The sequence below is a fragment of the Leuconostoc carnosum genome (assembly GCF_007954525.1).
In the GTDB taxonomy this organism is placed as follows: Bacteria; Bacillota; Bacilli; order Lactobacillales; family Lactobacillaceae; genus Leuconostoc; species Leuconostoc carnosum.
In genome coordinates this window covers 1,038,085-1,095,250 of record NZ_CP042374.1, presented here as the reverse complement: position 1 = coordinate 1,095,250, position 57,166 = coordinate 1,038,085, and the positions used below count along the sequence as shown (strand labels likewise).

Here is a 57,166-nt window from a genome sequence, read left to right as displayed (position 1 = left end):
GTGGTTTGACTCAAGACAAATTAACCCAATACGCTGACATCACTAAAGTAATGGGTAATAACTTAGATAGCCACCTTAATACAGCAACTGGTGATCTATCAGGTGGGCAACGTCAAGCATTGAGCTTTTTAATGGCAACCCGTGTCAAACCAGAACTGCTCCTTTTAGATGAGCATACTGCGGCTTTGGATCCTAAAACATCTGAACAATTAATGCACGCCACAAATGATCAAGTTGAGACACATCATTTAACAGCACTCATGATTACACATAATTTAGCTGATGCACTGAAATATGGTAATCGCCTGATCATTTTAAATGCTGGTAACATTGTTCTTGATGTCCGTGATGATGAAAAGCAAGCACTAGACGAATCACAAATATTGAAATACTTTGTCAGTTAGCTTAATCTATAAAACCGTAGTCATGTTTCACGTGAAACATGACTACGGTTTTAATTCTGTCTAAATATGTGTATAATCTAATTTATAACACATAATATATTAATGAGGTACTCACATGAGAAAAATAGGTATTGTTGGTATTGGACACGTTGGTGCAACTGTCGCACATATCATTATCGCGCAAGGTTTAGCAGATGAACTTGTTTTAGTTGACAAGAATCCAAATAAATTAGCAGCGGAAGAACTCGATTTTCGTGATGCAGCTAGTTTACTTGATCATCACGTTTATGTTCATGCTGGTACGGCCAAAGATTTAGCAGATGCTGAAGTTGTTATTTCTGCACTTGGGCATATTGAATTAATTGAACCTGGTGGCGATCGCTTTACTGAATTAAAAGCGAACACACCTGAAGTGCAACAGGTTGGTGCTGATTTGCAATATGTCGGTTTCAATGGTGTCTTAATTGTTATTTCTAATCCTGTCGATGTTATTACAGGTATCTACCAAAAAGCCACTGGTCTACCGGCAAATCAAGTTTTTGGTACAGGCACTTACTTAGATACTGCGCGTTTAAAGCGCGCACTTGGTGATGCCCTGCATGTTGACCCTCGTAGTATTAATGGCTATATGTTGGGTGAGCACGGTAATTCACAATTTGCCGCTTGGTCTACCGTTAATATCCTTGGTAAGACGGCCGAAGATTTAGTTTCATATTACAATCTTGATTTAGATCAGGTTGCTGAAGCAGCACGTATTGGTGGTTTTACTGTCTTTGATGGTAAAAAATATACGAACTTTGCAATTGCACATGCTGCTGTATCATTAGCTCAGCTAGTATTGTCTGATGCACACAAAGAAGCCATCGTTTCACATTACGATGACCGTTTCAATGGTTACATCTCAACGCCTGCTGTAATTGGCCGTAATGGTATATCAGCCGGGTTTGATTTACCATTAACTGATGATGAAAAAGCTTTATTACAGAAATCAGCTGATGCTATCGCTGAAAATACAAAAGCTTATTTGTAACCACTAAAAAAAACGAATCGTATGATTCGTTTTTTTTTACAAATACTCGCTAAGCTGCTTTAATATAATTCACACCATCAGCCTTAGGTGCTTTTGTCTTACCAAAGAAGAACACAAGAACAATAATAGTGAATACATATGGTGCAATTTGCAACCAAATTGATGGCACATTATTCAAACCTGGTAACTGTGCACCAATCACTGCAAGCGACTGTGATAGACCAAAGAATAATGAAGCGCCTAGCGCGCCAATTGGGTTCCAACGGCCAAAAATCATTGCCGCCATTGCCATAAATCCTTGTCCTACAATCGTGCTAGCGGAATAATTCAGGGAAATTGATTGCGCAACAACTGCGCCACCGATACCACCGAGTAAGCCGGAAAGCATAACACCAGAATAACGTAGACGCGCAACATTTAAGCCTAAAGTATCTGCCGCTTGTGGATTTTCACCAACAGAACGTAAGCGCAAACCAAACTTTGTTTTGAAAATAATATACCATGAAGCCACCGCTACTAGAATGGCTAACCAAGCTGGGCCTGATGTTTTTTCAAAAAATAATTGTCCAAGTACAGGAATTTTCGATAATCCAGGTACAGTGGTATAACCAAAATCTTGGGTAATTGGTTCTGTCTGTCCCTTCCCGTATAAGACTTTGATTAAAAACACACCCACCGCAGGTGCCATTAAATTAATAACAGTACCCGAAATAATATGGTCAGCACGTAAGGTCACAGTCGCCACAGCATGTAAAAGTGAGAATACTAGCCCAACGACTGCACCAGCAAGTAGGCTTAACCATGGTGTTGCAGCACCAAATTGATCAGCAAAAGTTAAATTAAACACAACGGATGCAAAGGCGCCCATTCCCATGATACCTTCTAAACCAACGTTAACAACACCGGAACGTTCAGAAAACGTGCCACCAATCGACGTAAATATCAGTGGTGCCGAATAAACCAATGTACTAGATATAACAAGTGATAACATTGCCATTAATGACATCTTATTCACCGCCTTTCTGATGACTATTGTCTTTTTTGGATGTTGTATTCGCAGCTTTCTTATTCGCTGTAGCAACCGCAGCTTTTTCATCCATGGCACTCACGCGCGCCTGCATGACCATAATTAAGTAACGTGCACCAACAAAGAAAATAATGGATGCTGTCACGATGTCAACTAATTCAAAAGGAACCCCTGATGTCATTGGCATACCTAACCCACCAATTTTTAACACGGAGAAAATTGCGGCAGCACCAAGTACACCGAGGTATGAACCACCACCTAACAAGGCAACAGCCATCCCGTCAAAACCAATAGCCGGTGAACCGTTTTGTGTGAAGAAGTTCAAGTAATTACCTAAACCTTCGATGGTTCCAGCTAAACCAGCCAAACCACCAGACATCGTCATAGCAATCACTGCGTTTCTTTTGGCTGACATACCAGCATATCGAGCTGCATCTGGGTTTAACCCCACGGAGCGAATTTCAAAGCCAAGTGTTGTTTTTGTCATAATAAACCAAACAACCATAGTCATAATGAAAGCAATAAAAATACCAGTAGAAATACTTGATCCTTGCGTAATATCCGTTAACCACTTGACCTGCAATGAAGCGTTAGAGCCGACTTGCTTAGTTGTTTCAGCAGATTCCTTAATCGTCTTCGACATGGTATTTTGTAAAATATCATTACCTAAGAATAATAAGATATAGTTCATCATAATAGTGACAATCACTTCACTAGCACCAAATTGTGCGCGTAACCAACCTGGAATAGCACCTGCTAGACCACCTAAAGCCGTGCCTAGAATCAAGACACTAGGTATCATGAGATAAGCTGGCATGTCTGGAAAACTTAATGCATACCAAACCGAGCCAACCCAACCAGCCAAAGCTTGACCAGATAAACCAATGTTGAAAAATCCTGCCGTTTGCGCGATAGTAAAGCCTAACGCCGTCAATATCAGTGGTGTCATTTGTGTAAGGACGCCACCAATATTTTGCATAGAACCAAAAGCCGAACCGATTAATGCGACATAACCCGAAATTGGATTATAACCAAATACTAACATGATAATAGCGCCCACTATTAATCCAAAAAGGATTGAAAATAGCGCAATAGATAATGAGTTTTTTTGTACAGTCATTACGCATCTACCTCTTCTTTAAGTGCTGCGCGAGCATCGGCTAAGCTCATCCCCGTCATCAACAAACCTAATTCTTGTTTATTAGTATCTTTAGCATTAACAATACCAACAATTTGACCGGCATTAATCACTGCAATACGATCAGATAAATTCAATATCTCATCAAGTTCAAAACTAACTACCAACACTGCCTTACCCGCATCACGCTGTTTAATGAGTCTATGATGAATATATTCAATGGCCCCAACATCTAAACCACGTGTTGGTTGGGCAGCAATGACTAGTTCATTATCACGATTCAGTTCACGCGCAATAACTGCTTTTTGCTGGTTTCCACCAGACATCGAGCCAGCAAGCACATCAATGCCTGCTGCACGAACGTCGAATTCTGAAACCAACTTGTTAGCCAGCTTATCCATTTCAGCTTGTTGCAATACCCCACCTTTTGAAATAGGTGATTTATAGTATGTTTGCAATGCCAAATTTTCAGACAAGGTCATGTCAATTTCCATCCCAAAACGTAAACGATCTTCCGGAATATGACCAACACCTGCTTCTGTGATTTGTCGCGGCTTTTTATTGGTAATATCCTTACCTTGCAACACAACTGAACCGGCTTGTATTTTTGTTAGTCCGGTAATACCCTGAATTAACTGTGTTTGACCATTACCATCAATACCGGCAATACCAACGATTTCACCCGCTTTCACTGTTAGCGAGAAATCTTTGACAGCAGCGATACCTCGTGAATCTTGAACTTCAAGATTCTTAATGTTGAGTATTGTATCACCTGTCACAGCATCAGTTTTTTCTGTTTTAAAGCTCACCTCGCGGCCAACCATTAAATCAGCAAGTGCTTGTGATGATACCCCAGCGACGGGGAAAGTATCGATTGATTTTCCAGAGCGAATCACTGTAACAGTATCAGCTGCTGCTCGGATTTCATCCAATTTGTGAGTAATTAAAACAATTGATTTACCTTCTTTTGCCAAATTATGCAAAATAGTAATTAATTCGTCAATTTCTTGTGGTGTCAAAACAGCCGTTGGCTCATCAAAAATCAAAATGTCAGCACCACGATATAATGTCTTTAAAATTTCGACACGTTGTTGTTGTCCAACAGAAATATCTGAAATTTTAGCGTAAGGGTCAACTTGTAAGCCATACCGTTCAGACAATTGCTGAATTTTTGATGCTGCTGTCTTAGTATCTAGTGACAACCCTTTGGTGACTTCAGATCCCAAAATAATATTTTCTGTTACGGTAAAAGCATCAATCAACATAAAATGTTGATGAACCATGCCGATGCCCAAAGCGTCTGACTTAGATGGTGAATCAACTTGTACGGCTTTTCCATTAATCAAAATATCTCCTGAGGTTGGTTGTAGTAACCCCGTTAAAATATTCATCAAAGTAGATTTTCCAGCACCGTTCTCACCAAGTAACGCGTGAATTTCACCTTGTTGGACTTGCAAATTAATGTCATCATTGGCTGCAAAATCGCCGAATTTCTTGACGATATGTCGCATCTCAATGACTGGTGTTGATTCGGTCATATATTCTTTGCTTCTTTCGTTTGAATTTCAAAAAAATCCGCGGACAAGGCTGTTCGCGGATTTTCCTTTATAGTACATTATAACATGATTCGCAAAATCCAGATGTATAATCTCCTAAAATCTCATCAGTTATTCTACTACTTTAAATTATCTCGTAAATTAGAGGCTATCTAATACTGTGCTATATAAATTTTATCCATAATTTGTATAATTATATAGTTAGTATGTTATCTTAATAGAGCATACAAATAAAACAGAGTGACACGTGATTTTATAATTGAATTCTCAGATTAAATCACGACAGTCTCAACAGCAAAAAATATACTCTGCCAATATGAATGACTACCTCATACACTTCAATTTTATACAGTGTATAATGTAACAAAGAACGTTATAATAGGTAATCTACATACATTTAGAAGGTAATATTAATCTCACTATGTCACGGAAAATTGAACTCCCTACACCAGCGGAGATGAAAAAATTTCATAATCAATCCCAGCGCCATACCTTTTGGTCGCGTATTTCTATGCCTCAACGCTTAACGCTTGGATTTTTAACTGTCATTTCATTTGGTGCCTTGTTACTTATGTTGCCATTTAGTTATAATGGCTCAGCTAGCCATAGTTTCATGGACGCACTATTCACTGCCACTTCAGCAGCTTCAGTCACCGGGTTAACGGTCGTCGATACAACAACCCATTGGACTGTATTTGGTCAAATTGTCATTATGATCTTAATTGAAATAGGCGCGCTAGGCTTCATGTCGTTTTCTGTTTTACTCTTCACAGCAACACGACGACAAATGGATTTGCGTAGCAAAATGATGGTACAAGAAGTATATAGTTTAGAGAGTTTGTACGATACTCGTGTCGTATTTGGTTACGTGATTAAATTATCCGTTATTATTCAAATTGTTGGTGCACTACTCTTATCGCCCTTTTTTATAACTGAATTCGGCATCAAACGTGGCGCATTTTATGCAGTTTTTCACGCTATTTCAGCCTTTGGAAATGCCGGATTTACTATTTTACCGCATGGTAGTAATGCTTATATTAACCAACCTTGGATTTTATTTATCCTTGCTGGTTTGGTGGTTGCTGGCTCTCTTGGCTTCCTTGTATGGCGAGATCTATTAGTCTATCGTCATACTCGTCGGCTCACATTACACTCCAAACTTGCACTCGTTATGACTGGTAGTTTAATTTTGGGTGGCTGGTTGCTCTTTGAATTAACTGAAAAAAATTTAGCTATTGCTTCTGATGTTTCACCATTAAATCGCGTTGCGAATACTTTGTTTATGTCTATATCGTACCGTACAGCTGGTTTTACACAATTTAGTTTTAGCCAAATGGCTCCAGCTACTATCCTGCTCACAATTATGCTGATGTATGTCGGTGGCACCCCTGGTTCAACAGCGGGCGGGATCAAGACAACTACACTGGGTGTACTACTATTAAAAACAACAGCTGCGCTACGTGGCAAAACTAACGTGACTTTTGCCCATCGTCGGCTCACACAAGAAAACATCACTCGTTCCTTATTGCTTGTTTTTGTTTCATTAGTTTTTCTTGGCATCCTGTCCTTTTTACTCATGTTAACGCAAGGTACGGATTCTAAATTTGGGCTCGAATATATTATATTTGAAGTCGTTAGCGCATTTGCTACCGCAGGATTAACTTTAGGGCTAACACCACATTTAAATATTTTTGGGCAAATCGTCATTATGTTGACTATGTTTATTGGCCGTGTAGGTATCTATACTGTTATGTTTTCAGTATTAAATGTCCACAGCGACCATGCCCCCTATAAATATCCCGAAGAATCTGTTATTATTGGCTAATCTATTTTGAAAGGAGCTACATGTCACTGAGTTATTAAAAGACCAGGTGACATCAAACTATCATGAAGCAGACATATGCTATTATTGGGCTCGGCCGTTTCGGTGGTGCCCTACTAGAAACTCTTGTTGCTAACGGACAAGATGTCCTAGGTATTGATATAAATGAGGAAAATGTCAATGACTACCGAGATATTGCGACACAGGTTGTTATTGCTGATGCCCAAGAAGATGATGTCCTTAGAAAGCTAGACATTGGTAGCTTTGACCATGTGGTAATTGCCATTGGTCACAACATGCAAGCAAGTATTTTAGCGACAATTAATGCTAAAGATCTTGGTGCCAAAAATGTGATTGCCAAAGCCGAAAACAAAATACATCTCCGTGTGCTCACAAAAATCGGTGCTGATTTAGTCGTGCAGCCCGAACGTGAAATGGGTGAACGTGTCGGACGAAAACTCTTGGCGCCAAATATGTTGAATTTCATCGAACTATCAGATGAGTATTCTATGGCTGAAGTGCAAGTCGTTAATCCACAATTTGCTGGTAAAACAATTTCTGAACTTAATATTCATAAAAAATTCGGCTTGAATGTCATCGCAGTTCGGCATGAAGGTGAAGTTCTCGTTGCACCTAAAGCCAGTTATCGTATCCATGATAAAGACATTCTATCTGTTGTTGGACCAAAAGATATGGTCGATGATTTTGACCAAATGACAAATAATTAAATTCTCTAAATAAACCTGAGCGACATTTAAAATATACAATGTCACTCAGGTTTATTTTATCGATCGAAAATATTATCATATTAAAAAAGCCAACTTCCTAGAACGAATGAACTGTCTAGAGAATCGGCTTTTTTACTGCTATTTAAGCACAACGCGCTTATATATGATGTGCTATTGTTGTGAGGTAAATACAAGACACAATATAATTATTAACTGAATTAATAATTACCCCAATACTTTTCCATCGTTGTCAACCCAACACCTGGATTGAAACTATTAGTAGGATCATTCTGCTTATAATGATTCACTAACGTTGACGCAGCGTGGTAAAGATGTCCAACATTGTGTTCGGCAGGATAAATCGCACCTCTTTTATCAAGCAATTTCAACATTTCTAACTTCAATTCATGTGGATCAACACCTGGCTTCAAAATATAATCTTGATGCATCACATGATCAAGAAAGTGACCATAATACAACTTATGCTCGATTTTATCCTCAATTTCCTTTGGTAAATGTTCAAACCAATCAAACTCATTACGAGGCAAGGCAATATCTAACGGTAAAATATCCAATTTTTTATTTTGGAAAACCTCTTGATATCTAATGGCGACACCAGCTGTTACATAACGATGTGTAGCAGCTCTTTCAGCCTCTGAAGGTGTACATTCCAAATAATCGCCTGATTCCGTTTTGAAAAATTCTTTCAGATATTGGCGTGCTTCATCAATTCCTTCACCAACCATCTTTAATTGTAAATAATGTTCATACTTGTTGCTATACGCTTCAATTCTTTTCGGTAATTGATTAGGAAATACTTGGCCGACATGCTGGAGCATACGATCAGGAAAATACGGTTTAAAAGTTGGAATATGACCGAGTATACGTTCAGCAGTTGACTTCAAGCTAAACAAATACGGCAACATATTCGTACCTATTGTATCAATAACAAGCAATGAATCCTTACCATATTTTTTTGCTAAATCATATGCCTCTTTATGCATATACTCTCCAGATACTGGCAAATTCTTAAATTCAGATAGGATATGGCGACGCATTTTTTCTAACACAGCTGGCTCATTTGTGCCAATATAAAAAACTTGTGAGTCCCCTTCTTTTGGGAATGTGTCCAAGCGGACAGCAAAAGCTGCTAATTTACCAGATGCACCGGACACTTCATACAATTCATTAGGATCAGCATTATAACGCGTTGGTGTGTGTGAGCCAATATTGCGGACACGGGCTTCATAATCACGGTTATGCCCAACACGCTTTTCATCTTTTTTAACATTATCAATATCAAAATTTCGATTTTCTAGATTATTAATCATTTCCTCAGGTGTATCTCCTAATTCAATACCGAGATGATTAACGAGACGCAATTCGTCATTAGCATCAATTTGAGCGTACAATGACAATTCTGTATATGCGGGACCACGTTGAATCAACGCACCACCCGAATTATTGTTAATACCACCAATGACTGAAGCACCCAAATTTGATGAGCCAATAACTGAATGCGGCTCACGATTAATGACTTTTAATGCGTTTTCTAGTTTAAATAACGTTGTACCTGGAAAAGCAAGTGCCTCCTCTCCATGGTTAATCAGTTGCACACCTTTAATTCTTGTGCCATTGACCACAACACATTCACGGTCATATCCCGGCGCTGGAATTGATCCTTCAGTTAAGCTAGTATTCGAAGCTTGCATAATAATTATTGTATTATGGGCGTGTAATACTTTTAACACTTTCCATAACTCCATCATATTTCCAGGCAATACAACCGCTAATGCGTCCCCTCGTCCACTTCGATACCCACTTCGATAGCGCAATGATTTTGAAGCTGATGTGATGATGTGATTGTTACCAACAATTCCTGTCAACTCTTGAACAGTTGTCATAATAAACCTCCACAAAAAATTTATCCTTTGATCAATTTTCAAAGCATATTTATATTTACACTATACCACTTTGATTTTAAAAAGGTTGATTTTAAAAGATCCAGAACACTTTTATGAAATTAATTGCAATTCAAACTATTGATTTCATGTTGATGAGTTACGTCACAAAATTTCAGTATAATTAAGAGCGTAAATGATATTTTTTACTTCAATTATTAATTATGCCATTCAAATGATGTTTATTATAATTTAACTTAATTTCTATTTATCTAGAAATATTTCTATATTATTATACGTTACCATCATTGTTAATCATGTATTTTTCTAGTGACTAATATGGATTATTTTTATTAATTAATAATGCCAACTATTGACTGTTTAACCAACCTACTCATAATCGAAATGACACGTGAAAATATTTAATATGTAGCATTTTTTCTTCTTAATTTAACAAAAAATCTTCTTTAGTACCACATAAGCGTATCAGCACCAATACAACCAACCGTTTTCTAATTGTTATCATTTTTATTTAATACTGTTGTGGCATTCAGTTACGGCACCCAAAAATAAGTTCCTCGAATTATAAACTAAATAAATCACAATCCCTAATAATAGTACTAGTTTAATTATTCTTGAAAATTGAAATATCATCCTAATCAAAAAGCTGCTGGTGGTTAACCAACAGCTTTTTGATTTACTAAAATCACTGAATTGTACTTTAATTTAGACTATCAACTAAAGAAATACTCACATTATCGTTACCCATTAACAATTTTGAAACAGGGCAACGACGCTCGGCAATTGACAAAATTTCTTCTGCTTCTTGAGCACTCACATGTGGTATTTTTACCTGAGCATGCACAATAAACTGAAATCCCTCCGTATCTCGAATCATATCAATTGCGACACGTACAATGCTCTGATGTGTCAGTTGACGACGCTTCTCTTCTGCTTCAATTGTCGCATTTAAACAAGTTGAGAAAGATACAGCTAATAACTGTTCTGGGTTCGTGCCTGCTTGGTCACTCAGTGGCCCACTAGTCACAACATCGAGATCACAACTAGTAATTGTCTTGACATGCCCTATTAAACCATCCGTATTTTCAACTTCAGTATGATACAATGCTTGTTCTGTCATCGTAAACACCTATTCTGCCCCATTTTTGTACTGTGCTAACGTATCATTTAGCACGGCCAAGGTTGACTTATAGTAAGCAATCCCATAATTAAACGCAATTTTTTGAGTGGTCGTCATACCACTGCCCACCCATTGATTTAATTGTTCTTTTAAATTAACTAATTTAGCCGACTTCCGAGCAATTTCTTCCTTAATAAAGGCTATCACTTGTTCTTCTGGTAAGTGTTCACTAAAATACAATCTCATTAGAAAATCAGATTTCAGTACTTCATCAGAAGTTGGTTTTAAAAGTGCTACTGAAAAAACTTTTTCTCCCGCTGGTGTAATAGAATAAACATTTTTATTTGGTTTGTCTGTCTGTGCAACTTGCTCTTTACTGACTAATCCCTCAATTTCTAGTTTCTTCAATGTTGGATAAATCATCCCAAAGGTACCATCAAAAAAATGGTTCAATCGCGTTTGAAAAATATCATTGATTTCGTAACCAGTATGCGGACCATCTTGTAAAATACCTAAAATGATCTCTTTGCCTTTCATTGTCACAATGATGGCCTCCAATTTGTATGTTACTTAACATTATACACTACGTTAATATAACATACATCAATTAGAATTTTTTATCCTTCAAAAATGCACTCACAACAACACCTAGTAAGATAAACGGCAATGAGAAAATATACAGTTTTTCAAAACCATGTCTTAATCCCACAACCACATGCTGTTCAATATCTGAAACACTATTGGCTAAAGCTTCAGGCAATTTCTTCGTATTTGTTGGTTCAAACTGAGATTTATTCATATTCTTATCAATTTTTTGTATGACAACTTTTTTCTGTGGCTCTGGCATTTGTGTCTTCTCTATCTTTTGATGTGCATAATCTGCCGATTCTTTTCTAGCAACATCTAAGTTCACATATAACCCTGTCACAAAAATAGCCACTGATAGCATTGTCCCAACTTGCCGTAAGACACCAGTTACACTTTGAGAGGCTGTGAGCAATTTATCTTGAAAACTACCAGCTGCAATCACAAGAATGGGGCCAGTAATTAAGCCATATCCAATACCAACTATTAATCCTGCAACCAAAGCAGACCACTGATATGCTAACGCACCATATGCCAACCAAGCAAAACCAGCGGCCATAAATGCAAATCCCATCATGAGCAACCAACTACTTCTAATGTGATCTCTTGCAAAACCGGATATTGGTGATACCACGAAAATAGCAAATGATATAGGTGCAATAAGCAAGGAGGCACGCAAATCATCATATCCTTGAATATTTATAAAATAATTAGGCAGAATAACAGTAGTCGCAGCTAAAAATAAATTACTCAACACGATAATAAGTGATGCAATTGTAAATGTACGATTATTAAATAGTTCTAAGGGTACCATTGGATTGCTGCTACGTCGTTCAGTTACCAAGAAACAGATAAAAGTTATCACGCTGATAGCAAAACACGATATGGTTAGCCATGAATACCAACCCCAGACACGTCCTTGCATCATGCCTAACGATAACGTAGATAGAAAGACAATACTAAATACTGCCCCCAGTACATCCAATGGTTGTCGATGTTGTACCTCATTTTTAATTTTTAAATTAGCCAAACCAAGTACAATCATAATCACGGTTAAAGGAACATTGATCAAAAATATCCAGCGCCAACCCAAAAATTGTGTCACAACACCACCAACAGTAGGGCCAAGGGCAGCCGAAATGCCTTGCGTAATTCCCAAAATGGCAATCATCCCTGTTCGGCGAGAAACTGGTACTAGGCTAATCCCTAATGTCATGGATAACGGAAATACCAGTGCCGCACCAATACTCTGTATTGCTCGACCAACAAGTAAAACATTTAAGCCAAATGCACAGGCCGAAATGACTGAACCAGTACCAAATAATGCCACACCAATTAAAAACCAGCGATGACTACCAAGTACTTCTGCTAATCTGGTTAACGGTATCGTTAATGCCGCAAATAAAATGAGATACACATTCAATGCCCATGATAATTCATCAAGCCCAACATGCAGATGCTCACTAATATTTGGTAAACTCACATTCATAATGGTTGTATCCAGCATGCAAATAAAGATACCCAGTACAAATAAGGTCGTTAAATATTTTGTTTTCATAATCGCTGTCCTTTTTATTAACTTTATTTATATTAATATTGTTAGTATAAATAAAGTTAATAAATTTGTCAATAGTTATTTTATTTAGGACAGCTTAGTTTAAAAAATAGCCGTCAAAGGCAAATAACATATCATTAAAGCACCAATAAAAGTAGATCTAAAATTACCACTTGCATTTCAATTCATCACATAAAAAAACGCGGCCTACGCCGCGCTAATAAACTGCTAACTATTTCTAAAAAATCCTAGCTACAATATTCTTTTTATTAGCCACCCATCTTCATAATTGTGCCCATGTTGCGGCACCTATTGATGGGAATAAGTGAATTAGTCGTTCAATTTCAGCCGATCCAAATTTAAATTCGATCGCTGGCAACAAGGAATTAACGACATTTTCAGCTTGCTCACTGACTTCGGTAACACCAATCAAATGATGTTGTTGATCAAAAATTAATGTGTTATCTGCGATTGCTTCATTGTCTACTTGACGATACCAATCTTTTGTTAAATCTGTTTGCTGCACAGTATAACCATTGTGTTCCGCATCTTGCGCCAACATGCCCGCCTGTGCGATTCTTGGTGAGGTAAAGACAACTGAAGGCACAACAGGATACTGAATTGGCGCTGTTGTTTGACCAGAAAACTGTTTGAAAAGATACGTTGATTCAAAAATTGCTGTTGGAGTCAATTTGGGTTGTGTTTTATCAATGACATCTCCTGATGCATAAATATTATCAATATTTGTCTGTAAATGATCGTTAACAGAAATACCTGAGTCATTGTAACTTAAGCCTATTTTTTCTAACCCAATATTGTCAACATTTGGTATCCGACCCGAAGCATCTAACACCCAATCAACTGTCAACAACTGATCACCACTATATTTTACTTGAATTTGTTTACCATCTTGTTCAAACGCTGTAACATCAGCATTTGAAATAAATTTAACCCCACGATGCTTTAAGTCAGTCACAACCTTATCAACGTACGGTGCATAAAATTGTCGTAATACTCGTTCACCATGCATTAACACCGTGATATCAGCACCTGCTGCGTTAGCAATTGTTGCAAATTCCATACTAATGTAACCGGATCCGATAATAACTATTTTTTTAGGCAAAGTAGTCAAATCCATAAAATCACGACTATCATGAGCCAAATCTGCGCCCGGAACATCAAGGCGATGTGGTCGTAGCCCAGTCGAAATGACAATTTTATCAGCAGTTATTGACCGACCATCAACAGTAATTGTATGATTATCTTCAAACATACCATGTCCGTGAATCACATCGATCCCTGAATCATTTAGCAAGCCACCAATCATATCTGGTAATCCTTTGATGACCGCTTCTTTATGTGCCTCATTTTGAGTCCAATTAATGGTCAGGTTTCCTTCAACAATCCCAGATAATCGTTCTGCTGTTCGTGTCAATTCCACTGGTGCATCGAGCGTGATTTTGGCATTACAACCATAATTAGGACACGTCCCACCAATCATATCAGCTTCGATAACACCTACTTTAGCGCCTGACTGTGCTAGTGGCATTGCACCATCAAATGTGCCATGCCCACTACCAAGATATAAAACATCATAATCATATTGACTTGTCATTAACTAACCTCCTAATGGCATACTAAGAATTTGCGCTAAGCAGAAACTTGCTTAGCGCTTACATTACCTATAGTATAAACCGTTATTAGTGAAGTTACTAAAAATCAGCTTTCAAATAATTCTAACGCCCATCTTCGTCAATTTGATTGATCTTATTAAATACATGAAATAGGTTTTCCATCTCGGTTAGTCGATATTTTTTTGAATTACGATCATAAATAATTTCTGATTGAACTGGTTCACCGACCTGTAAATCATGCAAAAAAGTACGAATTTCTGAAATATCACGCTGCACCGTTTTGCGTCCGATAAAAAACATATCTTCTATTTCTTCAATTGATAACGCACGTCGGCTAATTAATGCTGAATATAATCGCAAAATACGTTGCTTGTCATTAAATACTGTTTTACGTGCTGCCATGATTTTCCTCAGTTTTAAAAGTTAAATTTATTGTACCAAATAAAACAAATGTTCGGTACAATAAAGTTATAAATATTTTTCAAGAAAGGTGAAAAGCATGTCGCTATTTCATTTATTTAAAAAAAAGCCAAAAACTACTGTGACAAAAAAGGCATCATCTATTGAAGATGAACCAATTACTTGGGAAAACACAACAGACCCTGATGTGTTTTTCAAAGGTTATCATCAAGCGATTGCTGACTTAGAGAATAATGAACAGGTAGCGGCGGCTGAAACATTACGTGCCAACGCGCCTACCCTGCAGAAAGCATTTATCGACCGTTTTGAGGCAGCTACCACACAACACATTAGCGCCATAACTGACATTGATAAACGTACTGAAGCTATTATTACCGCCACCAAGGCCATTCGTGTTTATAATAAGGAAATGACAATCGATGTGCGCGCACACCTTGCACAAACAAAGAAAAATTTGATAGGAGAATAATTATGGAACTTCATGTCGACTTGGATAATGGCCTACTGCCTGATAAATATGCCAAATATGCACCAATTGATTATCGTACAAATGATAGGCCAACGGTTAATTTTCCAGTAATAATCACAGATATTCTGGCAGGAACTCAATCATTATCAGTGAGCCTCATTGACTACGATGCGGTACCAGTGACTGGCTTTCCTTGGATTCACTGGTTAGCAGCTAATTTACCTGTCGCCAATATTCCAGAAAATTTGCGAGCCCGCGGCCATGCCGTATCTGGTACTAATTCTACTTGGCACATGGTACAAACAACAAACGAAACAGCCAATCCTGACATTAATCAGGCTTACATTGGCCCTATGCCACCAGACAAAACGCACAACTACACACTAACTGTATTTGCACTCGATACTAAACTTGATATTCAAGACGGTTTCTTCTTGAATGAATTACGTACAAAAAGTAATGGTCATGTTTTATCCATTGCAATAGTAGAATTGCCTGCACGTGCCTAACACTTCTTCGGAAGTGTTTTTTTGATTTAAAAACGAATGACCCAAAAATCAGGTAAAACATAAAATAAACCAACAAGTATCAAAATATAGATAATAATTGAAAGATAGAAACATAGGTGTGTTTTTTTATTATTAAGTAAAACAAAGTTCAACAATTTTTCACGATAACAATATAGTACTGATAGCGTAATCATGCCACCAACTAATGACAGCAAAAACGCCCCGCCATTAAAATAATGCTTTGAAAATATATCCATAACAAAGCTACTCAACATCATCGCAAAATAGATGACAGGCACAAACCAATAATACTTCAGTGTCTGCCAAAATTTCATATTAGGAATCTCTGCCATTGTCTTCTGCAATAATACATTGGGATCTCCAAAAACTTCTTCCACACTATAACCATCACGTTGAGCATCTAGAATATCCTTTAAAATATCCAGCAATAGCGGTTCAACGACTTCCTCTGATTTCCACAAATACTGTAACCGTCCGCGAGTGATAACTTGATCATAGTATGCTGCATTATCCTTGTTCAGCTGCTTTTGTAACTCATTATTTTCCCCAATAACGTCTTTGATTCTCATCAATTAATCCCTCCATATTTTGCTTTAATCGCGACCACGTTTCAATAAATAACTGCAAATATGTTCTACCTTCAGCTGTTATTTTAAAATATTTTCGTGCTGGTCCTTCGGGTGATTTTCTCATTTCACCGACAATATATCCTTCGCGTTGTAATTTTTGTAACGCGGGATAGATTGTGCCATCAGATACCGTATCAAAGCCTGATTCCTGTAACCTTTGGTTTAAGACATACCCATACAATTCCTCACGAGAAATGATGAGTAACATAGCACCCTCTAATGTGCCTTTTAATAGTTGCGTATTCAATTTTGACACATGTCGCCTCCTAACTTGTAAAACAATATAGCTATCAAAAATAGTTTACCATCAACTACCTCGTTTTACAAGTTAGTAATTTCGTGTATTTATATACATTAATTCACTAATATTCATGTTAATCATGCATATTAATTGTATTTTAATGCACAAAAGTTTAATATTTATAACATCATATGAACGAGGAGAACCAGCATGAACAAAAAAATAATTAATGTTGCCATTATTGGTATTACAGGTTATGGTGGTCTTGAATTGCTGCGATTATTGTACAATCATCCTGCTGTTCATGTTGTATCAATTCACAATACATCAGATCATGCAGAAGAGATTAGTACAACATATCCTCATCTTAAATCAATGTATAATTTAACACCAATACCAGCTGACCCTTTGCATATTATGCAATCTGCTGATGTCGTATTCTTCTCTACTTCTAGCGGTATCAGCAAAGACATGGCGCAACCATTCATTGAAGCTAATTTTCTAGTCATTGATCTATCCGGAGATTTCCGACTCAATGCATCTGAATATGCCACTTGGTACAAGAAAACACCAGCCCCGCAACACTTACTTGACCAAGCTAAATATAGCTTAGCTGATTTTTATCAAAATGATAGCCACTATATTGCTAATCCTGGCTGTTATGCCACAGCAACATTGCTTGCTTTAGCGCCTCTCGCTCAGCAAGGTTTGTTGGATGAAGAAAATATCATTATCGATGCCAAAAGCGGTATGTCTGGTGCTGGTAAATCATTGACAACCAGTAGCCACTTTATCAATGTTAATGAAAATTTCACAATGTATAAAGCAAACCATCACCAACACATCCCCGAAATCACGCAACAGTTGAAGCAGTGGCAACCAAATATTAACCATATTCAATTTACGACATCGTTACTTCCCATTAATCGCGGTATCTTTGTCAGTGCCTATGTCAAACTCCATAGCGAGTTATCAGCTGACTCACTACAAAAAATATATGAAGATACTTATCAAAATAAACCTTTTATTCGTGTCATGACGCAAGATCAATTACCCAATATTAAACAAGTAATTGGCACAAATTTTGCAGATATTGGCTTAACATACAATCCTGACACCAAATACCTCACAATCATTAGTGTCATCGACAATATGGTGAAAGGCGCTGCAGGTCAAGCTATTCAAAATATGAACCACTTATTTGATTTAGATGAAACGACTGGTCTAGAACTCATCGCACAATACGCCTAAAAAAAACTTACAAGGAAGAACTATGACAGAATTACTTTCAAAAATAACACAGTTAGATAGTGCTGATATCGCAAAACCCATCGGTTTTCACGCCGATGGTCAACATGTTGGCCTAAAACATAAATCAAAAGATCTTGGCTGGATTTTCAGTGATGTACCTGCAGCGGTAGCAGGCGTATTTACCACCAACCAAGTACAGGCAGCACCCATAAAACTTGATAAAGAAACGATTAAAGATGGTCTGTTGCAAGCAATTATTGTCAATTCTGGCAATGCTAATGCCGTAACTGGCAAAATTGGTCATCAACATGCTAAGACAATGCAACAGACAGCAGCTGATAGTCTCAACATTGATCCTAACCTCGTTGCTGTGGCTTCAACTGGTATTATTGGACAAGTTTTACCCATTGATAAAGTAGTTAATGGCATACATCAGCTCCATATCGCTGGTGATTCAAAAGCTTTCGCACATGCCATTATGACAACCGATACCGTTGAAAAATCAATTACGGTTCAGAGCCAAATTGATGGTCATACTGTGACAATGAGTGGTGTTGCCAAAGGATCTGGTATGTTGCATCCAAATATGGCTACTATGCTTGGTTTCATTACCACAGACGTTAGTATCTCACCTATCCTACTTCAAAAAGCCTTATCCGAAGATGTTGAAACGAGTTTCAACCAGATTACAATCGATGGTGATACGAGTACCAACGACACCGTACTAGTTATGGCTAACGGACAAGCTGGACATGACGAAATCATAACTGCATCATCAACCTATGATCATTTTAAAACAATGTTACATACAGTTACCACAGCTTTGTCTATTGGTATTGCCAGCGATGGTGAAGGTGCAACTAAGCTGCTTGCCGTGACCGTCAAGAACAGTGAATCATCATTAGATGCACGTATGGTAGCTAAAAAAGTCGTTGGCTCTTCGTTAGTGAAAACAGCAATGTTTGGTAAGGATCCTAACTGGGGACGAATTATTGCTGCTATTGGCGCAAGTGATGTAGCCGTTGATCCTGATATTATTGATATATCACTTAATACAATCCCCGTCATGACCGACGGTGCACCAACAGATTTTAATCAAGAAGCTATGACAGAAGCCCTTGAACAGAAAAAAATCGCAATTGACATTGATTTGCATAATGGCTCAGCTTCTGGTCAAGCTTGGGGTTCTGACCTCACTTATGATTATGTTAAAATCAATGCCTTGTACTCAACATAAACAACAATTAGACATATAGAAACACGGAGGCTTGCATGATGACTAAAAAAATGATTATTAAAATTGGTGGTTCAACGACAACACAACTGACACCTGCTTTTTTTGATACACTCAAGCATTGGCAAAAACTCGGCTATCAAATTGCCATTGTCCATGGTGGTGGCAACGTCATTTCAGATCTCATGTCACAGCTCAATGAACCAGTAGAAAAAATTAATGGTATCCGTTTCACCACACAAAAAGGTATTGATATCACTAAAATGGCCTTACTTGGCCAAGTACAGCCCTCACTGATTGAATCTTTCCGCCAAAATGGTGTACCAGCTATTGGCCTCAATGCTGGTAGCAATCAGCTATTAACTGGCCATGTGTTAGATCAAGACACTTATGGCTACGTTGGCACCATTCACCAAGTCAATACCCAACTCATTCAAAAAATGTGGCAACAAAATTTAATACCAATCATTGCCCCATTAGCTATTACCAACGAAGGCCAATGGTTAAATGTCAACGCTGATACTGCTGCTAGTGCGATTGCCAAATATTTAAAGGCTGACAAACTGTACTTACTCACAGACGTTTCTGGTATCAAAGTAAGTGGCAATATTTTGCAACAACTAACACCAAAGATGGCCTTGGAACTAAAAAAATCACATATCATCACTGGTGGTATGATTCCCAAAGTCAATAGTGCGCTTCATGCCGTACAGCTAGGGGTTCATCATGTTCACATTACTGACACCGTAACGCAACCAGGTACGGTTGTCACTTTATAATCATATTTTACAGGGAGAATATTCATGCCACTATTTCCAAATTATCATCGTGCACCAGTAACTTTTATCCAAGCCAATAATGCAACTTGGGTGGACGAAAAAAACCAATCGTATAGCGATTTATCCAGCGGTATCGGTGTTTACAATGTCGGTGCATGTCACCCACAAGTTGAATCAGCTCTTGTCGAACAAGCTCACCATCTTTGGCACGTACCTAATTTATATCAAAATCCGTTGCAAGAAACAGTCGCACAAAAACTTGGTGGTGATACATACACCACCTATTTTGCTAATTCAGGTGCCGAGGCTAACGAGGCAGCAATTAAATTAGCTCGTCTCGCAACTGGTAAATCAACGATTATTTCTTTTACCAACTCTTTCCACGGACGGACATATGCTGCTATGGCTGCTACTGGTCAAGATAGTATCCATGCTGGCATGCCCATGCTTACTGGGTTTGAATATGCCAAATTCAACGATATTAACAGTGTCAAATCACTACTTAATGACGACGTCGCAGCGATTATGCTTGAACTTATTCAAGGTGAAGGCGGCGTCATTCCAGCTGAACAAGCATTCATTGATGACTTAATTGCCCTCGCCCACCAACAACATATTTTAGTGATTATCGATGAAGTACAAACAGGCATGGGCCGTACTGGAAAAAAATTTGCTTTTGAGCATTTTGGATTTGAACCAGATATTTTTACAAGTGCTAAAGGACTAGCCAATGGTATCCCTGTGGGTGCTATGTTAGCCAAAAATGAACTAGCCCCAGCATTAGCCTATGGCACACATGGCTCAACATTTGGTGGTAATCCGCTAGCTATGGCAGCAGCCAGTGCTACGCTAACCGTCTTAGATGGTGTACTTAATGATATTGATGATAAAATTAAACATTTTTGGCTAAAGTTAGATGAATTTCGGCAACTTCCGACAGTAAAAGAAGTCCGTGGCCTAGGAATGATGGCCGGCATTACATTAAATATCCCTGTGAATGATGTTGTATCTGAACTACTAAAAGCACATATTATTGTACTATCAGCAGGAAATAACACTTTACGTCTGTTACCGCCATTAACCATCAGTACAGAACAATTAACAGATTCACTAGAGAAAATAAAACATTATCTTCTTAAAAAATAAGTATTGACATTTTTTTCCAATCTTGGTATACTGTAATAGTTGATTAGTTAACTATTGCTCCATAGTTCAGTGGTAGAATAACGCACTGTTAATGCGCAGGTCCTTGGTTCGAATCCAAGTGGAGCAGTACAAAACATCGAAAACTTAAATGTTTTCGATGTTTTTATTTTATAATTTATCTCATACAAATACATAGAACTGGTTGACTAGATATTAATCAAGGTGTTACGCTATTACAAACGGAGGTACATTACATGTTCGGTATACTTTTCTTTGCATTATTTGCAGTTTTATGGGTCATTTATCTTGTGTCACTTTTATTTGCAAGTACATTTGGCATTATTCCAAGGCTCATATTGGCCATCATTCTCATTCTAATTTTCAGTTTTATTATCAAAAACTTTTGGGCAATCGCTGGTGTCATCATCCTCATCTCACTTGCATTCTGGATCCGTTCAAAATTTATTCAACCACGTCAAAGCAAAGTTGATGACAGTATATTTGATGGCGATTTTGAAGAAATAAATAAAGACAAAAAATAATGTTGGCCTATCGCAAGCCTACGTGAGGAGAATAATAACCATGCGTTTATGGCATGAAAATCTAATCAAACAGTTGCCTAGACAACAACTATTAGGACAACATCGTGAATGCTGTGCGCTACGTGGTAAAGGTTGGGGCAAACCGCATGCTACGGTGAATTATGTATTTGACCACTCACCCTTCAAATTGTATCAATACCACAAACTTGTGATGACAGAAATGCTATCACGCGACTATCAACCAGATCCATTGTGGCTGGAGCCCCTGTATCGTGGTAAACATACCCTACCCTACACAACATTAGAACCGATTGTACCTACCCATCCGCTTTATCCTGAGCATAACGAGACCTACCTTGCAGACTGCTTAGAGAATCTCAGGAAGAAAAATATTTTCATTGATCATGTGATATAACAAAAAGCCTCCGCCCAACTTACTTAGATGGGCGGAGGCTTTTTAGATAATTATTTCGTTAAAATTGTTTTTATGCATTTTCAGAAAGTTTCAATCATTTTCTTTTTTTGATATAATTATTTCCATACTAAATAGAATCAATCAATTAACACTAACCATACGTGCATTGAACCACGTTAAAAGCATTATTGGGGATGACCATATGAATAAAACAAGTGCAATGCCAATTTGGCTTATGATTTTCGGATTAATATTATTACTTTTGACTATAATCGCACAGATTCTTACAGGCAATCATATTTTTTCAAAAATTGGGTTGTATATATTTGCTATTTTTTGTTTAATTAATGCTATCTATGACTATAAAGTCACGCAGAAAATAACTGCTTCAGCTGCAAGTATTTGCGCAGCCGTTTGCTTTTTATTAGTGGCCTGGACATAAGCAACGCTCAGGACATTCAACTGGTCTTATTCCACAACTAATTCTTGAATTGCCCTAGAATAATGGATTTTATGTTTCAATGTCTTGGTAGGTCCCATGTTTAAACTTAAATTTTCCTTATTTTTTGAATATACTAATCTGTTAACGGCAGATACATTACTTTTCATCACCTGACTAACTGAACTGCCTGGCACAATTCTAGCTATTTTGACATAACTACCCTTATGATAAGCCATCACGTATGGATTTTTAACACCTGGATTAATGCCAGTGGTTAGTGTCAATTTATGCCAATCTGTACCCATTTCATTATCAGAAAACCACCTTGTCCAATACCCATGATTTTTTTGATTATTTGGATTAATTTCTTTGTCGTCAGGCATTTTAGTGTATGCCACTTGATACTGCAAAAATGGATTCAACCGGTCAATTGTATTAATTCCTTTTTGATAGCCAATTGTTAAAGTGACAACCCAAGCAATCAATAATAATAACATCGAGCCAAATATAATAGCTACCTTTTTATATCTTTGTTTCAACGACACATCTTTGTCAATTGACTCCGCAACACTTATCCGTTTATCCTTCATATCTATTTCTTCTCCAAACATTATTTTTTCGAAAGATATGTCAAACAAGAGACTTAAACTACGTAAAACATCTAAACTAGGATAATTTTTCCCAGTTTCCCACGTTGAAACAGTTTGACGACTAACATGAACCTGATCAGCCAATTCTTGTTGCGTCATCCCCTGTCCCATACGCAGTTTTTTTATATCTTGTTCAAAGCTCATATCTTTCACCTCTAATTTAACTTTATTATCAAGAACAATACTAGCAATTAAAGCTATCATTTGTAAAGCAAGCGAGACTAGCACCAAAGACACCACCTCTTCAGCCGCATTTTAATTGATATCAAAAACCAACTAATAGGCACTGCAACGTCATTGATATGTATGATATATGCTTGTTGATGTGGCGGAGATTTCCTTTTTCTACAAAGAAAAAACGGCTTAAACGCCGTTAAATTGCTTACTCGCTTGATTTAATTTAGTACCTAAAAAGTACCTTTTTGTGTGAAATGCTATGAAATGCAGTGCAACGTTTTTGAACAAAAAAAGCGCTACATCAAGGTTTTTGCAACCTTATGCAACGCCATGAAATGCTGAATGGAGAAGAAGGGATTTACTAAGACCCTTTTATACCAATACATCAGGCGTTTTGTGTTACTTTATGTGTTATTATAGTTCAAGTTTCGACAAAATGTTACCAGTCTCATCACTGGCTCTTTTTGTAATATCACTATACACATCAAGTGTCATAGAGACATCTGCATGACCCAAATATGTTTGCACTTGTTTAACACTAGCACCCTGATCTAATGCTAATGTCGCCCATGTGTGACGTAATTTGTGCATAGACAACCCAACAGCCACACCGTACTTATTGCTGACATCATGCAACCATTTATTAGGTCTCATAACTTGAAGCGTTTTGCCCTCGTTATTAAATACATAATCCTCTGCATTTTTATACAATGAAAAATTATACCAATCAGACAAAACAGACAACATCTTATTATCAATCTTGAGTGTACGTTTACTAGTCTGACTTTTGGGGGCTTTGATATACGTACCGCCATTAAAGCCACGACCTAGCGCCTGTACAATGCTTATATAACCGCCATTAAAGTCTACCTGCTCCCACTGTAAGGCAAGTAATTCTTCTGTCCTCATACCAGTCATAGCACCCAATCTAAGCAATGTATAGGCTTGCTGATTAATGTATTTATATTGGCTATCCAAAACTTCTAGAAAGGCTTTAAATTCATCAACGTCCATAAATTGCTTACGTTTATTGACTTGTCTACGTTCTTTAGGCATCTCAATTTTTGTAAATGGGTCAACTGGTATCATATCCATACGAACTGCAATATTAAGCAAGCGCCTTAAATAGCCTGTTATTTTGCGATAATGTAATATTTTGCCTTGCATTGTGTTAATATATCGTTGTAAGTCTAATGGCTTAATATCAGTTACACGTGTATCACCCCATGCAGGAATAATATGCACGTTGAATACATTCATTGTTTTATTGAGTGTACTTTCTTCAACCGTGTGCTGGTAGGTTTCAAGCCACATATCATACAACTCTTTAACGGTCATAACGTTGGGAGTTGTTTTTTTATTGTATTTACTCTGCCCATTACTAAACAAAGCCACCTCATTATTAAACCATTGTTGTGCGCTACGTTTACTGTCAAAACCTCGTTTTTTGGCTCTTGCTTGTGTGCCGTCTTGATGCCTACCAATATAGCCCACGACTTCATAGACTTTACCGTGTTTGCTATCAACTTGTTTTATCTGCATTTTTATACTTCCTTTTGATGATTGAGCCAAAAGGTCAAAATAAAAAAAGCGTGGTAATTTCAAACTAACACGCTTTCATTATTTCATACTATTTGACTGGTTGCACGTTTTAATCGTAGTAATGTTTTACAGCTTCATCAATTTCATCACGATCATATCTGATACCATGTTCTGTCGGATAAGCCTTTACCTTGCCATTCTTAACATAGTGCTTCATGAACGTGTTATCAGCAACACTGATATATTGATGTGCTTCATTTCTGTTTAACCACTTTGGCCAGCGTTGTAATTGTTGCATCATTTATTCTCCAATGCCTTAATTTTAGATTCATGTACTTGTACTTGACTGTTTAGACGTTCCATATTCTCAACTACTCCCTTGATTTCTTTTGAGAAGTAGTTGATTTCGTTGGTTAATAGCTTTATTGTTGTATACATTTTCCATGCTATCAACCACAGTGGAATGCCAATAATAATAATCGTTTGAATAGCCATAATGTCCCCCTATTGTATTGATGTGTTTAATTTCAAAGTAACAATGTCATAAGTAATAATATTATTGCTATCATCTGGACTAATACCCACAATGTCGTAATATTTACCATCTGGCAGTTTGGCAATCAAACTATCATCAAGTCTCTTGCTGTGCCGTAAAACAATTAAGATAGTATCTTCGAGCTTAGTCCCAAGTATCGTGTACTGTTGGGTCATAGTACGCGTTCTAGGCGCATAGTGTAGCGTTGATTGGACAACAAATGTCGTTATCGGGTTGCCATTGTCGTCATAGTCACCAGTATCTAATGTGCCAAAGGCAATACGTTTATTAAAATCACTTGGTTTATATTTAAGCATCATAAACTCCTATTACCTCACTGCGCAAGTTCATCAGCATAATCATCACACCCTTAGAGTAGCCAGTGGACAATTCACGATCATAATACAGTGATGTCGCCATAGTTTTAATCAAACGATTATATAGTGGCTCATTAACTGCCAAAATATCATCATCAGTTACCTGTAATTTAATTGATGATTTAATCATAGACGTTGCGGAATCAATCAAGCTAGCAACCGTCTTTAACTCATTTTCATCTGTATCTATATTTAGTTCGTCTGCCAATTCCTGTGATGTCACTAATGCCATATCTGTTTACTCCTTTTAAGATTATATGTACTTCCCCACTACTGGGGAAATGATGTTACTCACCTGCTGGAACACCACCATAAGTGATAAACTTACCAGCATTAGTGTCGGCTGCCTTAAAGTCTGCACGCAAAGCAACGGCAAGAATACGTTCAAAGTTTTCGTTGTGATCCCATTCAATCGCAACATCAGAACGCATAGCTTCCAACACGAATGCCTTAGGGTCTCCCACAAAGGCTTTTGCATCACCATCAGCGCCCAACACGTCATCAGCGACAATCAAGACGTTTGAGCCAAACAATGCCTTACCCGATGCACTAGCGATTGAGTCTTGCAACAAGTAACGACCATTACCATCTTTCAACAAATCTACGGCATTGTAGAAACTTTCAGTCACAATCCATTGACGGTCATAGTTAGCCAATCCCTTGTTAAAGGCTGTCTTCAAATCATCTGTTGTGCTTGCTGACACGGCTGTGGCTGTTTGCAAAATCTTCCCAATTTGATATTGTTCAGTCAATTCTTTAGCCTCTTGAACGTAGGTATTAAGCAATGTCTTGAGGTTTGGAGCGTCTTGCACCATTTCCATAGACAATGGCAAAGCACCACGATAAGTAAGTGCCTTATAGTCAACACCTTTCAAAACTGCATTTGCAATTTCTGGATTTTCAGCTCGTTCTTCGGCTGTTGTCAATCGTGCTGTGTTCTTTTGCAAGATAGGCAATGTTCCCATACCTGATGTTACTGATACACGATTGATAACGGCTGACAAATTACGAACATCAGTCGGTACTTTTTGAATATCCAAAATCTCTTTTGGAATGACAACGCCTGCTTCTGTGGTAGTGATACCATTTGCTCGCTTTTCGGCTGTCTTCAAATAATGAATGAAGTCGCGTACTTCTGTGGTCTCTTGCTTTTTGTTTGGGTCAATTTGCATATTATTGTTTCCTTTCTTATCTGTGGGTTCTGCATCATCAGGCTTATCATCTGACAAACCTTGTGCCTTTTTAACGGCATCTAATTGGGCTTGCAAGTCATCAATTTGTTTCTGCAAATCATCAACACTGGCTACACCCTTTTGAACATCATTCGTATCAGAATCATCTGCCATTGCCAATGCTCGTACCTCTTTAACTTTGGAAGCCTTTTGGGCTTTTAAGCTACTCAATTGGGCTTCAATTTCACTAACTTTCATCTTTGTATCTCCTATTCGTAAGTTGTAAGCACTGCCAAAGCCTTAGCCTTGACCTCACTCTGTTTCAGGTTCTCAAGCGCTCTTGTGACATTCACAGTAGTGTCCTGATAAGCAGGCATAGTCACTACTGATACTTCATATAAAGCACCTATTTTTTCAATAACACGTTCTGGCGTTTGGTCTGCACCTCTATCCCAATCATCAGCATCAACTGTGAAACCAAAGCTCATGCCTTGCAAATTACCAGCACGGATATTGGTGTAAACGTCTTTCCCTAACGTGGTATTGGGAATATTTAAACTAAAACGTAATCCCTTTTTATCAATTTCTAACTGCAATGTATCGGCTGATGTTCTGCCTAATACATTCGCAAAATTATGATCGTATAACGCTACTACGTCACTAAAATCAACATCATCAAAAGCGTTGGGGTCAACACGTTCAATAAATCCACCTAGATTTTGACTTGGCTCATTAAAGACAACGGCATACCCACCTATCTGACCAATAAAGTCATCACTAGCGGTATCACGCACTTCTAACCCTTTAATATCAAAGGTTCGTGTCTCTTTATCGTTCATAAATTGATAACCCCCTTGTCAACGAGAATTTTTTGCGCCTGAGAGCCGTCTAAGATGCCTTTATCAACAAAGTTCAGTAAATCTTGCTTTAAAGTGGCATTGGAATAGTCCAAAATACTACTCATATCTAGGGCAATGTCATCACTAAACTTAGCTTGTACTTCACTAATAATTGGCTCAATGTAGCGATTTAAGCCATTCACATACATGCTTTGTATCATTTCTAGGTTACTTTGTTGGTCACCTTGACCATTTAAGTAGCTATCAGGAACACCAAACGCCTTACTAATCTGTGTTCGTTGATAAATTGCATTGTTTAAGAACTTGGCAACGTCTGCATTGATTGAGATACTTTGAAAGTCTGCACTCTGATCTAATACCAAAGTACGACCTGCATTAGCACCTGTATTGGCTTTCTCAAACTCATTACGGATATTGTCCTTAGCTTCAGGACTAACCACTGCTTCAGGTATTTTTATAACTGATGTTGGATTAAGTGCTTTCGCTATCGTACTCAACGACAGCCGATTGGCTTGTTCCTGCTGTTGGACTTCATTCACTAGGCTTTCTAGTGGACTATGACCAATCAGCTCACCACCATTGACACCATGTGCCATGATTTTAAAGTGAAGCACGCTCTTTGCTTGGTATGTCCCACCTTGATAATCACCAAAGGGTGTGATTTGATAAGTCAGTACATCATTGGTTAAATCAAGCATCACATTCTGATTAGGAACGTAGCGCAACTCTTTACCATCAATCACTACAAAGGCATTACCTGATAGCAATATCTCTAAAACAACCGTCTGCCAAAAATTGTAACGGCTAGTCAAATGACTTGGCTTGTTCAAAACATTCAAGGCGTTGGGATTACTTCCTGTAAAAATAGCACCTGCAATATCTGCACTGATAAGGCTTGTCACGCTGTACAAGTCACTGTTATGTAAAGCAACATCAGCGCTAATCAAATCATTAGGGACAATCGACACGCCACTATCCGCAAAAATAAAAGGCATGTAATTACTAGGTGTAATCATCTGCCTTGTCTCAAATGGATTCTTTAAACTCATGTGTTACCCCCTTTCGGTACTAGGATATAAGCTAATGCAAATAGTCCAATACCAATTACAAGGAAGCCTAATGGTGCCATAAGCATGAACGCACTAACTGCAAGCGAGATAATGCCTAGCACAATTAGTATGAATGGTAGATACTCGATAATATTTTTCATTGGCTCTCCTTTCTAAAATGTAAAATCTTTTGTAAAATAATCATTTATTTCATCTGAACTCATGCCTGCAAAGGGGCTTTTGTCCTTTTCATCTGGCGCATTGGTAAACTCTGTAAAGTAAAACATCCCCTCATACAAAGCATTGACAACCGCATCAGCAATATCAATCTTGGCACTGTTGGTATTCTTATCAATCTTGATGCCGTTGTTATCTTGTACAATCACTGCATTGGATAGGGCGCCAGTTATAGCACTATCATCAAGCATGGTTATCTGACCTTTAATAAATGACGTTTGTAAGAACTTGGTTGGTTCATTTAACGACTTGATACCTTGACGAACTGGAATAATCAGCCACTCATCTTTAACTTCATCAAGTCGCCTGATAAACGTGCCTGCGCCCCACTGGTCATATAGGATAGCCTTAACATTAAGATCATACTTTTCAACAAACGAGAGCATGTAGTTAAACACCTCATCTTCATCAATCAGACCAAACCTATCACGTGTAATGGTGGCAAAGCCTTTGCGTTCGACATCTCTATAATTAATTGAGTCACGTTGTTCTTTGGCTTCAATCGTTCCCGCTTTACTTAATGGAATAAAGGAATGCTGATACAAGTGATACTTTTGTTTGCCTGTATCGTCTGTATAAGGGAATACAAAAACAACAGCCGTATCATCGTTTGTCTGGCTATAATCAAAGCCAATATAGACATCTCTACCCTGCATATTGAACTCTGGAATAATCGCCTGTGTGAGTAAATCAACTGGTAGGAACGCGTTCTCTTTAGCATTCTGCCACCTATTCATGTTCTTGGTTAAGAAATCAGGCAACCGTCCTTGTGAGTTTAGCTCGTCACGCTCTGCTGTCATTTTAGTGATAGCTGACTTGCGCTTGCTTTCTAACTCAAACAGTGGGTTGGACTTCTGCCAAATCGTTGGGTCTCCAAAGGCTTCATCATCGTCATCTTGCTCCCAACATAGGAACAGAATGTTATCAATCTCATGCCAGTTCTTTTGTTCTAAATATGAGCTGTACCGCTTATAATCTGCAAACATAGGACTTCGTACATCAGTCCCACTGGTACTAATAAATATCGTTTGAGAATAAGGCAGAAACGTTTGACCTGATGTGATTGAATTAATAAAGGCACGGTCTTTAAACAAATGGTACTCATCAACCACCGCATAACTAAAATGACCAATACCATCACTGGTGGTACTTGATGATGCACTTAGTTTACGCATGGTAGTTGACTGGCTCTTAATTCTCATCTCTCGTTGATTATATTCAACGCCCCATTGCTTAGCCATCTTAGCAAATGTACCGTCTGCAAGGTTTGCCCATTGACTAGACATATATTTAAACAAGGCATCAGCATGAGCTGTATCAGCAGATGCAACAGCTAACTGTCTGTTTGTACTTGGTTGACCAAACAAGAAATTGAATAGGCTTATAAGCGCCATAATGGCTGTCTTACCATTGGCACGTGCCATTGATATAATGGCTCTATCAAAGCGTTTACCATTTGTATCTGGCTCTGTCCAACCCTCAAGCATACCGACAATAAATGCTTCATAAGGACTAATTTTAAATGGCTCACGCGTTTCAAGGTCAACCAATAATGTGCTGAACTTGATAATCTTGTCTGTACGGTCTGCATCGTAAACATAGTGAAATGTTGGATCACTTTTAATTCGTTGCAAGTCGGACAAATACCGTTCACAAGCCAATTTTATTTTATCGCCTGCTATGATTTTGCCTGTTAAAACACCAATCGCATATTTAACCGTGGGTTCATTTATCCCATATTCAGTTATGACATCTTGGTATTGTTCAATCATTTACCGCCACCAAACATATCAGCAATGACATCAGCACTCAAAGAATTATCGTCACTGTTAGCCATATCAATTAATGTGGCACGTGAGCTTGGACTTAGTCCTAAGTCGCCACCCAATGACTTAACCTTGCCTGTGGAATCATTTAAGACGGCTGTGGCTACGTTCTTATACCAACGCCCATCTTTCTCATACATCACACCAATGTCTTTAATCGACTCATAGGCTTCACGCATCACACTGTAATTGATGCAGAATGCTTCAAGCGTTGAGCGGTCTGCTGATGTAATATACCCCAACTTATTCAATTCAGGCACCAGTGTCGTCCACAGTCTACTAGCTACACCTGTTAAATGTTTGGGTGACGTCTTTGGTAATTGGTTCAATTCAGCATTAGCCTCTTTCAAGGCTTCGGTGCGTTGTCTTTGGTAAGCACGGTCTGAATCATCTGATGTAATTTTTGCTTTTCTAGGCATTCTATGTCTCCTTTGATATTTTTAATTTATGTACGCAAAAAGCAGATGACAGGTCTGCCCCAGAGTGTCAAGAACGAAAAAATAGCTGTCTGTCTTAACGAGTTTGCCAACTCTGTAACTTGCTTCCCTTGCACTGCTACATGCGGGGGATAATTTTGATGTCGTTCAAAATTTAAAACGGAAAATAAGAAAAGGAAAATTATGGAGCAATATTAACGATTCAAATGAAATCCCACCCACCTGACATGCACAGGACATCACCCAATCGAAGTTAAACCACAATCATTCACGTACCCACCCTCCAACCATGTACGCAATAAAAAAAGAACTGACCGCAATCAATTCTTTAAAACTTTCTTCCACCATTCACGGCTTATATGTTTTAACTTGTTATCACTCATTTTGTTTTCAATAGCTGTCTTATGACTATGCTGTGACCTTGTTAACAGCCACAGGTTACTTGCATCATATTGTTCAGCACTTGTCTTTAGCAATCGTCTCGGCACAAGATGGTCAACAATTAGATCACCCTTACCATACACTCGACCATCAACAGAACTGGTATACATATCACGTTGCTTAATGTATTCGCTTATTCGTTCCCATTGTTTAGTCTGATAAAATTCATGACCTAACTCTGGTCTGATGGTTTCATTGTAGTTCCGATTGTATTCTAACTTATCACGTTGCCCACGCAATGTCTGTGACTTCAACTCTTGTGACTGTTTCAATCTAGCATGGTAACTATTCATACGTGATTGATAATGCTTATCACAGTAATCAAAGCCTAACTTAATTAGTTCACGGCAACCAATCTCGGCACATCTATGTAATCTCATTGAGTACCTCCATCTAATATTGCATACTACAATTATGCCATGTATTGTTAGTCAGAAACGGCAGAATGACGGCAACTTATACAGCAATGTCTAACTCATTAAATGTTTGTGCAACGCTATCCTTGAATGTCTTTTGATAAGTACGGCATGTTCTCTCTGACAAGTTCATACGTAATGAGATAACCACCCAAGACAAGCGCTCACGTCTATCATAGTGCATCTGTACTATCTGTCTTGTTTCTTCACTGAATGTTGTCTCTAATCGTTTAATAGCATCACGTTGCTTTGTCAGCTCATGTAAGATACTGTCTGTCTCATACTTAGCTATCAAATCATCTAAAGGTCGTGTGTGCTTGTTTAATGACTTAATACCAGCATTGTCGTCATCATGAGGTTGCCACTGTAATTCTGATCTACGCAATAGAATTTTCATATCAATCACACCAGAATAATAATCTGTTAATAGTGCATCTGTTTTATCTGCCATCTGTTCCCCTTATTCCTTTTTATTTCCAACTACCAGTGCCACCACTAATATTATCAATATGACAACAAGCAATATAACGTGCTCTAATATAAAACCAAGTATTGATGTTACGATCACTGCTAGCACCAACCAAGGAATTAACTTCCACAAGCCAACCAATGCCATATAGAACAATACAACTAACCCAACTAAACCGATAAGAAACATTATTCTACCTCATCCAATAGCTTAACGGCTTTATTCAAATACTTATTTAACATGGTTACTGCAGTTTCTGACTTGCCAATCTCTGCACTTAAATAATCAGATTTAACTATTTCACGATTAATTGCCCATGAGTTATCATTGATGCGACTTATATAATCAGTCATACCTTTTGCGAACTCTAATAATAATCGCAAATCATCATTCACATCTTTTAAAGTTGTCTTCTTAGTATTTTCCATCTTTATTCTCCTAAATCTCTTTCCCAGTAATTTCCATAACTTTGCGTTTAATATCTTTCATCTCTTTTTCAGATACTGGCTGCACAGAATAATCACCCTTAATTACTTTATTCAAATCACTACCAACTAATTCCAACATTAGTTTTTGTGCTTGCAAGGCATTAAAAGTTGATTGATGTTGAATTGCCATGTTTTGAATTTGTGACTTATAACCATCACATGCTTTTTCAAGATTAGCTAAATCATACGATTGCTGTTTTAATAGCCAACGTTGCCAAAAAATGTACGCTACCAACACCAACATAATGACCAATACTATTATTTTCATTTCAGATACCCTGTTTCCATTTCTTTTAATTTCAATCGTTCTCGCCAGTCTGACGTTGCTCCCTTGAATTGACCACTCTCAACAATGAAAATGGGTTCGTCATCTGGAAAGCAAGAATTAATAATTTTTACTGCTTCATTGAGTGTTAAATCTTTGTCTTCCATGTTTTTATCTCCTAAATTTCAATTTACCTGTCGTCTACCAATGACACTAAAATGACACTAAAACTACCTGATGTGTCATACTCTAAACGCAGTCATACCAACTTTTTAAGCTACACTATGACACTAATGACACTATTTTTTTCTAAACATATATATAAATACAAAATATTAATAGTTAACACTTATTGTATTTTAGTGTCATTAGTGTCATAAAATCGCTGTACTCCTACAGCGCCAACGTTTTAGCGTATGACACTAACTATGACACATCTATGACACTACTTCATTTAGTGTCATACTTTTTTCCAACCTCTGCCTGACGTTTTTCTGTGAAACTTCCAGCCTGGTTTATTATCCATCACGTTTTTTATTTTACTAGCGACACTTCGATTTTTTACTAAATCAATTTTATTTAAAGCAAATTCAGCAATATCAGAACTTGTCACCCACTCTAAATCATTATTATCAACATATCTGTTAATCTGGTTTTCAATCTCGTCAACATATACAAAGTTTTCACGGTGCTTAGCTAGGTCAATCTCTTGTTCACGAGTAGGATATTGCAAACCTTTGGTTTTATACTTATGCACCATCTCGCCCCAGAATTGCATTACATCTCGCTCATTTAAGTCTGTAAATGGGTGTTTAATCTGATTAGCCTTAGATGAAAGTATTGGCAAGAAGCGTCTGTTCCCTGTTTTATCTTTCAAATATTCAATCTGGTTGGAAGTTCTAGCCAAAACAAAGTGCTTAGCTCGCCTTACATTCTTATGACCGTAGGCTGGACGATATTCTAGCTCTTCCATTGTGATGAACTTTTTAGTTACTTCAAACGTACTAGACGCAGTGGCTTCCATTTCATCATCATTGACAATCAAAGCACGTTGCATTTTTGTATACTCATCTTTATTTTTGAAATTTTGAATTGTATCAACATAGGCATCACGTCCCAATTTTTTGAGAAGTGTCGTTTTCCCTGTACCTTGATCACCAACAATATCTAAAGAAAAATCAAACTTTGTCATAGGATTGTACACCTTAGCGACTGCCCCAATAAAAAACGTTTCTGTTATCAAAGTTGTAATTTCATTTTTTGGAGCGCCTAAGTATTCAGGTAAAAAGGTACTCGAACGTTCAACTTTGTCCCACATTCTTTCAGCCTTATCAAAATAGTCAATTTTCGGATTAAATTTATTCTGCTCTAATTGTGAAACTAGCGATATTGCAGAAAAGCCCATATTTTGATTGATTGTAAACCCGTAATGACGTTCAAGATAACTGATAAGGAACAATACATCAACATCTTGCATAATGCCCTTACTGATGACTGCTTCATCTATTTTAATAGTCTTGGCAATTTCTTCTTCTTCGGTAAAGTCATTAAATTTGAATACTCCATCAAACAGAGGGTCGTTTTTCAATACAAGAGCAACATTGCTCATAACAGTGCCACGTATTGCTCCCGCTTTTGTTCTTTTAAAACCTTTATACCATTCTGGATCATCTGGTAATTGTTCAAAATCATCAACCATCAACGTCCTCCCAATCTTCTTTGTTTTTCTCTCTGATATGCAGAACGATAGATCGTCTCAACTTCTTTGTCAGCAAGTGGCACATCAGAACTTTCGTTTACCTTTTTCACAATGGCATAAGCAATATTTGGGTCAACGTTTATTCTCAACAAGTATCCCGATAGACTGACACACATGTTGTTTCTTTCGCCCTCTGTGAAGCCGTCTAAGACCATTTGCCACCGTTCCTTAACAGAATACTTAGGTATTCGTCCATTCTGTGTATTACCACTTGTGGCAACGTTAGAAACCAGTTCAATCAACCAATCAGGCATCAGATTAGCATTTATAAATTTTTTACCAAAATGCTGATAACCTATTCCACCGCCATCAACTAACTTAATTGATGGTGCTACTGTGATTTTGTCTGTGATTATCTCCACACCAGGCAATGGATTATGGTTAATCTTGTCTATGTCAAATCCTTTCGGGATATAGTAGAAAACATGAAATCCATTTCGTGGTGTCTTTTCCATCACTTCATTATCAAAGTTAGGTGTGATACCTGCTTTTTTAAGTGATGTTAAACCATTCTTATTCGGTGTATGCCTGTCAACGTCTAACACCACTAATCCTGTATCTTTCAATATGATACCTATGTTGCTGTTAGCGCCATACTTCAAGAACATGTCTGTTAGCTCATGAACATCATTAGTCGCATCTAAATGTCCTCTACTACCTTTATATGGTGTGTTCGTGCCTTGCGATAACAGATAAACCGCAAAACCTTGCTGTATCAACTCATGACTTTTTATGATATAATTTGAATTGATAATATTTTTGTTAGTCCCTTGAACATTTGCCGTCAAACTCGTGTTTAGGGCTTTTTTTGTAACTTCAATCATGTAACGATTCCCCCATTACCAAGCCGATTAAGAATGCCCCACCGACTAACACGATAAGTCCTATAAGTTGTTCTACCCACGTAATCATTTTTTATCCTCCTGTAACCAGTTATTTAATTTATCAAACGTTCGCTTCTGTACTTCTGTCCTTTTACCGTCTAATATTTCTTGAAACGTTTTTGGTGAAACACCCGTTTGATGTGCTGCCTCTTTCTTAGTGATATTAAGTTTGCCGCGTTTTAGACGCAAAGATAACATCATTTCATTCGATACAATCATTTTCGCTCCTTTTCTTTACGCGTAATGTCATCATATCTATTTACGCGTTTACTGTAATTAAATTATTACATTTTACGCGTAACTTGTCAACTCTTTTTTACGCATTTCTGATATAATATGTCTACAAGGACAAATGTGAGGTTTTAAGATGAAAAACAGACTTAAAGAAATTAGAAAACTAAAAAATAAAACACTTCAAGAGGTCAGCGACCACTTTGGTATTGCTGTATCAACTTTAAATGGTTATGAAAATAACTATCGTCAGCCAAAAATGGAGATGTTTACTAAATTAGCCGACTATTACGGTGTTTCCATTAACAGCTTAATGGCTATTGATGAAAAAGATATTTCAGATACTACATTGTTAATCCCTATTGACGATGATAGTAAAATTAACTTTCAGCCAAATAATAATGATGCAAAATATGCTGCTATTGCTGTCAATCAGATATTGGAATGGTTGGATAGTGAAAAGAACTTACTTTATGCTGATGCTAGAACAAAAGAAAACAAACCAAGAAAAAAAGAATTGGAACTGTTAAAAGAAATGAATAAAACATTTTCCAATATGCGAGATGATTTTCAAATTGGTCTGGATCGTAACCTTGTTAAAACAGAAGCAGAGTACATCGCTGGTCTAAATGCGTATATTACAGCATTCAATATTTTCAAAAATATTATCGGGCTCGACAACAATATCCAAGATTCACTCTTAAAAATAACAAATGAACTTCACCAAAATAAAAAAGCCACAGATGATTAGTCCGTGGCTTTTGTTGTGCAATTAACAACCGTGTTTGTAAGCACACCTGTGGGGGCTAAAATCTAAGTGGGTGTTTTGCCCAGTTAAAGATGATATAACGATCTGGCGCACCGTTTTAGTGCATCAGGGTGTCGCGTTTCGTTACCCCCTTGCACCTGAGGTCGTGATTCGCGACCCCAGACCACTACCTCATTTTAGGGTGGTAGTTTTTATTTTATATGACGCCCCAATTCAGGGCATCGTCTGCTAACAAGTTTCCGCACAAGTGCAGAATTTATTTTCCGCCACATCTGGCAGAATCGTACCCACTTGCGGGTATGGCTATAATTGTCCAAAACTGGACAACCGTGTTTATCGACACTTCTGTCGACAAATAATTTTCCCCACTTGTGGAGAATTATGTATATATACATTTTAGATTGTATATTTATGTATTATGTACCACATGCTATTTTATGTGTTATTTGCTCAAACAAAAAACGGCTTAAATGCCGTTCTATCGCTCAATCATCGTTCAAATTTATGTGTTATTTTTGTGTTATTTTGTCTGAAATACCATGCAATCTAATGAAATGATAAACCATAAGAAAAGGCGCTACATTAGGCTTTTAATACCTTATGCAACGCCTTGAAATGTATTAGTGGAGAAGAAGGGATTCGAACCCTCGCACGCTTTAACACGTCTACACCCTTAGCAAGGGCGCCTCTTCAGCCGCTTGAGTACTTCTCCATAACAGATACTACTATACCAGATAAACAAGCTAGTAGCAAGTGTTTTCTCTATTCTCGTACTTGTAAGTCATCTGCAAGCACATGAGCAAAGTCGTTATGATAGATTTCAAACTTCTTTTCACCAACACCAGAAAGTGCCAAAAATTCTTCATCTGTTTTTGGCCTGAGAATTGCCATATTCATCAAAGTCTTATCCGAAAAAATAAGAAACGGTGGAATACCTGCCTCTCGAGCCAATTCCAGCCTTTTTGCCTTCAACCTGGCAAATAATTGATTATCATCATCAGATAATTTCAACCCTTTGGCAGCAGACGTAACTACTTTTTGCTGTGCCACCACAGAACGATTCAGTCGTTTTTCCACAACCAATTGTCCTTTAAGCACACGAGCACCGATTTCTGTCACCTTAAGCACTGGGAACTCGCCACCCGCTGTTTTCAAGTAACCATCAGCCGTTAGAAAATCAATAAAAGCCGTTAAATCTTTCAACGTATGTGCTTTCATCAAGCCATATGTGGGTAATTGGGTCAAATAATCATACTTTTTCACAGTGGCATCATGTGAACCCTTTAATATTTTGGCAACCATTGTTTTACCAAAGCTCTGATTCATACGCATCACATTGGCCAGGACCTTTTGGGTATCTGTCGTCACATCAACCATCTCGCGAGAATCTAAGCAGTTCGAACACATCTTGCAATCTTGGTCAACGATTTCACCAAAATAACCTAATAAATAGCGTGGTAAACAAGTTTGCGTATTAGCAAATGCATTCATTTCTCGGATTTTATTATACTCATTTTGTTTATATTCTTCTGAACCACCAGATTTTTGTACAAAAAATTCTTGTAAGTGCATATCTTGTGGTGCATATAATAGTACAGCTTCAGCAGGCAAGCCATCACGTCCAGCGCGCCCAATTTCTTGATAATAGGCTTCGATATTTCCTGGTACAGAGTAGTGGATAACAAAGCGCACATTGGGCTTATTAATGCCCATACCAAAAGCATTGGTTGCGACGATTACCTGCACATCGTCATATAAGAATGCTTCCTGCATGGCTTGCCGTTCATGTTCAGGTAACCCTGCATGATAACGACCAACTTTAACCCCTTTTTTATGTAAAAATTCATATAATTCATCAACTTGTTTACGTGTAGCCGCATAAATAATACCACTTTGCTCACTATTTTCACGTAAATAATCTTGCACGTAACGTCGTTTGTCAACATAATGCATGATTTTAAGCGCAAGATTATCACGAGCAAAACCTGTCAGCACAGTATCTTCGTCAGAGACATCAAGTAACTGCTGCAAGCTCTCACGGACACGTTCAGTAGCTGTTGCAGTTAATCCTAAAACAGCTGGTGAACCAGGAATTTCATGTAATAATGGTAAAATATTTAAATAACTAGGTCGAAAATCATGCCCCCATTGTGACATGACGTGCGCTTCATCAATCGCAACCAAATCAATTGGCAACTGTTGAATAAAACCAAAAAAACTTGGAATTTCCAAGCGCTCTGGTGATACATACAACATTTTATAGAGACCCGCACGAATATCTGACATGCGTTGCGCCTGCTCTTGTCCTGTTAATGTAGAATTGAGAAAAGTTGCATCAATCCCCATCGTATTAAGACCATCAACCTGGTCTTTCATCAAAGAAATTAATGGTGAAATAACTAAAGTCAACCCCTCAAACATCAGTGCTGGTAATTGATACGTGATCGATTTACCACCACCAGTTGGCATAATTGCCAATGTATGTTTATGAGCTAACACTTTTTCAATAATATCTAATTGTCCTGCACGAAAATCATCGTACCCAAATACTTCTTTTAAAATCTCACGCGGTGTTTGCATATTATTATTATAAGCTATTGTACCAAATCATGTTTGAACAAATAAGTAAATTTCCAGGAAACTAACCATGATGTATTTTAAACGCATTAACCGTTCAAAATACAGTACTTGTATCATTAAACATTTCAACACTTAATGTGCCATCATTAGCCATATCAAAAACTGCTACTGCACCATTTTGAGGTCGATTTGCTTTAGACAAATGACCATAATGCTGTGCTAAATTCCAAATTAATTGACCGTGAGAAACTAGCAATACTGTTGCATCACTAGCATATGTTTTGTGTAATGTTGCCAGCGAGTGATCTATCCTTTGCCAAAAATCTGAAGCACTTTCACCTAAATGTTTGGGATCTACCTGATAAATTGTATCCATAATCGTTGTCATATCAGCTTGTTTGGTAATCTCATCTGGTGAATCCGAATCAATACCTAATGCTTGACCAGTGGCTTTCCACACATCCGCATTTAGTCCGCCCTCAAAGCTACCAAAAAAATATTCTCGCCAGTCTGATGTAAACGTCAGTTTAGGTGAGTCATGGTTATTAGCTGATAAGATGTATTCTGCTGTGTGAATTGCACGCGATGTATCGGATGATATTGCTGCATCAAATTTCACATTTTGCAAACGCCGTCCTGCTGCTTGCCCATCTTGTTTACCCTGATCTGTCAACGGTGTATCTGCCCAACCTTGCACTTTATCTAGCGTGTTAAAAATCGTCTGCCCATGCCGCACTGCATAAATTTTCATGAAAATTCTCCTTAATGATTTTTATATCATAATATTATTGATATTGTCATCGCCTATTACAAAAAATGTAAACTCTGCTAATGGCAAGATTAATTGATGTTATCAAGCGGTTTTGGCCGCACCATATCGCGTACATAATAACTCTCTCAAACAAACTACACAAACCATTATTCCGCTACATCACGTGCTATGTCTACCACTTGCTTATACCATTTTAAAATATCTGTCCGATTTTCGTGAGCCGAACGAATCACATAAAAAGATCGATTAAACATACTATCCAAGGTTTGGTAAGGCATATTATCAGTTAATGCTTGCACGCTGACAATTGATTTTCCAAAATTTTCTGATAACATTTTTACGATAATATCGTTGTTAGAAATTGTCAAAAAATGATTAGGCACCAAATTATTTTGTTTAAAATACTGCTGTGTGTAGTGATAAACGCCAGAACCTTTTTCACGCACTAACCACAAATTCGAATCTAAATTTCCCGCTAACACAAGTTGATCCTTAGCAATTTCTTCTCGTACAATAAAATCATGTGTAATCGGTTTTTCAATAATGCCAAAATTGAATCGATGGTTCAATACACCTGCCAAAATTTCTTCAGAATTGTGCATCTCGATTTGAATATCCATTGTATTAAATTGCGTGTGTTCTATTTTTGAAAATATTTTTGGTAGTAAAACTGTTGCTGAAGTTTGAGAAGCCGCAATTTTAATGTTCGTACGCTGTTCTTTTTCCAAACTATCTGTAATAGTCTGCCATTGGTCTAACAGCTGTGCTGCTTTTTGATACAGCATCCGTGCATTATTTGTTGGCGTGAATTCAGTTCTACCATTACGATGAAATAATATGATATTTAACTCTTTTTCCAATTGTTGAATGTGCACACTAACCGTGGGTTGAGAAATAAATAATTGGTCGGCTGCTTTAGAAAATGATCGTGTTTCATAAACAGCAATAAAAGTTCTCAATAATTTAAACATAAGTTTTCCTATTAGTTTTATTAATTAAACACATTATAAATATTTATTTTACAAATAGCAAACACAGGGGTAGCATTAACTATATTGAAAATTAAAATTGCATGCCGAAATACTCAGCTGCAGTCATACATGGAGAGAGATTATGAGAATTAAATCAAATATGGTATCTGGTATCATCATTACCTTAATACTATCTGCAGTTGCAAAAATTTTAGCCATTTGGTTACCGTTTTTAGGTGCTGAAGCAATCGCCATGCTGCTTGGTATTCTACTTGGAAATACCATCCTGAATCAAGCTGCATTTGCCCCTGGCATGAAATGGGCTGAAAAATTTCCTATTGAAATTGGTATTGCTTTAATGGGATTAACAGTTACTTTAAGAACAATTGAAAATCTTAAACTGCATGGTTTGCTTTTCATTATTCTCCAAATGACCTTAACTATTGTGATTGTCTTATGGATGGGTGGTCGTTTATTTAAAGTAACCAGTAAATCAGCCATGTTAATGGGCGCAGGAAATGCGGTTTGTGGTTCAAGTGCGATTGCATCAGTTGCACCAGCCATAGGCGCAACTGATGATCAACGTCGTACAGCTGTGGCCACTGTGAGTTTGACTGGTGTTGTCCTCTTACTGATTTTACCAATCGTTGGCCCACATTTAGTTGGCCATAATAACTTACTCCTTGGTGCTTTAGTTGGTGGTGTTGTTCAATCTGTCGGTCAAGTTGTTGGAACAGCAGCCTTAATCAATCCTACAGTTGTCACCTATGCCACTTTATTCAAGATGTTACGCATCATCCTCTTAACAGTTGTCGTACTGATCTTTTCAAAAATGGCACAAAAACAAGACCAAGCTGCTGCTAATATCAATGAAACACATCATGGCGTTAAAATCCCTTGGTTTATCATTGCCTTTGTTATCCTATTACTCGTCAACAGTTTCATTATATTGCCACATGCAATGACTTTCAGTGCAAAAACGATATCTGGATTCTTCGGTGTTGTCAACTTAGCCGGTATTGGTTTAAATTTGAAAATTGATACGATTAAGAAATCAGGTGGTAAGTTCTTAACTTACGGACTGGTAACTGGTTTAATCCAAGTCGTTATAGCCGTTATCTTAATTACTGTCTTGTTTTAGACAAGTATTTTACACTAAAAAACTATCATATCTTAATGATAGTTTTTTTTAGTGTAAATAAGCTTTCCTTCGTATCATCTATCAGAGGCATATCAAATGAAATTATCAGTTATCATATCAGCGCTATTCATCACATGTTTAATTACTATACCTATACAAAAAGCCATCATTCCCTCTGTATCAGCCACCAAAAATGAAGCTGGAAAAATAAAAATAACTAATCACAACACAAGTTATCTCACAATCAACATAACAACTGCCGATGAAGTTTGGATTAAAGATAACAAAACAGAGTCCTTACGAAAAAACTATCAAATCGCGCCCAATCAAAGCATCGTTATTTCTGCACACGGATCTGGTAGAACCTGCTGTGTTGACATATCAAAACCCAACCATTTCCTCAAAAAATTCACCTTCAGATCGTTACCCATGTAAAAAATACGCCCTTATTAAAGGCGCATTTTTTACTGCTTTTTCTGTTTTAAACCAATACCTGTAAATGCTGTCACCACTGACATCACTGGCGATAAAATAGCAAAAAATGTAAATGGTGCAAAATCGATGACTGAAACATGTAAAGTTTGCGCAGCGAATGCACCAGCTACACCCCACGGTACCAAATAATTCATAACCGTACCAGAATCTTCAATGGTTCTCCCCAAAGCCAAAGGTGATAAATTAACACGTTTGAACGAGTCTTTGAATAACTGTCCTGGCAAAATTGTGGCTAAATACTGTTCCCCAACTAAGAAATTAGCAGCAATACCAGTTGCTAACGTGGCTAAAATAACCGAGCGAGATGATTTGAGATGTTTGGCAACAGGCGCCATCACTGCTTTCAAAATACCTAAGCCATTTAATAAACCACCCATTGCCAAAGCCAATAGAATAATCATCACGGTACTCATCATCGATGCCATACCACCACGATTCAATAGTGCAGTCAAGGTTGGGTCTGTACTCGTTGTTTTAAAACCATCCACCAACAAAACAGACCAAGATTGAACTGAATGATCAGCTAAAAATGCAATACTAGATACAAAAATGTTAATTGTCAACGCTGCTACAGCTGGAATTTTAAGAAATGCTGTCACAATCAGAACAAAAATAGGCACAATTGCCCACCAAGTTGGTTGTAAAACAGCCATCATGGCGCTACTTTGCTGTGAAATATCTTGGTGCGTTTCATGACCCAAACCAAAGCCAACTGCTAACAACAGTGTCAGAATCAAGGCGGGCAATGTTGTCCACATTAAATTTTTAATGTGCGCAAATAAATCTGTCTCGGAAATGGCTGATGCCAAATTTGTTGAATCAGATAATGGTGAGCTTTTGTCCCCAAATATAGCACCAGATAAAAGCGTACCTGCAACTAATGCAGGATTTAACCCCATTAATGTCCCAATACCCATAAAAGCCACACCAACGGTTGATAAGGTCGTAAAAGCACTACCAATCACTGTCCCAACGACTGCCATTGTCATCAAAGCTGTTGGTAAAAACCAAGTTGGATTTAGAATTTTAAAGCCAGCCCAAATCATGGTTGGTATGACACCAGTGGATGACCATAAAGCAATCATAGCACCAATTAACAAAAACAAAAAAATAGGTGCAATGCCCGACTCCAGACCTTTGATTAATGCCGCTTGTGAGGTTAGCCAACTCACACCACACAAACGTGCCACAATCATAATCAATCCAATAGCAACCAGTAAAGGCGCTATTGGGCTAAGTCCAAAACTAATAATCCCAGTAGCTAGGATGACAATAATAGCTATCAATAGTACAAATGATAGGCGTCCAGATAATTTATGCACCATAAATCCAATCCTCCATATAAGTGTAATATAAAAAATCCCTGCTCTAGCCAATTAAGACTACAACAGGGACGAATCGATATTTTTAGAAATCCGTGGTACCACCCAGCTTACACTTCAGACAATGGTTAATTATCAAAAGTATCACTTAGCCATTTGCTATCGTGGTGGTGCCACGCTTAAATGTACGCAATAATATATTGCGCGCAGTAACGAATCGTAATTCAGATTTTTGCACCTGTGTAGCTCACACCACCCGCTACTTCTCTTAACACCGAATGCATATCTTACTAGAATTGCTTTATTTAAGATAGGCTAATTTTACTATGCTTGACCAGCAGTGTCAATATTTTTACTACGATACACAATTACCGATAAACTGATCGTGATACCAATCATAACCACAAAAACTGATATAAATAAGATGTTCATTAAACCATGATCCATCATAATACCAGAATACATTGGGCCTACCACACGTCCTGATTGTATCATCATGGATACAAATCCTTGTGCTTGTCCTGCCACTGATTTTGGAGTAATCTGCGCCACCCAAGCAGGTACTTGTGGACTTTGTAACATTTCACCAATAGTTAACAATTCAAACACTAAAACAATTTGCCAAAATGACTGAACAAAGATTAAAAAGAAGAAGCTTGAAGCAAAAATAACACTGCCAAGAATTACAGAAACATGATACGGATGTTTATTCGCCCAGTTAGATACAAATTTTTGTAAGAAAATAATTGTTATACCATTAATCATCCACAAATCAGCATAATTTCGCGTTGGCATACCCAAATCTTTCATATGTGGTGCCATGACTGTTTCCCAAAGCATATAAGATAAATAAGTAATAAATAATAAACCACCAATAGCAATCAATACAGATGTTAACTGAAACTTTACTTCATGTTGTTTTGGTGCCAACGTCTGCTCTGCTGAAAAATCTGTTGAACTCGTAAAATGATGGGTTGGTACGTTAAACTTCGTCACAATAATCAACAGTAAACCTGAATATAAGACAGTCGAAATCATCATTAACAGACTAAAACCATAGTCAAATAAGTAACCAACAGCCAATGTGCCTAAAACCACACCAATATTTAATACAATATACATGTTATTGAACACAATCCGTGTTTTTTCACCAGGAATTGTGGTGGCAAATGAATTAACCAACGTTTGTTCTAATCCCATGCCAAAATTAGCTAACCAAATTAATCCAGCAAACACCGGCCATCCATTCCAAAAAATCAGGCTCACCACTGAAACTAAAATGATAATCGCAGCAATGATCATTGATTCATATGGTCGCCAGCGATCAAACAATTTGCCACCAACAAAAGCACCAAAGACACTAATTAACGCACCAATCATTAAAACTAGACCAGCTGTTGTAAAACTTTGCTGTAAAACACTTGTCATATATAATGTTGTGACTGGCCACAACATTGAATTTCCAGTATTGGATAATAACGTCCCGACCAGCAGCCATTTTTCATTCAAACTTTTTGGCTTACCGGTTACATTATTCTGCATAAATACCCCCTAACACGTACTGAACAATAGGATTATTGTAACATGAAATATATTTTATTGTATGGCGCGGGTAATATGTTTGTGAAAAGCCATACTTTTACACTATTTTTGCGTTATAATAAATAGTGAATAAATACTTATACTATTAAATTAAGGGGAACATCATGGTTTCAGAAATCAAGACGTTGGTAACATTTTTCGGTGGTACTGGTGATTTGGCAAAGCGTAAGCTTTACCCATCAGTTTTCAACCTTTACAAAAAAGGTTACCTACAAAAACACTTTGCCATTGTCGGAACAGCCCGTCAAAACTTGACTGATGATGAGTTTAAACAATTAGTTCGTGAGTCAATTGCAGACTTTACAGACGATAAGTCACAAGCAGAAGAATTCATCACGCACTTTTCATATCGTGCACATGATGTTACAGACGCAGCATCATACGGTATTTTGAAGGAAGCGATTGAAGAAGCCGCTGATAAGTTTGATATCGACGGTAACCGTATTTTCTATATGTCAGTTGCCCCACGTTTCTTTGGTACAATTGCTAAATATTTGAAGTCTGAAGGTCTATTAGCATCAACTGGTTACAACCGTTTGATGATAGAAAAGCCCTTTGGTACATCATATGATACAGCTGAAGAATTACAACGTGACTTAGAAAATGCTTTTGATGATAATCAATTGTTCCGTATTGACCACTACCTTGGAAAAGAAATGGTTCAAAATATTGCGGCACTTCGTTTCGGTAACCCAATATTTGATGCAGCTTGGAACAAAGACTACATCAAAAACGTACAAGTTACATTGTCCGAAGTCTTAGGCGTTGAAGAACGTGCTGGCTATTATGATACAGCTGGTGCATTGTTGGATATGATTCAAAATCATACCATGCAAATCGTCGGTTGGTTAGCTATGGAAAAGCCAGAATCTTTCAATGATAAAGATATTCGTGCTGCCAAGAATGCTGCGTTTAATGCCTTAAAGATTTACAATGAAGAAGAAGTTAACAAGTACTTCGTTCGCGCACAATATGGTGCCGGTGATTCTGCAGCATTTAAGCCATACTTGGAAGAAATGGATGTTCCTGCTGACTCAAAGAACAATACCTTTATGGCTGGTGAATTACAATTTGATTTGCCACGTTGGGAAGGCGTACCGTTCTATGTTCGTTCAGGTAAGCGTCTAGCTGCTAAACAAACACGTGTGGACATTGTCTTTAAGTCTGGTACATTTAACTTTGGTACAGAACAAGAAGCGCAAGAAGCTGTGTTGTCAATTATCATTGATCCTAAGGGTGCGATTGACTTCAAGATTAACTCAAAGTCAGTCGAAGATGCTTTCAATACACGTATGATTAATCTTGATTGGACCGTTTCTGATGAAGATAAGCAAAACACACCTGAACCATACGAACGTATGATTCATGACACCATGAATGGTGATGGCTCAAACTTCGCTGACTGGAATGGTGTATCTATTGCCTGGAAGTTCGTTGATGCTATTTCAGACGTATATGCTGCTGATAAAGCACCACTTGAAACATACAAATCTGGATCTATGGGTCCTGAAGCATCTGATAAATTATTAGCTGCTAATGGTGATGCCTGGGTATTTAAAGGTTAATCTCCCAATTCTTAAAAAAACACCAAATAAAAAAGCAAAGTCTTGATTTTTAGGACTTTGCTTTTTTATTATTGAATAAGTGTTTTACGATCTAAAACTGGTGGCACAACTTTTTTAGCTGTACTTGTCATCGTTTGAATATAATTCACGAAGGTATCCGTATCGGTTCCAACTGCACCCACAAGTTTTGTACCTTTAAATGCCGTGAAATTATCACCACCACCGTGCAAAAAATCATTAATCACAACACGATAGCTCTGCGTGTCAGTGACTGCATTACCGTGGTTGTCGACAATATCTTTGACATTATAAAGTTGTTTTGTATCTGTAGATTTTTGGTAAGTATATTTTAAACCACTGACTTGCAAATAATATTGTTGATTTTCGTCATATTGTTGATTCAATGCTTGTCTAATTTGACTACCTGTCATTGTCACGACCTGTAAAATATTACCAAATGGTTGGACTGCAACGGCTGACCCCCACGTAATCGCTTGACGTTTGTTAACTATTAAGTCAGCGCGAACACCACCTGTATTTGTGAATGCAAAGTCCGGCTTCAATTTTGCTTTTTGTGCACCAAATAATTGACCATCAACAACCAATTCACCTGCAGCATTTTCTTTATTGGCATTATTGTGCAGTCGACCAGTTATAGTTTCGGCTTTTGCAGCATAGCCAATGACTTGGTTAACTTTCTTATTAACGCGTTTATCAGCATCTTTAACAATTTCTGCAACTGATTGATCATCTGTCGTCTTGGGATCGTCTTTTGCAGATAAAACAGGATAAACATGTGGTATCACATTAGTAAATTTACCAGTTTTGGGATTTACATAGCACCAGCTATTATCGTACGCTTTCCCAGTATAAACCGCTTGGACGACATGTGTATTTCCAACTTTGGCATTGGCATATTGATGTGAATGTGCAGCAAGATACAACCCAACTGCATTATCAGGTGCCAATGTATTGACCTTTTTTAAAATATCCACTGTTGGTCCAGTCGTGACTTTATTTTCAGTTTTAACACCGGTATGCCCAACAACTATAACCGCGTTAACTCCTTTGTCACGTAAGACTTTATCATATTTAGCAATTGTTTGTGCTTCATCAAGCACCTTATAGTCTTTGTAATTATCATATAAAGTCAAACTCGGTAAAGTAGATGTTTCCAAACCAATAATACCTATTTTAGCTTTTTTTCCATTTTGATTAACAGTTTTAATCAGATAAGGCTTATAGCCATATGGGATTTTATCGTCTTTTTTATTCACAACATTGGCTACAACCATATCAATACCAGAGTTACGATGTGGGTACTTTTTAACTAGCGTATCTGCCGTTTTACCTGGTTTTTGACCCGTTAAAATACGATTAAATTCAGGTAATCCATGATCAAACTCATGATTTCCAAGTGTTCCCACCTGAAATTTCATCGCTTTTAGCGCATGCATAGTAGATTCGTGTGCTAGCAATGATGAGTTAGCTGGTGATGCACCAACGATATCACCTGCTTCAATCCGTAAAGTATTATCTGATTTTGTCACTTTTTTAAACTGTGACTGTGCTTGATTCAGATAAGTTGCTAGGCGTGATACCGTGCCAGCATTAGCATACGTTTTGTCCCCAATTGCAACTTCTCCCGTCGTATCTAATCCACCATGCAAATCATTAATCCCTAAAACTTGAACAGCAATATCGTTCGTGTTTTTCTTTGATACCTGTTGGTACTCTGGTTCAAAGCTTGGCTTCGCGTAGTTATCACTGCCACTCGTTACTGCTACATCTGCACTAACCAACAATGCACCACTGGTAAAGGTTATACCAGCCACAATACCGCTCATTACAACACGTGTAACGGCCTTTACAAAATTAGATTTCATTCTCTTTCTCCCTCACAAGTGTTATTAGTATATCATTTCACAGACTCAATTTTTCATTATAATTGCGTTAAAATTAAAACGTTTTATATTAAAAAGTGAATATTGTTCGTGATTTTAAAAATAACAAATGCAAACTTTCAAGGTGAAAACATAATTGACGAACGTTGATCTAATAAAGATATAACAATAAATAACTACAATATACGAACATTATTAATTAAAACAGCATGATTGTTGCTTAATTTTATATTCACAATGTTCTTATTTAGGTGGTGCGATAATAAACTTAATTGTACATATTAAAAATGGGTCATAAAGTGAGAGTTATAACTCACTATATGACCCATTTTTAATATTTTCAGCTATAATTTTTTAGTTAGACTGTTCACTAAGACTATCGATGTGAATTATGCGAACTGGTAAATCTATGAGTTGTTCTAAATTATGTGTGGTTAATATAACTAACTTTTGGCGTTTTTGTACAAGAGAATTAATTAATTTCATAATAATCTTTGCATTTGTCACATCAACACCACTAGTTGGTTCGTCAAAAACATACAATTTCCTATCTAATAAACACTGTCCATAAGTTAGAATAATTTGTCGTTCACCACCAGATAATTGCCCCATTTTCACATGCCAAATTTTATCTAGTACTTCTCTTTTGATAATTTGAAAAATAGCTTCATTATTTTCTACAGCTTCACCACTTAATCGATGATACATCTGTATTGTTTGAGCCACAGTCAGCGTTGGGAAAAAGTGGCTACGCTGTAGTTGATAAGCAATATCCTGTTGTTTGGGAACATCTATTTTTTGACCCTTAGCACCTTTAATTTCTATGCCAGCAATAAAATCAAGCAATGTTGTTTTTCCAGATCCATTAGCCCCTGAAATCACATTGATAACCTGAGAAGAAAAATCCACTTGAAGATTCTCAGCTAAAACGCGATCACCATAGTGTACCGAATAATTTTTAATTTGCATTTTATTCTCTCCATTAGGCACGATCAGCAATAGCATTAACAGTTAATTTAGAAATAGCAAACCAACCGAGCACCAAGTACAAAGCAGTAACTCCAAGCCAAGCAAACATTATTTCGATATGCACAGTATGTTTAAAAACAAACAATAACATGAGATATGCTGTATCAGCTATGTACAAAACTGGATTTACTAAAAATAATAACTCACGGGTATTACTACCATCAGGTAATGTTACATATAAAAAGGAAACAAACAGAATGATAGAAGTAAAAATATTGATGGACTCAATTTTAACTTTTAACATAAATAAAAGACTACAGATAAATGCTACTGGTAAAGCCACTAAAAGCGTCACAAGCAGGCCCGCCAACAAATAACCAGTATGCCAATATTGGTAGACTATCATCACAATAATATTGAAAACTAATAATTCTAAATTTATAACAATCAATTGCACCAAAAAATGAGCGGTTAAAATTTTCCATTTCGATCCAACTATAAAAAATAGTTGCTTATAAAACCCACTTTCACGCCAAGCAATAACTGATACAATAACGTTATTTATAATCGTAACAATAATAATATATGCCCAGAAGCAACTCAGTACAGCTAATGTATTTTGACTAAAGTATCCCTTTGAATTTGATAAAGAATGAAGATGATTATATAAGAAAAATACAGTTGGGAATAATAAATTAAAAATAAAAACAAATTTATTACTCAACATGTTAATTAAATAGACTTTAGAAAGCGCTTTGATATCATTCACAAGTATTCTCCCTCTATGCACTGATGACCAATTATTAGCATTATACAATAATATCATGATATATAAAAGATAAATTCTAATAATTCATTCATTTAGTATGCGTGATGATTAGCGTGCTGCCAACCCCAACTTGCGATGTCACTTCAATTTGGAAATCTAATTTATCCAATATTAATTTAGCAAGATATAGACCCAAACCACTAGCTTTTTTATCTAATCGCCCATTATAGCCAGTAAACCCGTGGGCAAATAATCGCGGAATATCTTCTGCTAAAATACCAATACCTGTATCCGATATTTTTATGCCTTGATCAGATAATGTTATCGTGACCCGACCTCTATCTGTGTACTTCACTGCATTATTGATCACCTGTTCTAGTGCAACACCTAACCATCTCGCATCTGTTTTGAGTGTTACATCCCCAATAATTTCCACAGCAATGTTCTTCTGGATAAACTGTATCGCATACTTTTTTACTAGTCGATTTAGCAATGTGCGTCCATCCACTTGTTCAAATCTAAAATCCGTGGCAACATTATTAATACGCAGATATTCTAGCAAAATATTAAGATAATTTTCTAATGCAAATGTCTGCTTTTTTAATTCTGGCAAACGGGTTTGCGCAACTAAGTCAATGCTAGCCAATGGTACTTTCATTTGATGACTCCAGATCCGCATAATATCCAAAAATTCTTTCTCTTGTTGCGTACGCTGGGTTATTTCTGCAGTTAATTGTTGCACATCAGCTTGTAAATCGCGTAAGATTTGTTGCGTTTTTTTAAAGGCTAAATAATCAAAAATCATATACACAACTAGTGCCAAAACTAATAATACCCCTGCATTTCGTAACGGTGTCAATGGTAATTGCCACATCAAAAAGGTGAACCAGAAGCCCCCAAGTCCCATAAAAATAATCAATAATAAACTTAATCGTTTCTTTAGATACTCACCCCAAAACATAGCCCACCCCGCGCACTGTATGGATTTTATCAAAATTAATTCGTACTAATTTTTTTCGTAAGCGCGCCATATTAACCTGCAATGTATTCTCGTCAATAAAATCATTATTTTCCCATAGTTTAGACAATAAAACTTCTTTTGGTACGACAACTGCGCCATATTCAAATAATGTTTGTAATAGTCGATTTTCCGTACTGGTTAAATCGACTTTGCCACTCTCACCAATTAACTGATCATCAATCAATCGATAACCTGAAAAGGCAAGTTCACGCGTACTAAAATCATAACTTCGTCTTAACAAAGCTTGAATCTTAGCACTCAGAACGACTAAATTAAACGGTTTAGCAATAAAATCATCGGCTCCCATATTCATGGCCATAACCTGATTCATTTCATCATCAGCACTAGAAATAAAAATAATAGGTATTTTACTTATTTTTCGTAATTCTGTTGTCCAGTAAAAACCATTAAAATAAGGTAACGTAATATCCATCAATACTAGATCAGCATGCGTTTCAGTAATTTCTTGAACGACAGCACGAAAATTCAGTGCCGAAACGACGCTGAATTCATCAGATAATGCTAATTTTAAACTGGTGACGATGCTCTCATCATCTTCAACAATAAATATTTTCTGCATAACATCATTATACTTGACGCTGTACAATCTTGACATAACTACGCGATGTGACTTTATAAATAATATAGTACAGCAAGATAATCACAACAATCACAATTGCACTTACCGTTAACATCAATTGACTGTCAGCTACGCCAAAGACAGTTAAAATTTTTGATACCATGACGTATGAACCAGCAAAATGAATCACAGCAATAATAATTGGCGTGAAGAATAGTAAGCGAATTTGACTATTAATGGTTCGCGAAACTTCTTTTTTCGATAAACCGACTTCTTGCAGGATACGAAAAGCTTCTCGATCCTGTTCCCCTTCAGCAATCTGTTTATAATAAATAATTAAAGCTGCACCCAAAACAAATGTTAGTCCCAGAGTAAACCCAATAAATAGAAAGCCACTCAACGTACTGAGCGTTCCCTTTAAGTAGCTATACCGATCAACACTGTATCGCGCCATATTCTCATCTGTCAATTTTGTAAAAGCATCGACTAGTTTGGCGCTATCCGTCTGATTAAGATTAATCAAGAATTGACGTATAGGTAATTGATAAGGGTCTCCGTCCCTAATCATACGATTTTGGCTATCAATTAACTTTTTTACAACTTGATCATTGGCTGCCACAATAATAAAACTAGCATTCACTGAATTAAATTGCGCTATTGGAAAATTTTTCAATGCGTCAGTTTTCCTACGAACGACCAATTGATGACCAAACCACGTGATGCTGTCCGGATTAAAATGGCCATTATCATTGTGGATTAACACCTCATTTTTACCGATATTTGGTACATTATTACCCATTTTAATTAATGTTTGCCGTGAAATAATCTGTACTGTTTGTGCGTTCTTTGCATCTGATTGAGTTATTTCTGTAATTTTAGGGTGGCTGCTATCATTTACTTTGACAGTTTGACTACCAAAATCAACATATGAAATGCCCTTAGTGATTGATACATTTGATTGCTGTGCAGCAGTTGCCACGGCCCTATTGAACTGCTTTTCAGATGGTAGGCTGTCTTTAGACGACATCTCTTCGCCACTATGCTGCCCCAATGCGTTTAAGGTTGTTGTATAAGGCATATTTTTTAATGTGGCTTGACTCACTCCAACTTGTAACATGACAGTGGTAACTAATGTCACGATTGTCATAGTAATTAATATCGTAATATTCCCTAGCCCAATTGCATTTTGTTTCATACGATATAACATTGCATTTGTTGTAATAAATTTTTCGGGTCGATAATAACGTCGCCCTTTCTTTTGGTGTTGCAAGTACCAAATCGTAAAGGTCATATAAAATAAATAGGTGCCTGCAATAACTAACAGAACTGAAATAGCAAACATTTTAACTGCCGTTTCACCACTTTTAACAGTCACTGCCATATAGTACCCGATAGCTAATAACAAAACCCCTAAGAATGCTAATTTTACTCGTGCTTTTGGTTCACGCTCGCCTTTATTTTCAGAATGAAGTAATGACAAACTGGAATTGTGACGAATAGTCCACAATACAACAATTCCCAATAATATAAAGGTTATTCCAGTGACAGCCAATGGTTCAAGAATAGACAAAATAGTCAATGACAAGTTAAATACATGTCCACCTAAAATTGTCACAAAAATCAAAAAAAGAAATTTAGCCAAACTAATACCAAATACCAAACCAATTCCCATTGTAAATAAAAACAGCATGCCTAACTCATATAAAGCCACAATTGTAATTTGTCGTTTCCCTAGTCCTAGTACATCATATAAGCCAAATTCTCGTGACCGTTTTTTCAACAAAAACCGATAGGCATAAACACTAATACCAATTGAAAAAGGTGCTAATATTGCTAAACCAACCATTAAAATCATTGAAACTGCTTTTGGTTGGATTTGCAGTTGATTTAATTCGGGCGAAAAAGCAATCGCAGCCAACACATACGACATCACAAACATCGTACTAGTCGCTAACAAAAAAGGTAAAAAGTTCTTAAATGATTGCCTGATATTTCGGGCTGCTAGTTTCAGATAAAACATATCAGTTGCCCCCTAAAATAGTACTCATTGCCAAATTAATTTCTTTATTGAACTCACTCACACTGCGTTCAGCACGATACAATTGATGATAAATCATCCCATCTTTAATAAACAAGACACGTTTGGCATGACTAGCAACTACGCTTGAATGTGTCACCATTAAAATCGTTTGTCCTTGATCGTTTATTTTTTCAAACAAATTGAGTAAACGATCAGAATTTTTAGAATCCAATGCCGCTGTTGGTTCGTCCCCTAGTACCAAATCAGGATTTGTCATCAAAGCACGTGCCACTGCCACACGTTGCTTCTGACCACCAGATAACTCAAAGGGTTGTTTGTTTAATAATTCAGAAATATTGAGCTGTGGCGCCAACATATCAAGCCGCATTTTCATAGCTTGTACAGTTTCTCGATTCAATACCAATGGTAAATAGATATTATCTCGTACATTCAATGTATCCAACAAATTAAAATCTTGAAAAACAAATCCCAGATGCTCACGTCTAAATTTTGCAAGATCGTTTTCTTTAATGTTTGTAATATTTGTTCCGTTTAACAACACCTGTCCATGTGTTGACCGTTCTAATGTGGCTAATATATTCAATAATGTTGTTTTCCCACTACCCGATTCACCCATAATCGCAATATACTCCCCGTTGTCGACACTAAAATCCACATCGCGTAATGCAATCGTTGTTTCATTTGAAAATCGTGTTTTAAAAACTTTCTCAACGTGATTAACTTCTAATAACATAACTATTCCTCCAATATAGTAACTATTATGACTTAAATTGGGTACCAATGAGCTGACAAATTTTACTATAGCCTGACAAAATTGTCAGATTAGCGTATGGCAAAGCAACGCGTTCTCATTCGTTATATATGATTAAATATTCATTTGACAAGATGTTATCTTTCTTGTTATAGTTTACTGGTTAATTAACTAGTAAACTATAGAGGCCTCATCATGTCACAATCAGATAACATTATTCAGGAACTCAACACATTTGTCCAAACGTACGCAGCAAATTCTGAGTTCATTCGCACCACCGCTGCACAGCAAATTAATGCGACTCAAGCGCATCTACTGATGCTGTTACAATCAAATAACGCAACTAACAGTATATTAGCTGAAAAGATGAATCTCACCAAACCAGCGATTACCAAAGCAATTAAGAATCTAACTGCACATGGTTACGTTACCGCAACACAGGATGCTAATGATAAACGCAGTGTTAACTATGCGCTAACACCCGAAGGCATTCAATTAGCTTTGCAGCACCAACAGTCACATCAAGATTTGCACCAAACCATTGATCACACAATTGCTGGTTTTGAACCACAACAGCAACAAACTATCATTGAATTTTTGGTAAAAATTAATCAACTAGGAGAAAATCACTCATGAAAAAGCTTATTGCATTGATGGCCGTAATTATTATTGTCATCGTTGGTTTTGCTACCTTTAAAGGTACGGCAACTCAAAAAAGTAACGATAAAATAACAATTGTTGCATCAACTGATTTTTATGCTGACATTGCCAAAACAGTTGTCGGCAACCATGGTAGCGCCACAGCTATTATCAAAGACCCCAATGTTTCTCCTGAAGATTACGAACCAACAACAACAGTTGCCAAAAAAGTTAGCGGCGCAGATATCGCATTGGCTAACGGTCTGGGTTATGATGCTTGGCTTAATAAACTGGCCAAGACTTCTAAACACACACAGCTCATTCGTATTGGGGAAAACATTTTAAACAAGAAAAGTGGTGTTAACCCTCACTTATGGAATGATCCAAAAACCATGTCGGAAACAGCTCAATATTTAGCTGATACATTAGCTAAAAAAGATCCAACTCACAAGGCTGATTATCAAGCAAACGCTAAAAAGTATATTGCTAGCCTAAAACCTGTAACCTCTCTTATTGACGAGCTAAAAAAGTCTACCAAAAATCAAACTGTTGCCCAAAGCGAACCTGTTTTTGAATACATGCTTACTGCACTGGGTTATAAGGTAATGGACACAGGATTTTCTGAAGCTATTGAAGAAGGTAATGATCCTTCACCCGCAGATCTTGCTGCACTGAAATCTGCCATTACTAACCATAAAATCGCATTCTTTGTCAATAATAAACAAACAACCAGTTCTACAGTTTCGAATTTAGTTAAGCTGGCTAAAGAAAACAACGTTCCTGTTATTAATGTCACAGAAACTATTCCTACAAGTAAAACATATGTTAGTTGGAAATTGGA

63 protein-coding genes and 2 tRNA genes (2 of these 65 running past the window's edge) are annotated in these 57,166 nt (G+C 37.2%); 20 read left to right on the top strand and 45 right to left on the bottom strand.

Annotated elements, in window-relative coordinates:
• Together FGL89_RS05500 and FGL89_RS05495 are read left to right on the top strand one after the other, a co-directional pair.
• On the top strand, positions 1-404 hold the 3' portion of the coding sequence (locus FGL89_RS05500) for an ABC transporter ATP-binding protein (RefSeq protein WP_014974968.1). The gene continues 352 nt to the left of window position 1, outside the view; 404 of the gene's 756 nt are visible here — the last part of the coding sequence; its start codon lies beyond the left edge, outside the window; it ends in the stop codon at positions 402-404.
• Between the two features lie 115 nt (positions 405-519).
• Complete coding sequence (locus FGL89_RS05495) at positions 520-1,434, top strand: L-lactate dehydrogenase (protein ID WP_147000463.1); 915 nt, start codon at positions 520-522, stop codon at positions 1,432-1,434.
• Positions 1,435-1,483: 49 nt separating this feature from the next.
• Here the strand turns inward: FGL89_RS05495 and FGL89_RS05490 are convergent, their stop codons facing one another.
• The 3 genes from FGL89_RS05490 to FGL89_RS05480 are packed head-to-tail and all read right to left on the bottom strand — an operon-like array spanning position 1,484 to position 5,137.
• Entirely contained in the window at positions 1,484-2,440 is a 957-nt protein-coding gene (locus FGL89_RS05490) for an ABC transporter permease (protein ID WP_014974970.1), read from the bottom strand.
• 1 nt (position 2,441) lies between these two features.
• A complete protein-coding gene (locus FGL89_RS05485) occupies positions 2,442-3,581 on the bottom strand; it encodes an ABC transporter permease (RefSeq protein WP_014974971.1) in 1,140 nt (379 codons plus the stop codon).
• Positions 3,581-5,137 carry an ABC transporter ATP-binding protein gene (locus tag FGL89_RS05480; RefSeq protein ID WP_014974972.1) on the bottom strand — a complete coding sequence of 519 codons (1,557 nt, stop codon included), beginning with the start codon at positions 5,135-5,137 and terminating at the stop codon, positions 3,581-3,583. Before FGL89_RS05480 ends, FGL89_RS05485 begins: the two co-directional genes overlap by 1 nt.
• 439 nt (positions 5,138-5,576) lie before the next feature.
• Between FGL89_RS05480 and FGL89_RS05475 the strand changes: the two genes are divergently transcribed.
• Both FGL89_RS05475 and FGL89_RS05470 read left to right on the top strand, forming a co-directional pair.
• Positions 5,577-6,980, top strand: a complete 1,404-nt coding sequence (locus FGL89_RS05475) for a TrkH family potassium uptake protein (RefSeq protein ID WP_014974973.1) — start codon at positions 5,577-5,579, stop codon at positions 6,978-6,980.
• Between the two features lie 62 nt (positions 6,981-7,042).
• A complete protein-coding gene (locus FGL89_RS05470) occupies positions 7,043-7,705 on the top strand; it encodes a potassium channel family protein (protein ID WP_014974974.1) in 663 nt (220 codons plus the stop codon).
• A gap of 218 nt (positions 7,706-7,923) precedes the next feature.
• Here the strand turns inward: FGL89_RS05470 and dld are convergent, their stop codons facing one another.
• From dld to FGL89_RS05440, 6 genes are all read right to left on the bottom strand, one after another.
• Positions 7,924-9,609 (bottom strand): D-lactate dehydrogenase, encoded by a 1,686-nt coding sequence (dld, locus tag FGL89_RS05465; RefSeq protein WP_014974975.1) that lies wholly within the window; start codon positions 9,607-9,609, stop codon positions 7,924-7,926.
• A 718-nt stretch (positions 9,610-10,327) separates the two neighbouring features.
• Positions 10,328-10,747, bottom strand: coding sequence for an OsmC family protein (locus FGL89_RS05460; protein ID WP_014974976.1), 420 nt, complete (start codon positions 10,745-10,747; stop codon positions 10,328-10,330).
• Between the two features lie 9 nt (positions 10,748-10,756).
• Complete coding sequence (locus tag FGL89_RS05455; protein ID WP_014974977.1) at positions 10,757-11,284, bottom strand: PadR family transcriptional regulator; 528 nt, start codon at positions 11,282-11,284, stop codon at positions 10,757-10,759.
• Between the two features lie 70 nt (positions 11,285-11,354).
• The gene (locus tag FGL89_RS05450; protein WP_014974978.1) at positions 11,355-12,890 is read right to left on the bottom strand and encodes an MFS transporter; all 1,536 of its coding nucleotides are present in this window, start codon (positions 12,888-12,890) and stop codon (positions 11,355-11,357) included.
• Between the two features lie 280 nt (positions 12,891-13,170).
• Positions 13,171-14,502: a dihydrolipoyl dehydrogenase family protein gene (locus FGL89_RS05445; RefSeq protein ID WP_014974979.1), complete on the bottom strand. Its 1,332-nt coding sequence runs from the start codon at positions 14,500-14,502 to the stop codon at positions 13,171-13,173.
• A 121-nt stretch (positions 14,503-14,623) separates the two neighbouring features.
• Complete coding sequence (locus FGL89_RS05440; protein ID WP_014974980.1) at positions 14,624-14,923, bottom strand: hypothetical protein; 300 nt, start codon at positions 14,921-14,923, stop codon at positions 14,624-14,626.
• 97 nt (positions 14,924-15,020) lie between these two features.
• Here FGL89_RS05440 and FGL89_RS05435 point away from each other — a divergent pair, with 97 nt between their 5' ends.
• Both FGL89_RS05435 and FGL89_RS05430 read left to right on the top strand, forming a co-directional pair.
• Positions 15,021-15,410 (top strand): hypothetical protein, encoded by a 390-nt coding sequence (locus FGL89_RS05435; RefSeq protein WP_014974981.1) that lies wholly within the window; start codon positions 15,021-15,023, stop codon positions 15,408-15,410.
• Between the two features lie 2 nt (positions 15,411-15,412).
• Positions 15,413-15,919, top strand: a complete 507-nt coding sequence (locus tag FGL89_RS05430; protein WP_147000462.1) for a YbhB/YbcL family Raf kinase inhibitor-like protein — start codon at positions 15,413-15,415, stop codon at positions 15,917-15,919.
• A 26-nt stretch (positions 15,920-15,945) separates the two neighbouring features.
• Here the strand turns inward: FGL89_RS05430 and FGL89_RS05425 are convergent, their stop codons facing one another.
• Positions 15,946-16,509 (bottom strand): DUF1129 domain-containing protein, encoded by a 564-nt coding sequence (locus FGL89_RS05425; protein WP_014974983.1) that lies wholly within the window; start codon positions 16,507-16,509, stop codon positions 15,946-15,948.
• A complete protein-coding gene (locus tag FGL89_RS05420) occupies positions 16,478-16,777 on the bottom strand; it encodes a PadR family transcriptional regulator (RefSeq protein WP_186727201.1) in 300 nt (99 codons plus the stop codon). Before FGL89_RS05420 ends, FGL89_RS05425 begins: the two co-directional genes overlap by 32 nt.
• Before the next feature lie 243 nt (positions 16,778-17,020).
• Here FGL89_RS05420 and argC point away from each other — a divergent pair, with 243 nt between their 5' ends.
• From argC to FGL89_RS05380, 8 genes are all read left to right on the top strand, one after another.
• Positions 17,021-18,061: an N-acetyl-gamma-glutamyl-phosphate reductase gene (gene argC / locus FGL89_RS05415; RefSeq protein WP_014974985.1), complete on the top strand. Its 1,041-nt coding sequence runs from the start codon at positions 17,021-17,023 to the stop codon at positions 18,059-18,061.
• Positions 18,062-18,083: 22 nt separating this feature from the next.
• Positions 18,084-19,298 carry a bifunctional glutamate N-acetyltransferase/amino-acid acetyltransferase ArgJ gene (gene argJ / locus FGL89_RS05410; RefSeq protein WP_014974986.1) on the top strand — a complete coding sequence of 405 codons (1,215 nt, stop codon included), beginning with the start codon at positions 18,084-18,086 and terminating at the stop codon, positions 19,296-19,298.
• Between the two features lie 38 nt (positions 19,299-19,336).
• The gene (gene argB / locus FGL89_RS05405; protein WP_041773239.1) at positions 19,337-20,074 is read left to right on the top strand and encodes an acetylglutamate kinase; all 738 of its coding nucleotides are present in this window, start codon (positions 19,337-19,339) and stop codon (positions 20,072-20,074) included.
• 24 nt (positions 20,075-20,098) lie between these two features.
• Complete coding sequence (locus FGL89_RS05400; protein ID WP_014974988.1) at positions 20,099-21,220, top strand: acetylornithine/succinylornithine family transaminase; 1,122 nt, start codon at positions 20,099-20,101, stop codon at positions 21,218-21,220.
• Positions 21,221-21,275: 55 nt separating this feature from the next.
• A tRNA-Asn gene (locus tag FGL89_RS05395) sits at positions 21,276-21,347 on the top strand.
• Positions 21,348-21,474: 127 nt separating this feature from the next.
• Positions 21,475-21,762 (top strand): AFWIR motif membrane protein, encoded by a 288-nt coding sequence (locus tag FGL89_RS05390; protein WP_014974989.1) that lies wholly within the window; start codon positions 21,475-21,477, stop codon positions 21,760-21,762.
• Between the two features lie 40 nt (positions 21,763-21,802).
• A complete protein-coding gene (locus tag FGL89_RS05385; RefSeq protein ID WP_014974990.1) occupies positions 21,803-22,177 on the top strand; it encodes a TIGR02328 family protein in 375 nt (124 codons plus the stop codon).
• 202 nt (positions 22,178-22,379) lie between these two features.
• Positions 22,380-22,619: a hypothetical protein gene (locus FGL89_RS05380; protein WP_014974991.1), complete on the top strand. Its 240-nt coding sequence runs from the start codon at positions 22,380-22,382 to the stop codon at positions 22,617-22,619.
• Positions 22,620-22,645: 26 nt separating this feature from the next.
• Here the strand turns inward: FGL89_RS05380 and FGL89_RS05375 are convergent, their stop codons facing one another.
• The 21 genes from FGL89_RS05375 to FGL89_RS05285 form a co-directional block, all read right to left on the bottom strand.
• On the bottom strand, positions 22,646-23,413 hold the full coding sequence (locus tag FGL89_RS05375) for a helix-turn-helix domain-containing protein (RefSeq protein ID WP_041773240.1): 768 nt from the start codon (positions 23,411-23,413) through the stop codon (positions 22,646-22,648).
• A gap of 447 nt (positions 23,414-23,860) precedes the next feature.
• Entirely contained in the window at positions 23,861-24,988 is a 1,128-nt protein-coding gene (locus FGL89_RS05370) for a tyrosine-type recombinase/integrase (protein WP_147000461.1), read from the bottom strand.
• 109 nt (positions 24,989-25,097) lie between these two features.
• Positions 25,098-25,286: a hypothetical protein gene (locus tag FGL89_RS05365; protein ID WP_147000488.1), complete on the bottom strand. Its 189-nt coding sequence runs from the start codon at positions 25,284-25,286 to the stop codon at positions 25,098-25,100.
• A complete protein-coding gene (locus FGL89_RS05360) occupies positions 25,286-25,483 on the bottom strand; it encodes a hypothetical protein (protein ID WP_147000460.1) in 198 nt (65 codons plus the stop codon). Before FGL89_RS05360 ends, FGL89_RS05365 begins: the two co-directional genes overlap by 1 nt.
• A gap of 9 nt (positions 25,484-25,492) precedes the next feature.
• Complete coding sequence (locus FGL89_RS05355) at positions 25,493-25,840, bottom strand: phage head closure protein (RefSeq protein WP_147000459.1); 348 nt, start codon at positions 25,838-25,840, stop codon at positions 25,493-25,495.
• Entirely contained in the window at positions 25,833-26,132 is a 300-nt protein-coding gene (locus FGL89_RS05350; RefSeq protein WP_147000458.1) for a head-tail connector protein, read from the bottom strand. The genes FGL89_RS05355 and FGL89_RS05350 overlap by 8 nt, the downstream gene beginning before the upstream one ends.
• Before the next feature lie 55 nt (positions 26,133-26,187).
• On the bottom strand, positions 26,188-27,330 hold the full coding sequence (locus FGL89_RS05345) for a phage major capsid protein (RefSeq protein ID WP_147000457.1): 1,143 nt from the start codon (positions 27,328-27,330) through the stop codon (positions 26,188-26,190).
• Positions 27,331-27,341: 11 nt separating this feature from the next.
• On the bottom strand, positions 27,342-27,911 hold the full coding sequence (locus FGL89_RS05340) for an HK97 family phage prohead protease (protein ID WP_147000456.1): 570 nt from the start codon (positions 27,909-27,911) through the stop codon (positions 27,342-27,344).
• Positions 27,908-28,981: a phage portal protein gene (locus tag FGL89_RS05335; protein WP_147000455.1), complete on the bottom strand. Its 1,074-nt coding sequence runs from the start codon at positions 28,979-28,981 to the stop codon at positions 27,908-27,910. The genes FGL89_RS05340 and FGL89_RS05335 overlap by 4 nt, the downstream gene beginning before the upstream one ends.
• Complete coding sequence (locus FGL89_RS08635; RefSeq protein WP_186727192.1) at positions 28,978-29,142, bottom strand: hypothetical protein; 165 nt, start codon at positions 29,140-29,142, stop codon at positions 28,978-28,980. The genes FGL89_RS05335 and FGL89_RS08635 overlap by 4 nt, the downstream gene beginning before the upstream one ends.
• 12 nt (positions 29,143-29,154) lie before the next feature.
• Positions 29,155-30,990 (bottom strand): terminase large subunit, encoded by a 1,836-nt coding sequence (locus tag FGL89_RS05330; RefSeq protein ID WP_147000454.1) that lies wholly within the window; start codon positions 30,988-30,990, stop codon positions 29,155-29,157.
• Complete coding sequence (locus FGL89_RS05325) at positions 30,987-31,463, bottom strand: phage terminase small subunit P27 family (protein ID WP_147000453.1); 477 nt, start codon at positions 31,461-31,463, stop codon at positions 30,987-30,989. The genes FGL89_RS05330 and FGL89_RS05325 overlap by 4 nt, the downstream gene beginning before the upstream one ends.
• Before the next feature lie 338 nt (positions 31,464-31,801).
• Complete coding sequence (locus FGL89_RS05320; RefSeq protein WP_147000452.1) at positions 31,802-32,302, bottom strand: DUF8602 domain-containing protein; 501 nt, start codon at positions 32,300-32,302, stop codon at positions 31,802-31,804.
• A 76-nt stretch (positions 32,303-32,378) separates the two neighbouring features.
• On the bottom strand, positions 32,379-32,789 hold the full coding sequence (locus tag FGL89_RS05315; protein WP_147000451.1) for a DUF722 domain-containing protein: 411 nt from the start codon (positions 32,787-32,789) through the stop codon (positions 32,379-32,381).
• 9 nt (positions 32,790-32,798) lie between these two features.
• Positions 32,799-32,996 carry a hypothetical protein gene (locus FGL89_RS05310; RefSeq protein WP_147000450.1) on the bottom strand — a complete coding sequence of 66 codons (198 nt, stop codon included), beginning with the start codon at positions 32,994-32,996 and terminating at the stop codon, positions 32,799-32,801.
• Entirely contained in the window at positions 32,996-33,235 is a 240-nt protein-coding gene (locus tag FGL89_RS05305; RefSeq protein ID WP_147000449.1) for a hypothetical protein, read from the bottom strand. The genes FGL89_RS05310 and FGL89_RS05305 overlap by 1 nt, the downstream gene beginning before the upstream one ends.
• Positions 33,236-33,245: 10 nt before the next feature.
• A complete protein-coding gene (locus FGL89_RS05300) occupies positions 33,246-33,563 on the bottom strand; it encodes a hypothetical protein (RefSeq protein ID WP_147000448.1) in 318 nt (105 codons plus the stop codon).
• Positions 33,560-33,727, bottom strand: coding sequence for a hypothetical protein (locus tag FGL89_RS08630; RefSeq protein WP_186727191.1), 168 nt, complete (start codon positions 33,725-33,727; stop codon positions 33,560-33,562). The genes FGL89_RS05300 and FGL89_RS08630 overlap by 4 nt, the downstream gene beginning before the upstream one ends.
• Positions 33,728-34,020: 293 nt before the next feature.
• Positions 34,021-35,259 (bottom strand): virulence-associated E family protein, encoded by a 1,239-nt coding sequence (locus FGL89_RS05295; protein ID WP_147000447.1) that lies wholly within the window; start codon positions 35,257-35,259, stop codon positions 34,021-34,023.
• Positions 35,259-36,143: a bifunctional DNA primase/polymerase gene (locus FGL89_RS05290; protein WP_147000446.1), complete on the bottom strand. Its 885-nt coding sequence runs from the start codon at positions 36,141-36,143 to the stop codon at positions 35,259-35,261. Before FGL89_RS05290 ends, FGL89_RS05295 begins: the two co-directional genes overlap by 1 nt.
• 84 nt (positions 36,144-36,227) lie before the next feature.
• Positions 36,228-36,422 (bottom strand): helix-turn-helix domain-containing protein, encoded by a 195-nt coding sequence (locus tag FGL89_RS05285; protein ID WP_147000445.1) that lies wholly within the window; start codon positions 36,420-36,422, stop codon positions 36,228-36,230.
• Positions 36,423-36,570: 148 nt separating this feature from the next.
• Between FGL89_RS05285 and FGL89_RS05280 the strand changes: the two genes are divergently transcribed.
• Entirely contained in the window at positions 36,571-37,185 is a 615-nt protein-coding gene (locus tag FGL89_RS05280) for a helix-turn-helix domain-containing protein (RefSeq protein WP_147000444.1), read from the top strand.
• A 642-nt stretch (positions 37,186-37,827) separates the two neighbouring features.
• Here FGL89_RS05280 and FGL89_RS05275 read toward each other — a convergent pair.
• The 4 genes from FGL89_RS05275 to FGL89_RS05260 form a co-directional block, all read right to left on the bottom strand.
• Positions 37,828-37,915: transfer RNA gene (locus tag FGL89_RS05275), tRNA-Ser, on the bottom strand.
• 50 nt (positions 37,916-37,965) lie between these two features.
• Positions 37,966-39,783, bottom strand: coding sequence for a DNA helicase RecQ (gene recQ, locus FGL89_RS05270; protein ID WP_014974993.1), 1,818 nt, complete (start codon positions 39,781-39,783; stop codon positions 37,966-37,968).
• Positions 39,784-39,877: 94 nt separating this feature from the next.
• Positions 39,878-40,534, bottom strand: a complete 657-nt coding sequence (locus tag FGL89_RS05265; RefSeq protein WP_014974994.1) for a histidine phosphatase family protein — start codon at positions 40,532-40,534, stop codon at positions 39,878-39,880.
• A 167-nt stretch (positions 40,535-40,701) separates the two neighbouring features.
• Entirely contained in the window at positions 40,702-41,526 is an 825-nt protein-coding gene (locus tag FGL89_RS05260; protein ID WP_014974995.1) for a LysR family transcriptional regulator, read from the bottom strand.
• A gap of 142 nt (positions 41,527-41,668) precedes the next feature.
• Between FGL89_RS05260 and FGL89_RS05255 the strand changes: the two genes are divergently transcribed.
• Together FGL89_RS05255 and FGL89_RS05250 are read left to right on the top strand one after the other, a co-directional pair.
• Positions 41,669-42,667, top strand: coding sequence for a YeiH family protein (locus FGL89_RS05255; protein WP_014974996.1), 999 nt, complete (start codon positions 41,669-41,671; stop codon positions 42,665-42,667).
• Between the two features lie 96 nt (positions 42,668-42,763).
• Complete coding sequence (locus tag FGL89_RS05250; RefSeq protein ID WP_014974997.1) at positions 42,764-43,102, top strand: hypothetical protein; 339 nt, start codon at positions 42,764-42,766, stop codon at positions 43,100-43,102.
• Between the two features lie 29 nt (positions 43,103-43,131).
• Here the strand turns inward: FGL89_RS05250 and FGL89_RS05245 are convergent, their stop codons facing one another.
• Together FGL89_RS05245 and FGL89_RS05240 are read right to left on the bottom strand one after the other, a co-directional pair.
• Positions 43,132-44,487, bottom strand: a complete 1,356-nt coding sequence (locus FGL89_RS05245) for a Na+/H+ antiporter NhaC family protein (RefSeq protein ID WP_147000443.1) — start codon at positions 44,485-44,487, stop codon at positions 43,132-43,134.
• Between the two features lie 321 nt (positions 44,488-44,808).
• A complete protein-coding gene (locus FGL89_RS05240; RefSeq protein ID WP_014974999.1) occupies positions 44,809-46,026 on the bottom strand; it encodes an MDR family MFS transporter in 1,218 nt (405 codons plus the stop codon).
• A 164-nt stretch (positions 46,027-46,190) separates the two neighbouring features.
• Between FGL89_RS05240 and zwf the strand changes: the two genes are divergently transcribed.
• Positions 46,191-47,651, top strand: a complete 1,461-nt coding sequence (gene zwf, locus FGL89_RS05235; RefSeq protein WP_014975000.1) for a glucose-6-phosphate dehydrogenase — start codon at positions 46,191-46,193, stop codon at positions 47,649-47,651.
• Positions 47,652-47,719: 68 nt separating this feature from the next.
• Here zwf and FGL89_RS05230 read toward each other — a convergent pair whose 3' ends face one another.
• From FGL89_RS05230 to FGL89_RS05200, 7 genes are all read right to left on the bottom strand, one after another.
• Positions 47,720-49,537 carry a bifunctional metallophosphatase/5'-nucleotidase gene (locus FGL89_RS05230; RefSeq protein WP_014975001.1) on the bottom strand — a complete coding sequence of 606 codons (1,818 nt, stop codon included), beginning with the start codon at positions 49,535-49,537 and terminating at the stop codon, positions 47,720-47,722.
• A gap of 372 nt (positions 49,538-49,909) precedes the next feature.
• Positions 49,910-50,524: an ABC transporter ATP-binding protein gene (locus FGL89_RS05225; RefSeq protein ID WP_014975002.1), complete on the bottom strand. Its 615-nt coding sequence runs from the start codon at positions 50,522-50,524 to the stop codon at positions 49,910-49,912.
• Between the two features lie 13 nt (positions 50,525-50,537).
• Positions 50,538-51,293 (bottom strand): hypothetical protein, encoded by a 756-nt coding sequence (locus tag FGL89_RS05220; protein WP_014975003.1) that lies wholly within the window; start codon positions 51,291-51,293, stop codon positions 50,538-50,540.
• Positions 51,294-51,381: 88 nt separating this feature from the next.
• A complete protein-coding gene (locus tag FGL89_RS05215; protein ID WP_014975004.1) occupies positions 51,382-52,254 on the bottom strand; it encodes a sensor histidine kinase in 873 nt (290 codons plus the stop codon).
• A complete protein-coding gene (locus FGL89_RS05210) occupies positions 52,241-52,894 on the bottom strand; it encodes a response regulator transcription factor (RefSeq protein ID WP_014975005.1) in 654 nt (217 codons plus the stop codon). Before FGL89_RS05210 ends, FGL89_RS05215 begins: the two co-directional genes overlap by 14 nt.
• 7 nt (positions 52,895-52,901) lie before the next feature.
• Positions 52,902-54,914, bottom strand: a complete 2,013-nt coding sequence (locus FGL89_RS05205) for an FtsX-like permease family protein (RefSeq protein ID WP_014975006.1) — start codon at positions 54,912-54,914, stop codon at positions 52,902-52,904.
• A 1-nt stretch (position 54,915) separates the two neighbouring features.
• Positions 54,916-55,668, bottom strand: a complete 753-nt coding sequence (locus tag FGL89_RS05200) for an ABC transporter ATP-binding protein (protein ID WP_014975007.1) — start codon at positions 55,666-55,668, stop codon at positions 54,916-54,918.
• A gap of 213 nt (positions 55,669-55,881) precedes the next feature.
• Between FGL89_RS05200 and FGL89_RS05195 the strand changes: the two genes are divergently transcribed.
• On the top strand, positions 55,882-56,322 hold the full coding sequence (locus tag FGL89_RS05195; protein ID WP_014975008.1) for a MarR family winged helix-turn-helix transcriptional regulator: 441 nt from the start codon (positions 55,882-55,884) through the stop codon (positions 56,320-56,322).
• A protein-coding gene (locus tag FGL89_RS05190) for a metal ABC transporter solute-binding protein (protein WP_014975009.1) crosses the window boundary here: on the top strand, positions 56,319-57,166 show its 5' portion. It continues 34 nt past the right edge of the window; 848 of the gene's 882 nt are visible here — the first part of the coding sequence; its start codon is at positions 56,319-56,321; its stop codon lies beyond the right edge, outside the window. Before FGL89_RS05195 ends, FGL89_RS05190 begins: the two co-directional genes overlap by 4 nt.

What these genes read in the sequence shown, in the direction of transcription:
- FGL89_RS05495 (WP_147000463.1), top strand. Translation starts at nt 520, where the DNA reads ATGAGAAAAATAGGTATTGTTGGTATTGGACACGTTGGTGCAACTGTC.
- FGL89_RS05490 (WP_014974970.1), bottom strand. Translation starts at nt 2,440, where the DNA reads ATGTCATTAATGGCAATGTTATCACTTGTTATATCTAGTACATTGGTT.
- FGL89_RS05485 (WP_014974971.1), bottom strand. Translation starts at nt 3,581, where the DNA reads ATGACTGTACAAAAAAACTCATTATCTATTGCGCTATTTTCAATCCTT.
- FGL89_RS05480 (WP_014974972.1), bottom strand. Translation starts at nt 5,137, where the DNA reads ATGACCGAATCAACACCAGTCATTGAGATGCGACATATCGTCAAGAAA.
- FGL89_RS05475 (WP_014974973.1), top strand. Translation starts at nt 5,577, where the DNA reads ATGTCACGGAAAATTGAACTCCCTACACCAGCGGAGATGAAAAAATTT.
- FGL89_RS05470 (WP_014974974.1), top strand. Translation starts at nt 7,043, where the DNA reads ATGAAGCAGACATATGCTATTATTGGGCTCGGCCGTTTCGGTGGTGCC.
- dld (WP_014974975.1), bottom strand. Translation starts at nt 9,609, where the DNA reads ATGACAACTGTTCAAGAGTTGACAGGAATTGTTGGTAACAATCACATC.
- FGL89_RS05460 (WP_014974976.1), bottom strand. Translation starts at nt 10,747, where the DNA reads ATGACAGAACAAGCATTGTATCATACTGAAGTTGAAAATACGGATGGT.
- FGL89_RS05455 (WP_014974977.1), bottom strand. Translation starts at nt 11,284, where the DNA reads ATGAAAGGCAAAGAGATCATTTTAGGTATTTTACAAGATGGTCCGCAT.
- FGL89_RS05450 (WP_014974978.1), bottom strand. Translation starts at nt 12,890, where the DNA reads ATGAAAACAAAATATTTAACGACCTTATTTGTACTGGGTATCTTTATT.
- FGL89_RS05445 (WP_014974979.1), bottom strand. Translation starts at nt 14,502, where the DNA reads ATGACAAGTCAATATGATTATGATGTTTTATATCTTGGTAGTGGGCAT.
- FGL89_RS05440 (WP_014974980.1), bottom strand. Translation starts at nt 14,923, where the DNA reads ATGGCAGCACGTAAAACAGTATTTAATGACAAGCAACGTATTTTGCGA.
- FGL89_RS05435 (WP_014974981.1), top strand. Translation starts at nt 15,021, where the DNA reads ATGTCGCTATTTCATTTATTTAAAAAAAAGCCAAAAACTACTGTGACA.
- FGL89_RS05430 (WP_147000462.1), top strand. Translation starts at nt 15,413, where the DNA reads ATGGAACTTCATGTCGACTTGGATAATGGCCTACTGCCTGATAAATAT.
- FGL89_RS05425 (WP_014974983.1), bottom strand. Translation starts at nt 16,509, where the DNA reads ATGAGAATCAAAGACGTTATTGGGGAAAATAATGAGTTACAAAAGCAG.
- FGL89_RS05420 (WP_186727201.1), bottom strand. Translation starts at nt 16,777, where the DNA reads ATGTTACTCATCATTTCTCGTGAGGAATTGTATGGGTATGTCTTAAAC.
- argC (WP_014974985.1), top strand. Translation starts at nt 17,021, where the DNA reads ATGAACAAAAAAATAATTAATGTTGCCATTATTGGTATTACAGGTTAT.
- argJ (WP_014974986.1), top strand. Translation starts at nt 18,084, where the DNA reads ATGACAGAATTACTTTCAAAAATAACACAGTTAGATAGTGCTGATATC.
- argB (WP_041773239.1), top strand. Translation starts at nt 19,337, where the DNA reads ATGACTAAAAAAATGATTATTAAAATTGGTGGTTCAACGACAACACAA.
- FGL89_RS05400 (WP_014974988.1), top strand. Translation starts at nt 20,099, where the DNA reads ATGCCACTATTTCCAAATTATCATCGTGCACCAGTAACTTTTATCCAA.
- FGL89_RS05390 (WP_014974989.1), top strand. Translation starts at nt 21,475, where the DNA reads ATGTTCGGTATACTTTTCTTTGCATTATTTGCAGTTTTATGGGTCATT.
- FGL89_RS05385 (WP_014974990.1), top strand. Translation starts at nt 21,803, where the DNA reads ATGCGTTTATGGCATGAAAATCTAATCAAACAGTTGCCTAGACAACAA.
- FGL89_RS05380 (WP_014974991.1), top strand. Translation starts at nt 22,380, where the DNA reads ATGAATAAAACAAGTGCAATGCCAATTTGGCTTATGATTTTCGGATTA.
- FGL89_RS05375 (WP_041773240.1), bottom strand. Translation starts at nt 23,413, where the DNA reads ATGAGCTTTGAACAAGATATAAAAAAACTGCGTATGGGACAGGGGATG.
- FGL89_RS05370 (WP_147000461.1), bottom strand. Translation starts at nt 24,988, where the DNA reads ATGCAGATAAAACAAGTTGATAGCAAACACGGTAAAGTCTATGAAGTC.
- FGL89_RS05365 (WP_147000488.1), bottom strand. Translation starts at nt 25,286, where the DNA reads ATGCAACAATTACAACGCTGGCCAAAGTGGTTAAACAGAAATGAAGCA.
- FGL89_RS05360 (WP_147000460.1), bottom strand. Translation starts at nt 25,483, where the DNA reads ATGGCTATTCAAACGATTATTATTATTGGCATTCCACTGTGGTTGATA.
- FGL89_RS05355 (WP_147000459.1), bottom strand. Translation starts at nt 25,840, where the DNA reads ATGCTTAAATATAAACCAAGTGATTTTAATAAACGTATTGCCTTTGGC.
- FGL89_RS05350 (WP_147000458.1), bottom strand. Translation starts at nt 26,132, where the DNA reads ATGGCATTAGTGACATCACAGGAATTGGCAGACGAACTAAATATAGAT.
- FGL89_RS05345 (WP_147000457.1), bottom strand. Translation starts at nt 27,330, where the DNA reads ATGAAAGTTAGTGAAATTGAAGCCCAATTGAGTAGCTTAAAAGCCCAA.
- FGL89_RS05340 (WP_147000456.1), bottom strand. Translation starts at nt 27,911, where the DNA reads ATGAACGATAAAGAGACACGAACCTTTGATATTAAAGGGTTAGAAGTG.
- FGL89_RS05335 (WP_147000455.1), bottom strand. Translation starts at nt 28,981, where the DNA reads ATGAGTTTAAAGAATCCATTTGAGACAAGGCAGATGATTACACCTAGT.
- FGL89_RS08635 (WP_186727192.1), bottom strand. Translation starts at nt 29,142, where the DNA reads ATGAAAAATATTATCGAGTATCTACCATTCATACTAATTGTGCTAGGC.
- FGL89_RS05330 (WP_147000454.1), bottom strand. Translation starts at nt 30,990, where the DNA reads ATGATTGAACAATACCAAGATGTCATAACTGAATATGGGATAAATGAA.
- FGL89_RS05325 (WP_147000453.1), bottom strand. Translation starts at nt 31,463, where the DNA reads ATGCCTAGAAAAGCAAAAATTACATCAGATGATTCAGACCGTGCTTAC.
- FGL89_RS05320 (WP_147000452.1), bottom strand. Translation starts at nt 32,302, where the DNA reads ATGAGATTACATAGATGTGCCGAGATTGGTTGCCGTGAACTAATTAAG.
- FGL89_RS05315 (WP_147000451.1), bottom strand. Translation starts at nt 32,789, where the DNA reads ATGGCAGATAAAACAGATGCACTATTAACAGATTATTATTCTGGTGTG.
- FGL89_RS05310 (WP_147000450.1), bottom strand. Translation starts at nt 32,996, where the DNA reads ATGTTTCTTATCGGTTTAGTTGGGTTAGTTGTATTGTTCTATATGGCA.
- FGL89_RS05305 (WP_147000449.1), bottom strand. Translation starts at nt 33,235, where the DNA reads ATGGAAAATACTAAGAAGACAACTTTAAAAGATGTGAATGATGATTTG.
- FGL89_RS05300 (WP_147000448.1), bottom strand. Translation starts at nt 33,563, where the DNA reads ATGAAAATAATAGTATTGGTCATTATGTTGGTGTTGGTAGCGTACATT.
- FGL89_RS08630 (WP_186727191.1), bottom strand. Translation starts at nt 33,727, where the DNA reads ATGGAAGACAAAGATTTAACACTCAATGAAGCAGTAAAAATTATTAAT.
- FGL89_RS05295 (WP_147000447.1), bottom strand. Translation starts at nt 35,259, where the DNA reads ATGGTTGATGATTTTGAACAATTACCAGATGATCCAGAATGGTATAAA.
- FGL89_RS05290 (WP_147000446.1), bottom strand. Translation starts at nt 36,143, where the DNA reads ATGATTGAAGTTACAAAAAAAGCCCTAAACACGAGTTTGACGGCAAAT.
- FGL89_RS05285 (WP_147000445.1), bottom strand. Translation starts at nt 36,422, where the DNA reads ATGATTGTATCGAATGAAATGATGTTATCTTTGCGTCTAAAACGCGGC.
- FGL89_RS05280 (WP_147000444.1), top strand. Translation starts at nt 36,571, where the DNA reads ATGAAAAACAGACTTAAAGAAATTAGAAAACTAAAAAATAAAACACTT.
- recQ (WP_014974993.1), bottom strand. Translation starts at nt 39,783, where the DNA reads ATGCAAACACCGCGTGAGATTTTAAAAGAAGTATTTGGGTACGATGAT.
- FGL89_RS05265 (WP_014974994.1), bottom strand. Translation starts at nt 40,534, where the DNA reads ATGAAAATTTATGCAGTGCGGCATGGGCAGACGATTTTTAACACGCTA.
- FGL89_RS05260 (WP_014974995.1), bottom strand. Translation starts at nt 41,526, where the DNA reads ATGTTTAAATTATTGAGAACTTTTATTGCTGTTTATGAAACACGATCA.
- FGL89_RS05255 (WP_014974996.1), top strand. Translation starts at nt 41,669, where the DNA reads ATGAGAATTAAATCAAATATGGTATCTGGTATCATCATTACCTTAATA.
- FGL89_RS05250 (WP_014974997.1), top strand. Translation starts at nt 42,764, where the DNA reads ATGAAATTATCAGTTATCATATCAGCGCTATTCATCACATGTTTAATT.
- FGL89_RS05245 (WP_147000443.1), bottom strand. Translation starts at nt 44,487, where the DNA reads ATGGTGCATAAATTATCTGGACGCCTATCATTTGTACTATTGATAGCT.
- FGL89_RS05240 (WP_014974999.1), bottom strand. Translation starts at nt 46,026, where the DNA reads ATGCAGAATAATGTAACCGGTAAGCCAAAAAGTTTGAATGAAAAATGG.
- zwf (WP_014975000.1), top strand. Translation starts at nt 46,191, where the DNA reads ATGGTTTCAGAAATCAAGACGTTGGTAACATTTTTCGGTGGTACTGGT.
- FGL89_RS05230 (WP_014975001.1), bottom strand. Translation starts at nt 49,537, where the DNA reads ATGAAATCTAATTTTGTAAAGGCCGTTACACGTGTTGTAATGAGCGGT.
- FGL89_RS05225 (WP_014975002.1), bottom strand. Translation starts at nt 50,524, where the DNA reads ATGCAAATTAAAAATTATTCGGTACACTATGGTGATCGCGTTTTAGCT.
- FGL89_RS05215 (WP_014975004.1), bottom strand. Translation starts at nt 52,254, where the DNA reads ATGTTTTGGGGTGAGTATCTAAAGAAACGATTAAGTTTATTATTGATT.
- FGL89_RS05210 (WP_014975005.1), bottom strand. Translation starts at nt 52,894, where the DNA reads ATGCAGAAAATATTTATTGTTGAAGATGATGAGAGCATCGTCACCAGT.
- FGL89_RS05205 (WP_014975006.1), bottom strand. Translation starts at nt 54,914, where the DNA reads ATGTTTTATCTGAAACTAGCAGCCCGAAATATCAGGCAATCATTTAAG.
- FGL89_RS05200 (WP_014975007.1), bottom strand. Translation starts at nt 55,668, where the DNA reads ATGTTATTAGAAGTTAATCACGTTGAGAAAGTTTTTAAAACACGATTT.
- FGL89_RS05195 (WP_014975008.1), top strand. Translation starts at nt 55,882, where the DNA reads ATGTCACAATCAGATAACATTATTCAGGAACTCAACACATTTGTCCAA.